The organism is Paenibacillus sp. SEL3, from assembly GCF_054602585.1.
Map to the genome: position 1 here is coordinate 1846200 of NZ_CM137725.1, position 57671 is coordinate 1903870.

Genomic DNA, 57671 nt, shown 5'->3' on the forward strand with positions numbered 1-57671 from the left:
CCCATTCGGGAATTGTGGCTGGTAGATATTGAGGCAGGTCGTGAAAAACTGGAGATCGTAGGCGCCATGGCCAAACGGATGGTAAAAGCCGCAGGCATTGATTGTGAGATACATTTGACCCTGGATCGCCGGGAAGCGTTGAAGGACGCTGATTTTGTAACGACCCAATTTCGGGTAGGCTTGCTGGAAGCCCGGATTAAGGATGAAAGTATTCCGTTAAAACATGGCATGATCGGTCAGGAAACTAATGGGGCCGGTGGGATGTTCAAAGCTTTTCGTACCATCCCTGTTATCCTCAGTATCGTCGAAGATATGAAAGAACTGTGTCCGAATGCATGGTTAATTAATTTTACCAACCCTGCGGGTATGGTCACCGAAGCCGTGCTTCGTTATGGTCAGTGGGATAAAGTCATCGGATTATGTAATGTTCCAATCGGCGCGATCAAGAGTGCATCGGCTGTGCTGGACAAACCGGAAGAAGAGCTATTCTTTAAATTTGCAGGCATTAACCACCTTCATTGGCACAAAGTTTATGACAAAACAGGGGTCGAATTAACAGAGCAAGTTATTGAAGGACTGTACGCTCCGGGCGCAAAGCCAGAGAAAGTCGTAGAAAATATTAAGAACATGCGCTTTCTGTATGATCAAGTTCGTCAATTGAAAATGCTGCCTTGTCCTTACCATCGGTATTACTATATGACGGATAACATGCTCAAGGAAGAATTAGAGGAAGCCAAAAACGAAGGAACTCGGGGCCAAGTGGTCAAACGTCTGGAAGAAAGTCTGTTTGAATTGTATAAAGATCCGAATCTGGATTACAAACCAGAGGAACTATCCAAACGCGGCGGTGCGCATTACAGCGATGCAGCCTGTGAGATCATTAATTCCATTTATAACAACAAAGGCACATTGATGGTAGTTAGTACACGTAACAATGGGGCGATTGATGATGTTCCTTATGATAGCGCCATCGAAGTGACCAGTGTCATTCGCGCTCATGGTGCCGAACCTGTCAACTTTGGCAAATTCCCACCTGCCCAGCGGGGCTTGCTGCAAGTGATGAAGGCAATGGAAGAGCTGACGATTGAAGCGGCGGTCACCGGTGACTATGCAACAGCACTGCAAGCCTTCACCCTGAATCCGCTCGTACCAAGTGGTGACATTGCTCAAACCGTACTGGATGAATTACTAGAAGCACACAAAGAGCATCTACCTCAATTCTTTGCTCATAAGGAGAAGGCGACGGTATAAAGCTAGCAGCAATCATCCTGCTGGAACACAAAAAAGCTTCCTACATGTAGGAAGCTTTTTGCTATACGTCCCAGGAGTACTTGCTGGGACATTGGTGTTATTGGTTTGTACTTGGCTTGACAATCCGTCATTAAGATTATTGATAACTTTTTTAAAGTATGATCTCCGTTGAAAAAGCAATAACCGCTTTCCCCGTAATTTGAACTAATACGGGTTTTCCCTGTTCCTTTTTCACATGAACATGCATTGTTCCCTCTCTTTTGATTGCCTCACCTTGTAAAATATCAAAATCAAAAGACTGCTCATTCTCATTTTGCAAAATGTTATAGTGTACCAAATAGGCTCCAAGCGGTCCGTTTGCATTTCCTGTCACCGGGTCTTCAGCTATTCCAATTGCAGGAGCAAACATTCTTCCGTGAACCAATATATCCTCTTGTGGATTTAATGTAAAAACATAATATCCATTACATCCAATATGCTTGCTGATTTCTGTAAGCTTCTGCAAATCAGGTTTTAAACTATGTAGTATTTCATTGGAGTAAATCGGAACCATTACCTTAGAATGACCTGTTGAAGATATTGCAACTGGATATTCCATGCAAATATCTTTACAAGAAATACCTAACGCATTTGCAATCTGACTTCTTATTTCATCATTTAAAGGCTCTGATACAGAAGGTTCTCCCTGTGTCATTACAATAGAATAGTCATCTTCATACTTTATAACATCAACAGGCAATATACCTGCTTTTGTTTTTTGAATAATTCTTCCAGTTTCAGCTTTTCTCTCAATTGCATAAATATAATGCGCTGCTACTGTTGCATGACCACAAATTGGAACCTCTGTTGTTGGAGTAAAAAATCTTACTTCAACATCATAATTTGAAGAATCTGTTTCAAAAATAAATGCAGTTTCCGAATTATTTAATTCTCTTGCAATTCTCTGCATCTGCTCATCTGTAAGTCCATTTGCGTTTGGAACAACCCCAGCAGGGTTACCATGAAATCTATTTTTTGTAAATGAGTCTACTTGATATATTCTATATTTTTCCATAATTTCGCCTCTATAAATACTAGTTTGTCTGTCTGTTAAAACTGATATTAACATACTTTTTAGGCAGTTTCACTTAAATTAAAAGATATAATATGGCCCTTTAATGAAAACGAACTGATCCTTATTATAGAATCGCGCTCTTTTATGGACGATTGTTATTAAACTAAAGCCGCAGTTAGCTGAAATGGTCTTCTCAATCCTTATCTAAAAATGGAATAAATCTTTTATGATTATAGATACTTTTAGATTCTGCCACGCCTGTTGAGTAACTCAATTCATAAAACAAGAGGTGCACAGCGTGTAAAAATCGTGTGTATAATTTGTGTAAACAGGTGTATTAATCACACCTTTTTTCTAACGTTTTCTATCGTAACCCCAATAAAAGAAAAAACGCCTCAAACCCTTATATATCAAGGATTTGAAGCATTTTCAATTTCGTTCAAACTTTACATATCTGAACTCTTCGACGTCCCAGGAGGGATTCGAACCCCCGACCGACGGCTTAGAAGGCCGTTGCTCTATCCAGCTGAGCTACTGGGACAAGATGGTGATCAATAAAACCTTATGTATTCAGCGCATTGATTATTATATCACATTTCGGGCAACTGTCAAAATCATTTTTTTATGATATTGGGAAGCTGGCTGCAAAAGGAATCATTTGGACGCTAACGGGGTATTATGTACAAAGAACCATGCATAAAGGAGGGGTTAATCCGTGAGAGGTCTTTTGTCGTCACTTTGTTATTTCAGCATTTTCTTCGCACCTTTTCTAGTGCCTGTCATTGTGTGGATTGCAGTACGGGACGAATATGTTCAGGAACATGCAAAAAAAGCTATTTTATCGCATATTTTCCCCATTATTGCGGCGATTCCGCTAGTGTATTTTATTATAACGGCGAATCATGCAGGTTCAGTGATCGGGTTTGTACTGCTATTCGTAGTGGTCTATCTCGGGGTTTTTGTGTATAACATCTACAAAGGAATTATGACGCTGCGTGAAGCGGCTTAGTTCAAAAGAAGCCTCCTATATTCCGCAAACTTGGCGGGATACAGAGGCTTCTTTAGGGTTATTTTTGATGAGTTGCTGTTCCTATTTAGTTCAATGGCTATGGCTGCTTATTTATTCCCAAAGCGTTTAGGGCTTCTACGTACCTCATGTCTTACGTTTTTCTCCAGCACTTCTTCTGCAAACTCATTGTTATGAATATAACTGCTGCCTTTATTTTTCTTATAATTCGCTTTGCCGTCTATGATTTCCCCCTCCTTTCACGCTGATCCGGCGATGGCGCCGGGGCCCAAATCAACAAAAGCCGAGGCATAGCACACCATATCCTCATGCCCCGAACTCCTTGGCGAACTCTGTACTGAGTTGCCCATAGGAGAGCAATTCTTTTTTGAACTTCTCTCGCTCCTCACCAGCAGTAATGTGTGTAGAATCGGTAAAAGCCTTGTCTGTCACTTCCTCAAATGCCGAATGCAGGTTATTGTCGTACCAATCCAGCTCCAGATCGGCGTCATTGCGGATGATCCGTACCATGTCATAGTCATGCTGACCATCCGTCTGATCCTTGGCCGTGATATAGACCAGCAGTTCCGGGTCATCCGCGGCACCAGGCCGCACCTCTACCTCAGCGCAACGCACTCCGTCAAGTTCAGTGAAGCGGCGGATTTTGGCATCCTTGATGTAGTACATGGTCTTCCTCCTTCCTTGCGAGTAGACGGGTTGCCCCATCAGTAGTTTTCGGAACGGACAGACATTTTATGCTTCTTTTCGGCATATATACTGTTGAACTGGGGATTTAGTTTTTGATTCATTCCAACACTGGATGAACACGATAAAGAGAGGATGAACAGACATGTGCGGAATTACAGGTTTCATACAGTGGAACGGAGACTTAATGCATCAATCTGAGCTGCTGCTGAATATGACACAAACGCTCTCCGATCGCGGACCAGATGCTGCGGGTACCTGGATATCCAATCCGTGTGCCTTCGGACACCGAAGACTGAGCGTTATGGACCCGGAAAATGGCGCTCAACCCATGATCCGGCAGCTGGAGGATATCACTTATACGATTGTATATAACGGGGAAATATATAACGCGCCTGAGTTGAAAAAAGAGCTGCAACAGCGCGGGCATTTTTTCCGTACACAATGCGACACGGAGGTGCTGCTCGAATCCTATATCGAATGGGGCCCCGAATGTGTGAATCGGTTAAACGGCATTTTTGCGTTTGCGGTCTGGGATAGTGAGCGGGAGCAGGTGTTTCTGGCACGGGATCGGCTGGGAGTGAAGCCGCTATTTTATAGCCAGACCGAAGAAGTATTCGTATTTGGCTCAGAACCCAAAGCACTGCTTCAGCATCCAGCGGTAGAAGCAGCAGTGGACGCTGAGGGATTGGCCGAAATCTTTATCATCGGTCCTGCACGTACCCCCGGACACGGCGTCTATTCGTCTATGAAGGAGCTACGCCCCGGGCATACGCTGACTTACAGCCGCGACGGCGTGCGCATTCAAGCCTACTGGACACTGGAAAGCATTGCGCATGAGGATAACACCGAAGAAACGGCGCTTAAGGTACGAGAACTGTTGCTGGATACGGTGGAGCGGCAGCTCATTTCGGATGTTCCGGTGTGCACCTTATTGTCTGGCGGGCTGGATTCAAGCGCTCTATCCGCATTAGCTGTCGATTATTACAAACGTACCAGGCAGGGACAAGTTCATACGTATTCGGTCGATTATGTGGATAACGACAAGCATTTTAAAGCCCATGCGTTTCAACCCGGAGCCGATGCCCCCTGGATTCAGCGGATGGTGGATGAATTAGGGACAAATCATCACTGGATTGAATTCGATACGCCAGAAGTCGTAGCAGCTCTGAACAACTCCACGCTAACGCGGGATTTACCCGGAATGGCGGACGTGGATTCGTCGCTGTATCTCTTTTGCCGGGAGATTAAAAAAGGGGCTACGGTCGCTATTTCCGGCGAGGCTGCGGATGAAGTTTTTGGCGGATATCCATGGTTCCACCGGGAGGATATGCTGAATTCGGGTACATTCCCGTGGGCAGTTGCTCCTGACATGAGAGCCAGTCTGTTGTCTCCCGAAGTGCGGGACTGGATCAAGCCGCTGGAGTATTTGAACGACCGCTACTCCGAAGCGGTAGGAGAAGTGCCGAAGCTACCAGGAGAAACAGGAAAAGCTGCGCAAATGCGCGTTATGTCCTATTTGAACATCACCCGCTTTATGCCTACTCTACTGGACCGCAAGGATCGGATGAGTATGGGAGCCGGACTCGAAGTGCGGGTACCGTATTGCGATCATCGATTGGTGCAATATGTATGGAACATTCCGTGGAGCATTAAGATGACAGGCGGACGTGAAAAAGGTATTTTGCGCAAGGCGCTTGAGGGTGTACTGCCGGATGATGTGCTGTATCGCAAAAAAAGCCCATATCCAAAAACGCATAACCCTTCCTACCTTGAGGCTGTGAAAAAGCAGGCGCTGCAGCTGCTGGATGACTCCTCTTCCCCACTGCTCAAGCTGATTGATGCGCAAAAGGTACGCGATATTGCCGCCTCACCGGAGGCATCCACCAATCTGCCTTGGTTTGGTCAACTGATGTCGGGTCCGCAGTTGTTTGCCTATTTGGCCCAAGTGGATAACTGGTTGCGCACTTACAAGGTAGCTATTCGATAAGCTAAAAATACCAAAAAGGCTATCCGCAGCTCATGACTGACGGATAGCCTTTTTTCGTTATGTGAATGGGGGATGATTTCGCCCCTGCTACCAAGCTATGCCTGTGGATTACCCAGCTTTGTTGCCAAATTACGCAGAGCTATCCCTCGGTGACTGATAGCCTGCTTTTGTTCCAACGTCAGCTCGGCCATTGTCTTCTCAAACTCTGGCAAATAAAACAGCGGATCATACCCAAACCCACCGCTGCCGGCGGTTTCAGTAGTAATCCAGCCTTCCACGGAACCTGTCGATTCCAGCGTCTCGCCAGTCTGCGGATTATACAGAATCAAGGTACAGACGAATTGAGCCGGGCTTAGCAAAGGCTGTCCCGTATCATCACCCAGCTGCTTCGATTCCAGAACGTCGAGCAGCTTGATATTGTTTTCGTGATCGCTGGCACCTTCTCCAGCATAACGGGCAGAGTATACCCCCGGTGCACCGTCCAGCAAGTCCACGCAGAGGCCTGAATCATCGGCCAGCACGGGCAATCCGAGCACATCTCCAACCGCTTTTGCTTTTTTCAGTGCATTTTCGGCAAAGGTTTTGCCATCTTCAACGACATCAGGAATGTCGGGATAATCGTACATGCTTCTGACTTCCTTGCCAAACGGCGCAAAAGCATGCGCAAATTCCCGCACTTTTCCTTTATTTTTCGTAGCGACAATGACGACCGGGCCATCCAGCTGCATTAGGCGCCAGCTCCTGTACGTCCAGCACCGATCTTATCAGCAATCGGTCCAAGTACTTCTTTTTGGCGCTCAATCATTTGCAGAATCCCTTGTTCGCCCAAGCTAAGCAGTTGATCCAACTCGTTACGGTCAAATGGGCTTTCTTCACCTGTACCTTGCAGCTCGACATATTTTCCACTGCCAGTCATGACAAGATTCATGTCCACTTTGGCCTTGGAATCCTCTTCATAGTTCAGATCCAGCAACGCTTTTTCACCTACAACCCCTACGCTGACGGAAGCCAGAAAATCGGTAATCGGAAAAACAGGCAGCTTGTGCTGGGTAGCAATTTTATTGACCGCAATCGCCAACGCTACGAAAGAACCGGTAATTGAGGTTGTACGTGTTCCGCCGTCCGCCTGAATGACATCACAATCCAACGTAATCGTCCGTTCACCAAGCGCCTGCAAATTGACCACCGAACGCAATGCTCTTCCAATCAGACGCTGAATTTCCATGGTACGGCCTGTCAGCTTGCCACGCGCAGCTTCACGCTGATTACGGCTATGAGTCGCACGCGGAAGCATGGAATACTCTGCGGTTACCCAGCCTTTTCCTTGTCCCTTCATAAAGGGGGGGACGCGTTCTTCTACAGTAGCCGTGCAAATGACTTTCGTCTCGCCAACCTCTATAAAAACAGAGCCCTCCGCGTATTTATTTACTCCTGCTGTCAATTTCATCGGGCGCAGCTCATCACCGTTTCGTCCGTTAGATCTACTCATGCTTTTTCCTCCTACGTCGTATGCAACCTGTTCTTATATGTTTATTTTACCAAAGTGTGCAGGCAAAAGCACCCCAAGGACGATTCCCGCCCTTAAAGAGGTTGTTCAAAAAGTCGTCTTTCCATGACGAAGCTAATCAAGAAGCGGATTCAACGTCGAATCTTGAATTCAGCCGGGCCTTCCGTTGCTCACGTAGATCTGTCTACGCTCCGCTACTCAGTCCCTAGCTTCATCCAATCTTCTCGGTCCTGAAAAGCCGACTTTTGAACACGCCCTTAAAGAGGGATTTCGTTAATATGCTGCGGCTTGGCTACAGGCTCTCCATAATTTTGATTATTTTGTCCAATCACGCTTTTTTCACCATTCAGTTCAATCCGAATTTTTGTTTTGACTGCATCATCTGAATTGTCTGCCGCTGTCAGCACAACCGATTCCAAAAATTCAGCAGGCACTGCTTCTCCCTTAGCGAACATATCATCCGAGAGCGATACCGTAATGACGTTGTCTTTGGAGCGTTCTACCGATTTCAGTGCCGTCTCTCCTGTCATCACTTCTTGTAACCCATCTTTGGTCTGCGGCCCTTGAATCAATTGATGCAGTGCTGACTGGACACGATCTTTTTCAGGGCTGACCAACCGTGTTACAGGTACATAGTATTGAACTCCAGCAGGAGAAGATGAAGAGAAATACACAGTGACTGGACTAGAATCCAGTGGTGTTACGCCATGACCAATCTCCAAGTTAATACCTACTGCACGTGTCAACGGATGATCCAGCGGTGTGCCGCCAACAGGCATTTCGTTCAGCTTTTTGCCCTCCACCCAGATCTGTACGCTCTCAATATCAGGACGGTCGGTCAGGGTCCAGGTCAAGCTCTCCATTAATTTTCGTTCATCCTGTGGCTTATAGTTGGCGAAAGATTTGTTGAATTCGACAACAGCCAGCTTGTTGTTCTTGTCCACTGTCACACTTTTCACTTCCGTGCCTTGGGGAATTACACCTTTAAATCCCTCTGGCAATAATCCGGCATACGGCCCCCCCTCAACCAGGGCTTCCAGCGCCGACTTGGCATCTGCCTGTACATCCCCTGTAGCCATCGGTAAAGATACCGGGGCCAGCAAACCGTTATGATCTTGCAAAAAAACAGCCCTCAGTTGCCCTGTACTGGCAGGTGCTTTTCCGGTTACAGCCTTAATCATGGACTGCTCTGTCGTGGACGGCGGGGGGTCAATGGATGCCGATTCGTTGCCGAAAAGGCTGCAGCCTGACAACAACAGGGGTAGGGATAGCAGTCCAGCTACAGAGGTCATACGCCATGGGTGTTTTATATTCATAAGTGAAGTTCCTCCCTAACAATTTTGTACAGATTGTACTAATATGTATACAAGCCTCGCGTAAAAAATAACTACTTTTTCAGCAGACTGGACACACTGGTCATAATTGCAGTAGAAATCAGGATCTATACGAGGAGGGTAACTTCAATTTTATGGACAAGAAAAAAGTACCTTACAGCCTGAACAGTAAAAAGGTAGCTGATGCCACCCGCGAGTGGCTGCACAAGCGTGGCGTTAACATGACTGAAATCGCAGAACTGGTCATGCTTTTACAGAAAAAATATTACCCAACCCTAACGATGGAAGAATGTATGGAGAATGTGGACAAGGTACTGATGAAGCGCGAGGTTCAAAATGCCGTGCTCACGGGCATCCAACTGGATATCCTTGCAGAACAGGGCGCTCTTCTTCCCCCATTGCAGGATATGATTGAAAATGATGAGGGATTATACGGGGTGGATGAAATTCTGGCCTTTTCCATTGTAAATGTGTACGGCAGCATTGGATTCACCAATTACGGTTATGTCGATAAACTCAAACCAGGTGTGCTGGAACGCCTGAATGATAAAAGCCTCGGGCCGATCCATACGTTCCTGGACGACATTGTGGGCGCTATCGCAGCTTCGGCCAGCAGCCGTATCGCCCATCGCAAACAGGCAGAGCGTGAGCAGGAGCTTGGGGAAGAAAGCGCACCGAATACAACACGTTAAACAACATGCTAAATAACAAACAACGCGTGGGAATATAACAGATATATAAGGGTTAGAGGAGAACTAGACATGGCAAACATTACTGAAGGGTATGCATTCCGTACGATGCAGGCTAATGATTATGATCAAGCCATTGAGCTGTGGAATGGCTTAGACGGATTGGGATTAAGCGAGGCCGACTCACCGGAGCGAATTGCACGCTTTTTACAACGGAACGAAGGACTTAGCTTTGTCTGTGAGTACAACGGAAACATCATAGGCACGATTTTAGCGGGCCACGATAGTCGCAGGGGGTTTCTGTATCATCTGGGTGTAGCTGCAGCACATCGTGGTCAAGGGATCGCGCCCAGATTGGTGGATAAAGCGTTATCTGCTTTGCTGAGAGAAGGCATTGATAAATGTCATCTGTTTGTGATGGAGCATAACGCAGGGGGTCAACGCTTCTGGTCAGCTAATGGCTGGGAGAAACGGGATGGAATTTTACTATATTCCCGAGGACTAGAATAGGATCTAAGCGCTTGATCTATACAAATAGGAACACCGGGTCTGATTCAAGTCGAGCTATAAACGATCAGACCCGGTGCATAATACTCACAGCTTATTCATTGCCATTCTAACATTTCAAGCTCAGATTACCTTCATTCATAAATTACAATCCATTTTGTGGACGCAGTGCACGTTCTACAATTCCCAGCGTGGATTGACGAGAGAAGAACCGGGACACCTGAGCTACCCAATAGTTTTGGCGACCGGAAATGATGTGACTACGTCCCTTTTCAAATGCTCTCAACGCGTTCTTCACAACGGTTTGGGGAGTTTCCCTAATTCCAATTGACGCTTCACTTGCGCCAACAATATCAAAAAACGGCGTTTCTGTTGAGCCTGGACAAAGGGCCAAAACTTTAAGCCCCCGTTTCCGATTTTCGGCCCATAGCGCTTCAGTAAAAGAAAGCACAAATGCTTTGGTTGCTCCATATACGGCCATATAAGGATCGGGCTGAAATGCGGCTGTGGAAGAAACATTGATGAGCCCCCCATCCCGCTTACGCAATAAATCAGGCATAAATGCATGTGTGATGTCGACTAAAGCAGCCACATTGAGCATCACTTCCTCATGCTGTCGTTCTCCTGAAACCTGCTCAAAGTATCCATAGGTGGCAAAACCCGCGTTGTTAATCAGGAGATCTACCTTTAGCTGTTGTTTTTGAACCTCCTGATGCAATGTCTGGGATGCTCCGGGTGTGGAAAGATCCAGCGCAATCACTGTTGCTTTTACGTTATATTTAGCTATGAGCTCCTTGGCCAGCGCTTCTAATTTGGTTTCATTCCGAGCTACCAAAATGAGGTCACATTTCTTAGCTGCGAGCGAATAGGCAAATGCCTCGCCAATACCGGATGATGCCCCTGTGATCAGAGCTGTTTTGTTTGCGTACATAAACATGATGATAACCTCCACAGTATCGTTGTTTTATTCTAGAAACATTGTTACCACTACTCTATAATGAACTGAAGTCATCTACTATGACGACCTCAGTACACTTCATTTTTACGATGGGGATGAGGATGTTTTAAATGCTACGAGCGTATTCTTCAGTGTAAATGCATACACCCCTTGAGCCATATCTACATCTGAAAAATGACCTGCAAACTGAAGATGTATGACCCCATGTAAAGCAGACCAAAACATCCGGACAACCAGCAACGGATCATGCTCTTTCAATGCTCCCTGCTCCATAGCGTGTATGACGGTTTGCAGAATTCGTGACAGTGCCGTTGTGGTCCCCTCCAAGCTCTGTTCATCCGGCTTGAAATCAGACAATGCCCCGCCAAACATCATTTTATAATAGGCTGAATGGAGCTGTGCAAATTCCCAGTACGCCCAGCATAGAGCTTCCAGATCAGCGAGTACGCTTTCGGTAACAGGTACTTGCTGGAAGGTTTCAGCCAATAGCCGACATCCATCCAGGTACATCTCATTGGCAAGACCATCCTTACTGCCAAAAATATTGTAAATGATCTTGGTGGAACAGCTTAATTTCTGCGCAACTCGCCGTACGGTCACAGCCTCAGGCCCTTCTTCCACAAGAAGGATGCATGCGGCATCGATGACATTTTTACGTAGCAATTGCTGCTGCTGTTGCTTCACTTCCGAATAGGTTTTATAGGGAGGCGATGGCTCGGACATGATTGAATGCACTTCCTTTTGCTTGAGGATTTTGCAAAATCCTGGCTTATTAAAAACTGTTGCTTGTTGCTACTATAATAAATTAAAGAACTACACAAGACTTTCGGGAAACGGTGTTTCCGTTAAGAATCATAGTATTCTAAGCCTGAGTATTTGTCAAATAAAAAAAGAAACACAATAAGTAGATACACTTACCGTGCTCTGGTTGATTGCTTAAAAATGAAGCTATGTTGGGTGTTTCACGATCAGTAGGCAATACCTACCCGTGTACGGATAAATTCGTAACTCTTGCATTGCCAATAAGTAAAATCAGCCGTATCCGCGGTGGTAATTTGTGAGCCACCTTCAGGCAAAAAATCTTTTTCCACGCGATAAATACCTGTCCGCGCTCCGTCCGGTAGATAGGTTGGACATACGATTGTCCAGTCTAGTGCCGATTCACGCAGCAATTCGTACACTCGCCGATGTTCCTGGGCCGCACGAGTGCTGCGTCGTCGGGTATCGTAGGACTCGTAACGATACAGGTCCGGTTCGGTCCGGCTTTGCAAAATTCCTGCCGTTCCTACCGTAATGAGCCGAGAAATGGACTGTTCCTGCATGAGCCGGATCAGCAGGGCTATATTAACGGATAAGGTAGTCGTTCCATCCGTATTCAGCGCACTGATCACAGTCGTCGCCCCACCCTTCAGCGCCTGTGCTACGTCCTCTCCATTAGTGGCATCGCCTTGTACGATTTGCAGCTGATTCCCATATCCAGGTATGTAATCCTCCAACTTGTCCGGTGAACGAACAAGGACCGTAACGGTATGACCGTCCGCTAACGCATAATCTAATATATACCGTCCTACGCGTCCGGTAGCTCCCAGCAGCAGCAAATTCATAAAGTCCTCTTTTCCGGCATGCATGCCGCTTGTCATGTTGTTTCGTTATGTCACTTGTTGGTCAACTTTCCGTGACTATTGACGGCAAAAGGGATAGAAGCGCGTGATTGGGTTCGTCTCGCTCATAGAGGCCCGTTCACGGCGCACCAGCTCCACCAGATGAGCCAGCGTCTCGGACATGGCAAACCTTAGCTGGTGAATACCCAGCTTGCCACCGAACATGGCAATGCACAGCTCATAGGCTGTGCTTCCCTCCGGTTGGATCAGCTGCTGAAATTTCTCCAGTCGTTCTTCATGATGTGCCAGCAACGCTTGCGTCCGCTCCCGAAAATAACCAAACGGATTGCGGTGCCCCGGATATGCCCACGCTACCTCCAGCTTACCTAGACGCTGCAAGCCGTCTACATAAGACTTCAACGGCTGGGCATCACTGCCCGGCAGCAGACTGATATTAGGAGAAATCTGCGGCAAAACTGCGTCACCGCAGAGGATAACACCGCTATTCGGGTCATATAAGGACATATGTCCGGGCGCATGCCCTCCCGTCTCGACGGGCAGCCAACTGCGTCCACCCCATTCCAGACGAGCGTCTATGCCGGTAGGAATAACGGTAATCTCAGGCTGTGGATTCACTTGCAAATAAGCCTGCCGCATATGTAATTCCAAGGCCGGCACTTGCTCCAAAGGAAAACCATGCTGGACAAAAAAGCTGGGAAGCCTGTTCTCCATAGCGACCGTCGATTCTGGAGCGTCCCACATCATCATCGCTTCCTTATGGCTTCGGGCTGACATATGTACACGAGCCTGACTTTGCTGCTGCATCCAGCCCGCCAATCCGTAATGATCGGGGTGATGATGAGTGACCACAATGTCCGAAATATCCCCAAAGGACATTCCCAGCTGGTGGAAGACATGCGCCCATTCTGCCTCGGTGTCCATATTGCGCGGCCCCGGGTCTACAATTGTAAAACCGTGCTCTCCCTTGAGCACATAGCTATTCACCCAGCGCAGCGGAAAGGACATGGATATTTTGACCTGAAAGCCTCCGTCTATTCGCTCACACGGTGTAAGCTCTGGCATTTTCATGGCTTCCACCCGCCTTTCTGTTTCAAGCCCGCACGCCGACAAAAATCATTCGAGGCGAAGCATCTTCAATATATTGATCTTCATTATAGCTTCCGTGTACCTGCTCTACAGATAGTCCGGCTTGCTCTAGCAATCCACGAAACTTCTCATATGGATATAGCTTCACTCGTTCATGATACACGCGCGCAGGTTCTCCCTCAGTAGGAGTCGTGCCCAGAGCAGAGGCTGCCTCAGTGCCCGTAACGGATGCAGCTGACCGAATCGCAATTTTCTTTTTCACAAATCCATCTTCAATGACCCGATGCTCCTCAATCCAATTCCCTTCATCCTCCCGCGACGAATGCGGTACCAAATGAGCGGCTACGTAAGCAGGGTTCAAATAATCTATGATAAAGCGTCCTCCCGGCTTCAACAGCCGATATATTTCCTTTAGCACTTTAAGCTGCTCCTCATCCTGTTCAAAATAACCAAAGGAGGTGAACAAATTCATCACCGCGTCATAGCTTTCATCCAGCGGCACCTCTCTCATATCCCCTTGATGCCAACTTACCCGTCCTTCGGAATCAGCTGCACGAGCTTCTCTCAGCAGCACATTGGAAAGGTCCACACCTGTCACCTGATAACCTGCATCTGCGAGCGCAAGCGAATGACGTCCCATCCCACAACATAAATCCAATACGCTGGAGCCTTGCGGTAATTTAAGCCAGGAGATCATTTTTTGCACTTCCTGATAGGCTCCCTGAAAGTCGCGATGCTTGTATACCAATAAATAATCTTCCCCAAAGCTTTGCTCGTACCATTCTGCCATATCGTTTCTCCTCCATGAACTCATTTCGCTCTATTACATACTATATTAGCTTTTTCAAACTGGAAACTCAAAAGCATTACGAATAAGGGTTTTGCAAAATCCTGAATAAGGAAACATGTTACAATAACCGTATTTGAGCTTAAATATTCATAGGAACTTCATACCAACTTCATGTGATTCACCCCATTTTATCATTAAAATGATTCATGGGAACGCCTTTAGAAGTTTTCATGAAGGAAAGGAGCGGGGAAATTATGATTCAAATTGGACTTACGGGTTGGGGCGATCACGATGACTTGTATCCAACGGGTACCAAAGCTAACCAAAAACTAAGTATCTATGGAAGCCATTTTCCGGTAGTAGAAATGGATAGCTCTTTCTATGCGGTGCAGCCCACAGATCGTATGGCACGCTGGGCGGCGGAAACCCCTGACTCTTTTTCATTTCTCGTCAAAGCCTACCAAGGCATGACTGGACATACCCGCGGCAAGCAACCTTACTTCAAAACAATAGATGCCATGTACGAAGCACTGCATGCATCGATAAAGCCTCTTCACGAAGCGGGCAAGCTCAAAGCCGTGCTGTTTCAGTACCCACCCTGGTTCGACTGTACACGTGAGAATGTCGCTGTACTGCGAGACACAAAAAATAGGATGGGAGAGGTCCCATCCGTACTTGAATTCAGACATCAAAGCTGGTTCACACCCGATTTTCGGAAACAAACGCTGGCATTCATGCGTGAAGAAGGCTGGATACACAGCGTATGCGACGAGCCGCAGGCAGGACCAGGGTCGGTTCCCATTGTGCCGTTGGCTACAGACGGTAATCTGACAATCGTACGTCTCCACGGGCGGAACATATCGGGCTGGAATCAAAGCTCTGCACCGAATTGGCGGGAGGTTCGTTATCTGTATCGGTACAATGAACAAGAGTTGACCGAATGGAGAGACAGGTTGCTGGAGCTGGAGCAGCAAAGCCGCGAGGTGTGTGTTATTTTCAACAACAACTCAGGTGGAGACGCCGCTGCTAATGCCAAGCAACTCATGACCATGCTTGGCATGGACCCTAAACCTTTTCCCCCTCGCAAGCCACACGAAGAGGATAACGGGCCGGAACAGCTTGAACTATTTTGAGGAACGGGCTGAGGGTGAGGAGTTGGAGATAGCCTCCTTGAGCTTGCGTGCATTATCCAGTAAATGCGGGTCGTCAGGTAAATAGCGTAAAGCGGTCTGGTTATGCTCATACGAAGCGTCCAGCTGACCTACATGGGCATAGCAATGGCTGAGCCGCACATGAGGTAACCAGGAGTAGCATGGTAGTGGAACAGGTCGCATACCCGGAAGGTGATGCTGTTGCTCCAATGCCTTTTCGTACCAGTACGCGGCAGTGCTCCATTCGTTTCTTGTGAAAAACCAGTCACCGATCATGCAGCACAAGTCTGATTGCGGCACACCGTATCGAAAGGAACGTAACAGACGATCCAGCTGTTGCTCCGGCTTCCCAAGGTGAAGATAGCATTCCGCCGACCGCGCACAAGCGGTAATCCGATCCTCACGGTAGCCGCTTGGCTCCTCCAACAGATGGTTGAACGCCTCTACCGCCTCGGCATATTCTTTACGGTCAAAACATTCATTGGCGTGCAAATACAGCAGACGCCCCTCCAGCTTGCCGCTTTCGCTGATCCACCGGGCGAGAATACGTTGGTTACGGAGCGTGTGGTCTTGCATTCGGCGGTGAGTTATTGCCACATCTGAATGAACGATTTGCCCCTGAGGTATCACCAGATCCTCATGCAGACGCCCTTCCCAGCGGTATTGTCGCTCACGCTTCACGAGACGGATACGGCGTGAGGTGAACAACAGTTCACCCTGCTCCCCCTCTGCCAAATGAAGTGGCATCACCACTGCGTCGATATCCTTAGACAAACGCTGCTTCAAGGCACGCAGGCGCTCACGATCCGGCTCCAGCAGCACATCGTCCGCATCCAGCCACATGACGTAGGAACACGTCGCCTTGTCAAATGATTCATTACGGGCGGCTGCAAAATCATCCTTCCATTCAAATGTATATAGCCGATCCGTATAGCGGGCCGCTATCGTCTTCGTCTGATCCGTCGACCCTGTGTCCACAATAATGATTTCATCCATCAGGTCTGCGACCGAATCCAGACAGCGGGTAAGTGTGTGCTCCTCGTTCTTTACGATCATGCACAAGCTGATGGTCAGTGGATGCTCAGTCATGACTTCACGTCATCCCCTTTACCTTTGGCTGATTCTCCCCTCGTTTTTCCGGTAGACTCGCCAGCAGTATATGCACCTCTCCTTTCAGCCTGCGTCTTGTCTAGCTGTTCGACACGTGCATACCTTTCCATCGGCAAAAGTTGTTCCTCCATATACCGGATTCGCTGTACCGCCTTGTCGAGTGCGGCCTTTCGCTGATTCATTTTGCGAACATGCTGCTGCTCCACCAGTCGAAATTGCTCCTCGTCCAGTTTCATCCACTCATTCAGATGCGCTGCCTCTGGTTTGACCTCACGCAGTTCTTTCGACTTCTTGCGGCCTGCAAAGCACAAATATTTGTGATGCACCTCCAACGCTTGTTCATCAAAATAAGGATACAACACACGGGAGAGGCTCCCGGCATAGTAAGTCCGCTTGTGATCATGAAACGGATGGTAACCATAAGGTACAGACAGGACGAGCGTACCCTTTTTATTCAACAAGCGGTAAGCATGAGCCAGCAGGTTGTCGGGATGCGCAAAATGTTCCAAAATCTCCCCTAAAATAATGGTGTCAAAGCCACCGGGAGGACGCTCAAATTGTGAAATGTCCTTTAACTGAAAGTGGACTCGTCCCCGTATGGGTGCGGATTCCTGACGAAGTTCTTTTTTTGCATAAGAAATGCTGCCCTCTTCCAAATCAATAGCCGTTACCTCAAAGCCTTCCCGCCCGAGCAAAATAGCCGTTATGCCCTGACTGCACCCAACATCCAACACCGTATGACCCTGTACATGGCGACAAATCCAGTGAATTCTATTGCGGGTGGCTTCATGAGATTCCTCCGAATTAATCTGCCCGTAATAACGTTCGTTTACCTGATCACGGTTAGCCAACAGCGGCGCCCCCTCCGGGATGCCCCAAGATCACGACATGTCCACCTGTGCAATGTGCAGTCGCATTACGTGTATCGAAGACCAGCGGGGCATGGTCGACCAACTGTTGGTAGTTCACCACAGAATGGTCTGTCGTAATGACTACGATATCTGCACTTTCCCATAGCTGGGCATTTGCCGTCCGAGATGGGATTTCTTCACCGTTCAGCTTAAAACTCGATACATACGGGTCGGTGAAGCTAACCGAAGCACCCATTTTAGTTAAATGCTCGAACAGGACAAGAGCCGGGGATTCGCGAACATCATCAATATCCTTTTTGTAGGCCACACCTGCCAGAATGATGTTGGCCTTGTTTATGGCTTTATCTTTCTGAGCAAGCATAGCTTCAATTCGCTCCGCAATATACAGCGGCATACGCCGATTCATGCGATCTGCCAAGTCCACGAATTCCAATGGAAAACCATGCTGCTCGGATTTCCATGACAAGTATAGCGGATCAACCGGGATACAGTGCCCCCCGATGCCAGGTCCCGGATAAAAAGGCATATAGCCGAATGGCTTGGTGGCCGCTGCATCCAGTACCTCCCATATATTGATGCCAATTTTCTCACAGGCGGCTGTCAACTCATTGACCATTCCAATGTTGACGCTGCGGAACGTATTCTCGAATAGCTTGGCGGCTTCCGCCACGGTCGTCGAGCTTACCGGAACAATCTGGTCCAAAAAGGACCCATAAAACCCTGCTCCCACTGCCAGACAATCCGGCGTGCAACCGCCGATCACCTTGGGTGTGTTGCGAATGTTAAAATGAACGCTACCCGGATCCACACGTTCCGGCGAGAAGCACACATAGAAATCCTTACCTACCGTCCAGCCCCTGCGCTGCTCTATCACCGGTCGAATCAGTTCCTCGGTCGTTCCCGGATAGGTGGTGCTTTCCAGAATCAACAGTGTTTGTCTACGCAAATGAGGTATAGCCTGATCAATAGCCGTTTCAATATAGGACGTATCCGGTTGGTGTCCGTCCGTCAGTGGCGTAGGCACGCAGATCACGACGATATCCGCATGCTCCAGTACCTTGATATCCGTAACCGGATGCAATTGCTGCCCGATCAGACCTTCCAATGCATCATCACCAATGTCTATGATGTACGACTTTCCTTGAAGCAGCTTGGCTACTTTGACGGGATCGGAATCCACACCATATACATTATAACCAGCCTTTGCCATTTCCACTGCCATGGGCAGCCCTACATAACCGAGGCCGATTACCGCAACCTTTACAGTTCCTTTAGTTATTTTTTCCATAAGCTGCAAAATACCCACCTCTTTCATCGTTACTCCATGCCTCGCAGTAGCTCAGCAATTCCAGCGCGATCCATTAACTCATCGTCCGAGCGATATTGATTGAAGCTCACTCGTTCCAATCCACCGTATTGGCTCAGTAAGCGCTTGTCTGCTTGCTGGGGAAGAATAACAAAATAGCGATCTTCATAGCGATACGTATGCGGCACCTCATAGGGCGAAATCAGCACCTCATGCAGCTTTTCCCCACCACGTATACCAATCTCCTTTACTTTCAACGCAGGCTGCCCCGCCTGTTCTTTCATCACTTCTGCTAGATCTGCAATATTGCAGCCCTTCATTTTCATCACTAGCGTCTCTCCCCCAACCGCCGTGACAGAAGCCTTCAGCAGCAAGCCAATCGCCTCTCCGAGCGTGAGGAAAAAGCGTGTCATATCTGGGCTCGTCAGCGTTAAATCCTGCCCATCCGCGATCTGGCGCTTGAACAGGGGCACGACACTTCCACTCGTCCCCAACACGTTGCCGCCGCGTATACACACAAAGCGAGTACGCTCACTTAAAGTGTTGGCGCGGATCATCAGTCTTTCACCTATCGCCTTCGTCATGCCATATACATTCACCGGATCTACCGCCTTGTCTGTAGAGACATCAATTACCTTGGCGACTCCCTGCTCAATGCTGGCCCGGATCACGTTTTCCGTACCGTGTACGTTCGTCTTGAAAGCCTCTTCCGGCTGTCTCTCACACACAGGGACATGCTTTAATGCCGCCAAATGGAATACATAGTCCACTCCGCGACATGCCTCCTGCAATGCCTGAAGATCTCGAATATCTCCAATCATGAAATTCAGGCGAGGATCCGATAGAAATTGCCGCTGCATGGCAATCTGTGCAAATTCACCGCGTGAGAAAATACGAATCTCCGCCGGGTCCTCCTTCAGCAATTCAGCGGTTAGGCGTTGCCCCCAAGATCCCGTTCCTCCGGTCACCAGCAGTTTTTTTCCTTTGAACAATATAATCTCCTCCTGACCGTTACGAATTGGCAATGCCTGTTCCCAGAAATTCTGCCAGCACAGCATTCATTTCATTCTCTGACAGCCGATCCTTCGCCGGCACTTTTTTCACCGAAGTATTGGCAGCATGAATGACGTTCACATAGTTGCGAAGTGGAATGATCTCATGCGGCAGCTCCGTTACATATCCGTGCGTACCCTTTCCAGGAATGACCACACGGTAATCATTCAGAAAATCTTCCACTTGATAGCGAAACACATAAAAAGAAGGCGAACGGTGAAACACCGGTGCCATCTGCCCCTCAACCGCATCCCACAGGTAACCCATCTGGTTCACCAGCGCAACCGTCTCCGATTGAAACTTGTAATCATGCAACTGTTGTACAAAGGACTGGTGATACAAATCGTCGGAATCTATTCGAGCAATGAGCAGTTCGTCCGCACCTTCGATGTACGCATGGATACGACGTTTACTTTCGATGCTCGTACCAAAACGGATGTGGTCGGGAATGGGCTCATGTCGGGCCAGCTCCTCTTCCACGATGTCACTGCATCCGCCCGCCAGCTTGACGACAGATAGGAAATCCGCATTTGTCTGACTGAGTAAACTACGCAGCGTAAAGGTTCTGAATATATCCAGTCGCTCGCTGATCCACTCACGTGTCAGGCGGTTGGGATTCATCCCATAGTTATTAAAATTAATTTCAATTACAACCTTGCGATTCATTGATCTTCCTCCCTTTCAACCGTCTTCTCTCAAGTTATGAAGACGCTCCTGAAACGGCACGTACAGATACAACGAATCTTGTAAAAATAGGTAGAATCCAAAAAGAATAGCCGTTCATACAAAAACCTTTTCGCTTTCGACATATGATAGAATACAAAGTTTTTTACTCCATCTGAAAAGTTGAACAAGCAGGAACGACAGGGAGGAAACATGATATGACGAATCCAAAGTATCTGGAGATGGACGAGGTACTGAAGCGTTTGAAGCTAGCACTCGATCAGCACCAGTCCTTTTCGCTCATTCGTATTGGAGATGGTGAAAATTTGGTGTTGGCGCAGGATACCGTCTGGCCGATGGAAAAGGTGTTACAGGAACGTTGGGCGGTCAAAGCTAATCTCGGTCAAAAGGGACTGTTTCTACCAAATACGGAGCTACGGGACGCGGTGGCTGAGGCAGTGAGCAAAGCCAGCATTACTGGCATTTTGCCATATGATGACGAATCTATTAAAGCACCATCCTATATGAAGCGGGAGCTGACCGATCAGGTCTTTGCTCACTATGCTCTTTCCCCCCCGCTGACCTGCCACGCCTGCCTGAATCGGTATTTGGCTGGGACACCCGCTTTCTGGGACATGCTGAAAAATCGACGCATTCTGCTGGTCACCCGGACGGCCGCTGAAGTAAAGCCTGTTCTTGAGGCTGATCCGTACAAGCTGCATATCGCGCACACGCTGGCATTTCATCAATATGAACAAATGCCTGAAACACTCCAATGGATCGCAGCACACAAAGATGACTTTGACATTGCCCTGTTCTCTTGTGGTGTCAATGCAGTCGTGTTAGCACAAAAAACAGCAGAAATCACTGGCAAAGTAGGTATAGACTTCGGCAAGGCGACTAATATCGTCATGTTCGGCAAAGCTAATTAATAGATAAAATAATATTTGTGAAAAAATCCACTTAGCAAGTAATCTTTGCTCCGTATATCGAAAAGGCACTAGCAAATTTCAATTTTGCTGGTGCCTTTTTGATATCATATGTGGTTCTAAAGCGTGATCAAAAAGGATAATCCATATAAAGCTTTGAGCCCTTGCTTGTTTAGAAATAGAATTTGAGATTTCCTGTCACTTCTTTTACAATATTACAGAAACTAGCATTCATTAAAAACCATGAGGAGGGTGTTAAAATGTCACATAACAAGAGATTGAAGACATACACACTTACAAAAGCAAAGCATATAAAGGTTCATGGTCGAACTACGCAAACACGTACACCGCTTACTCTATTTTGGACAGGCAGTGGCATTGAATTGAATATCAAAGGCTCAGAGCTGTGGATTGAAATTGAGGCCGATTACCAGGTGTATGAGCCCTGGATCAGTATTGTCATCAATGGTGTCCCGATGAGTCGCCTGATGGTGACTGCAGGACGGCATTGGATCTGTCTTTTGAGAGGGTTAAACCCTGATACAGTCAAAAATGTCCGTGTGGTCAAGGATGTCCAGCCTATGAGTTCGGACCCGCACTGCTTGTTGCAAATTCATGCCCTGAAGGTTGACGGAGAATTGCTACCGGTCACTGATAAGCCCCTCAAGGTGGAATTTATCGGTGACAGCATTACCTCGGGAGAAGGAACGATTGGAGCGAAGGACGAGACAGACTGGGTTCCCATGCTGTTCACAGCACTACGCAATTATACAGCCATAACAGCCGAAGCACTAAATGCGGACTACCGAGTGTTTTCACAAAGCGGCTGGGGTGTCCTAACGGGCTGGGATAATAATCCCGATACGAACATACCGGCATATTATGAACAGATATGTGGTGTGCTGACCGGTGAGAGAAATGAAGCATTAGGGGCATTTTCAGATCATGATTTTACCTCATGGCAGCCGGACGTGGTCGTAGTGAATTTGGGGACTAATGACGGGGGAGCCTTTTATTCTCCTGCATGGACGGACCCAGCAAGCGGTAAAGTGTACAAGCAACGCTTGAACGAGGACGGCACATTCAATGAAGAAGATTTACAAGCTTTTGAAAGCGCTATCGAATGTTTTCTTGTCAAGCTTCGGAATTGCAATCCTGCGGCTCATATTGTATGGGCCTATGGGATGCTGGATACTCCTATGATGCCCTCAATCTACCGATCAGTAGATGCATACAAGAAAAGAACGAGGGATGGGAATGTGTCTGTATTCCAACTGCCTAACACGACGGAAGAAACGATAGGGTCTCGCAGCCATCCCGGGCTCCCCGCCCATACCAAAGCGGCAGATGAGTTGACAGTGTATTTGCGAGAGATTCTTAAGAAATAGAATCCGAGAAGCACGATCAACTTTGTAGAACACGCTCATAAAGGAAATTACAACAACTAGGTCATTTGTGCTCTCAGTGTTGTTGAGAATTATAGCCACGAGTCTGTAGCAGCTGTCTGTCTATGCTCGTGGCTAGTTGAGCTTCTGCGCAGCGGCCTATCCTAGGAGAACCACGAACAGGCAGCGAGTATTTACTAAAGAAATATTCACCTGATATATTTACAGAAACGGAGTCGAAGCGATGCCCGTGAATACCTCTGGACCATTACGAACAGTGGTCGAAACACCAGAAATATAAGAAGAATATACTGTTTGTATTGCCAATGGAGCGGATAGATCCTGTGCATTAAAAGCTTGCGTTTCATTAGATCCGGTCACGCCCAGTACCCCCTCGGCGCGGTAGACTACCTCGCTCGGATCATAGTCGGCTCCACGCACGATTTCAACTGCATACGTATCGCCAAGCTCACCGATTAGACCAATGGAACCACTAAAAGTCACAATCGGACCTGGCACAAGAAAGGTTCGCAGAGTAATCAAACCGAATCGCTCCGGTATAGGACCCAGTTGAATATCGGGACCTTCACCTGTCTTTGATGAATTGGTGGAGCTTCTCATATCCAGAAAAAAACCCATACCTTATCCCTCCAAATTGCAAGATACTCCATGTTATGCAAGAAATTCTTTGGCGTATTGGACAAATTAGTAATAAATCTATCAATTCAGCTCAAAATAACCGATAGTAAATACATATGATATAAGCTTTAGAAATGAATATATAGATAGAAAGCAGGGGTTAGATGAAACGACTGAAAACATTAACACTACGCAAGAAATTGACCGCAGCATTCCTTCTGGTCATGCTTGTTCCTAGTATTATTGTAAGTTCTTTTTCTTATCAAGCAGCATATAACCAGACGGACCGCCAATTACTTGATAGTGCGACAACTAGCGTTACTGCATCCGATCGTGCAGTTACTCAAACGATTCAAGCCAAAATCGCGGATCTCGAATATTACTCTACAACGATGACGGCTAGTGATAACAGTGCTGAAGCAGATGATGCCATTCTAAAAAGATTACAAGTTTATTTGAAAATGCACGCGGAAGCTGTTGATATGTTTGTAGGAACCCCCGAAGGTAAGCTCATTATTGGCAAAGCCGTAGGCTCCACAAACGATCCTCGTGAGCGCCCGTGGTACAAACAGGCCCTGGAGAAACCCGGTCAAACCGTAATCAGCCCTGTTGGACTCAATACGGCTAAGATCCCCGTTGTGTATATTTCACGTACACTTCCCGACAACAGCGGTGTTCTCGGCCTTTCCCTGAACCTGAAAAATTTGAAAGAAATCACAAATTTAAAAATCGGACAAAATGGCTATATTATGATATTAGATGGTACCAAACGTATCGTTACCCACCCGACAGAAGTCAGCGGAAGTACCAAAATGGGAGAAACAATACCCAAACTGTTTGACTCTAAGGAAGGCAGCTTTAACTACGATCTTAATGGCGTAGATAAACACCTGATTTTCAAAACCAATGCGCTGACAGGCTGGAAAATTGCCGGCACAATGGACAAAGCAGAAACCAGTGCCTCCGCCCAACCGATTCTTATCACGACGATCGTAGTGTTGGTGATTGCAGCCATCATCATTGGCGTGCTCGCAATGTGGCTAATCAGCAGTATACTTAAGCCTATCCAAAGATTGCGTAATTCTATGGATGCCATCAGCCAAGGTAATCTTTCGATTAACGTGGCTACGACCAGTACAGATGAAATTGGTGAATTATCAAGATATTTTCAACAAATGGTAGATAACCTGCGTAACATGATTAGAGAAATTCAAGCGATGACTGGCAATTTGTCGGCATCCTCGCAAGAGCTTGCAGCAGGTGCAGAACAAACGACCCGGGCTATCGAGCATGTGACCATAGCCATTCAAGATGTGGCTGCTGGCAGCGAACGCCAAGTGGGCAGTGCTAAAGCTAATCAGACACGGGTTAGCGGCATGGCAACAGACATCACCGCTATGACCGAAACTATGGCTGAAATGACTACTTACTCCGCACAGGCCATTCAGGCGTCGGATGCAGGCAGTGAGCATATCGGCAACAGCGTCGTTTCCATTGATGGCATTCGCACTACCGTGGAAGAACTGGACACCATTATCGGTGCTTTGAATGATCGATCTGGACGAATTGGAACGATTGTTACTGTCATTACGGAAATCGCCAGCCAGACTAATCTGCTCGCATTGAACGCTTCTATTGAAGCGGCACGCGCAGGGGAGCATGGTAAAGGTTTTGCTGTCGTGGCCACAGAGGTCCGCAAGCTGGCTGAAAACTCAGCTCATTCCGCACAACAAATTCGTGAACAGATTCAAGGGATACAGAGCGGTGTATCTGAAGCCCTGACCGCTATGGAATCCGCCAAGGAACGCGTAAGCGAAGGTATCAATTCCATTGACCTATCCGGTCGCTCCTTCTCACGCATCCGTAGAGCGGTAGCCAAATCAGCGAAGCAGCTGGATAACGTCGCAGCTTCTACCGCTGGAGTCGCAGATGGAACAAGTACAGTCGTCAGCAGCATGGAGGAAATTACACGCATCGCTGAAGAAGCGGCATCCCATACGGAGACCGTGTCCGCAGCCGCTGAGGAGCAGCTCGCCTCCATGGAAGAGATCGGTTCGTCTGCCGCAGATTTGACCCGTCTGGCAGAACAGCTTCAAGATTTACTGACACAATTCCAATTGGATGAAACAAAATAACCGTTCCAACCGATAAATATAGAGAAAGAGTCTTCACAATGAAGGAGGGTTGGAACATGGATATCGCAGCATTATCAACAGGTATGAGTCAGGCCAGCTTGGCTCAAGCCGCAAGTGTGAAGGTATTAAGTATGGCTACGGATCAGGCCAGTGAACAAGGACAGGCTTTAGTGCAGATGATGGAAAAAAGCGTACAGCCTCATCTCGGGGGTCAACTGGACATTCGCGCATAAGTACATCCATATGCTTGGTTAGGGGCGATTCTGCTCAGGTCTGGACAGACCCGGGTAGAATCGTTTTTTTATCTCCCTATTTTTCGTTCAGCACAAAACGTAGTAAACTAGACATATCGTCCACAACCTCGGTTCGGAGGATAGCGCAACATTCACACGATTTACATTGAAAAAGGAGGATACATAGTTTATGAGTTATTCTGAATATTTTGAAAAAGCCAGAGAGCAACAACTAGGCGAGTTACAGGAGTGGTTGTCCATTCCGAGTATCTCAGCATTATCGGAGCACAAAAAGGACATTAACCAAGCAGCTGATTGGCTGGCTGCCAAACTGACTGCTGCCGGTCTGGAAAACGTGGAAATCATTCCAACCAAAGGGCACCCGCTGGTATATGCGGATCATTTGCACGCACCTGGTAAACCAACGATTCTCGTGTATGGACACTACGATGTACAACCCGTAGACCCGCTTCATCTGTGGGAAACGCCACCGTTTGAGCCATCCATCCGTGATGGAAAATTGTATGCACGCGGAGCGACAGATGATAAAGGACAGGTTTTCCTGCACATTAAAGCAGTTGAGGCCATTTTGAAGCAGGAAGGCAAATTGCCGCTGAACATTAAATTCTGCATTGAAGGCGAGGAAGAAGTGTCCAGTCCGAACTTGCTTGAGTTTTTGCAAACTGGAGCTGAACGCCTGGCTGCCGATGCTGTACTGGTGTCCGACACTTCCTTGATCGAAAAAGGGAAGCCTGCCATTTGCACAGGTTTGCGTGGACTATGTTCACTGGAAGTCGCCATTCACACGGCGAACACAGATCTACATTCCGGTTCTTTCGGTGGCGGCGTGCCGAATGCCCTGCATGCTCTGGTGTCCTTGCTGGCAACCCTGCATAATGACAAAGGCAGTGTAAGCGTCGAAGGATTCTACGACGATGTTACTCCATTATCGGCAGAGATGAGAGAAGAATTCATGAAGCAAGGCTTCAATGAGAGCAAGCTGCAACAAGATCTTGCACTTGATTCCCTCTTTGGTGAAGAAGGATTCAGCTTCGTTGAGCGTGTGGGGGCTCGTCCGACACTGGAACTGAACGGCGTATACGGCGGCTTCCAAGGGGAAGGTACGAAAACGGTCATTCCGAAAGAAGCTCACGCTAAAATCACATGCCGCTTGGTGGCTAACCAGAATCCGCAAGATATTCTGGACAAAATCGAGCGCCATTTGCGCGCCCATGTTCAGGCAGGAGCTACCCTGGATATTCAACAGGGCGAAAAAGCGAACGCCTTTAACATCGACCCGTCACACGCGTTTCTGCAAGCGGCGGCCGATGCTTTTGAGAAGGTATACGGTGTGCGTGCCCTCTTTACCAAGGATGGAGGCTCCATCCCAATCGTGGAGACTTTCTCCCGTGTGCTGACTGCCCCAGTCGTGCTGATGGGTTTCGGCTTGCCAGATGAGAACCTGCACGCGCCCAACGAGCATTTCAACTTGGACAATTTTGACAAGGGTCTGCTGACGATTGTGGAGTTTTTGAAATCGGTGTAAGTAAACTAAAAAGCATTCACAGCATGGCACCATCCTTGCTTCGTGAATGCTTTTTTTTCGTTAGTTCTGTCGCTTAAGAAAAACGGGTATAGCGCAACAGATGAGCCAGCCGATTGAGCCGTTCTATCTCCCGATCGAACTCATGCAGCGGCTGTCCAGCCAAAGCAGCGTTTGCTCTCAGATCCCGTAGCGGGTTCATTTTCCGACCCATGAGTTTCAGCACCGTGGCCTTCCCCATGTTATTCACCACCACATATTGTGTTAGCGGGTCAAGCTCAATCCACAATACATGATGCTGTTGGAAAAACGACAATAGTTGCTTTTTTAACGCCTCCAGCTCTTCAAGGTCACCTGTGATTTGCGGATGATGATGAAAAGCCACATAGCCCATCACCCGCAGGTCACTTATGATTTGTTCCAAATGAAGCGTTTCGTGTATGTACACATTGTTCGTGCTCATGCGGTTTCTTGCACCATTCGTATGATCTTCCCGGATGACGTTCACCACCTGACTATCATTTATATCAAGCTTTATCTTTCCCCTTTTCCAATAGCTGCACAAGCCAGCAACCTCCAAACCACAATGCACCTACAGCAAAAAAAACGGTATACACCGTATATAACGTGGTCAGTTCAAACAAGCTATTGTACCGATTAAGCAAGATCCCCCACAAGCATAGCAGAAAATTGCTACCATTTTGCTGATGAAAGCGATGCTTATAGATCCGTTGAATCAAAACAGCCAGGAATCCTATCAACAAAACGTGATTCAGCAAAATACTCCACATTTCCATAAGCCCCCTTTTTCACTATAGCGCAATGGCTTTGAAAAGTCAGGACGTACACAAACCTTGCGAACAAAAAAAACAACCGGCTTATACGCCAGTTGTTTCCCGTTCCACAAAATACTTATTGGTCATATAATGGGCCTTACCTCTGGAAGTATCCACCATTCCCTTTTTGTTGTCGAGAAAAACAATCTCCCGGCATTTGGTGCAGTACCACTTGGTCCGCTTAAAGGGAGATTCTGTAACATACGATGTACCACATTTGCAATCTACTTTAATTAAAGTTTCTGTTGATTTGTAAGCCTGGGACAACTCTTTTAGGCCAGTATCCGGTTGTTGAATGGGGATAATAACCTCCTGATAGCTTGAATACTGATTATGCACTTTAAAATCAGCCACCAGTTCCGCATGCAGTCCAAAGTACTCTTTGCCAATCTCGGTTACAAATTTCTTACCGATTCTGTAACACTCAAGCCATTCCTGTATCTGTTGATTAGACAAAGGCACTGTGCCCTTGATACCACTATTTAATGTGTAAGTCATGATGTATAAAGTATCATCTTGTCTATGTCCGTACATGAGAAGCCTCCTTATAATACACTTGATAATGTACTACAAAGCGCAAAAAACATCAATTTTATTATTTGCCAAAAGACTTATATCATTTGGGTAGGCACACAACAATTGTGAGTATATGGTTAGAAAGCAACTGACAATCTGTCAGTTGCTTTGTCTTTCCACATAGTATTTGTTGGTCATGTACCACGCCTTGCCTTTATCCGTATCCACCATGCCCTTTTTACGATCCAGGAACACAATGTTATTACACTCCTTGCATGACCACTTGGTTCTTTTATGCGGTGACTCTTCTATATAGGAAGCACCACATTTACATTCTACCTGAATTAATGTTTTATACTGGCTGTACGCCTCTACCAGTGGGTCCAGCTCTACAGCTTTGTGTTCCATTACAGGCTGTATTATGAATATGTGTTCTCTCTGCTCCGAGTATTCATTATGTACCTTGAAATCTGCTACCAACTCAGGGTTTAAACCAAAATACTGTTTTCCCACAACCGTTACAAACTTGCTGCCAATTCGATATGCTTTGATCCATTCCTGCACCTGCTTACTGGTTAGGTCGACAGTTCCCTTTATACCGCTGTTCAGCGTATAAGTCATCAAGTGTTGGTTGGGTGTCATATGTCTTAACATTCACCTCCGATCAAGAATATACCACAGGTAGCTCTAGGCAAAAGCTACTTCCTGCTACCTGAAGCAACGAGCTTTTTCTGCCTTGTGATTCTTCTTCAATCCATCTTCCATCCTGTCGTCATGCTGAATACTGTTTTTGTAGGGATTTATATTCTTAGACTATCACCGAATGCATTTCTAGCCTTGTATAACTTTGTGGTAATTCTTCTGATTTGATCACTTCTGCTAGTTTACCACGATCTCCAATGGTAGTTTCTTCCTTCTATATATAGTACATCATTTACACGCAATTTCCCACCTATTTCAGCGGTTTAATCGTTTTACTTTTTTATATACCACAAAACAAAAGCCTTCCCGACCACCCTTCATTGTCGAAGGATCATCGAGAAGACTTTGTACCCCGCAAGGAACGAGAGGTCAGATTTTTAATTCGCCAAGCCTGATTAATTCCACGACCGCCTGTGAACGACCTTTTACGTTCAGTTTCTGCATTACATTGGAAATATGGTTTCGGACCGTTTTTTCGCTAATAAATAGCTGTCCGGCGATGTCACGTGTTGTTTTGTCCTGCACGAGCAGTTCAAATACTTCACGTTCACGGTGAGTTAACAAAAACTTGTTTTTATGGTCGTTACCCTTCGTCAATTTCACCCCTCCTTGCTCGGGTTTTGTGTGGTGTAACAAGGTTAAGGGATACAGTCAACACATTTTATGTCATGCGCTTAGGTATGGTTCAATATGCGGATAAAAATGGGCATAGGCACCCTACTAACTCCCTTCGATGGAGGGTTGGACTCTGCGTCTAATTTATGTATTGACAGGCATATGGGCCAGCCTTATGATAAGAAAAACCGCGACTGATAATCATTATCAAAATGATAATTTGATATAGATATCGCAACAGACTATGGTTCAAGGCCAGTTTGGCCAGAAAGGGTGTTCATTGATTATGAAACTACGTTATGCCGTACCGGCCGGAGTGCTGGTCTCTTCTATTCTGTTCGCAGGTTGCGGACAAACCGGAACTGCTACTCAGCAGCCTGCTGCAACGACCAAAGATGCAGGAGCCACAACACAGACAACGACTCCTGCCGCTTCTGCTCCCAATTTTGATCAAGCGGTAGCAGCTTACCGCACCTATGCCATCGAGCAATGCGATACGTTTGTGAAGAAGACAGAAGAATTCACGAACGCGGTCAAAGCTGGCGAGCTGGATAAAGCCAAGGCGCTGTATGCTCCTGCACGCATGTACTATGAACGGATTGAACCAATTGCAGAAGCGCTGGGTGATCTTGACCCAAATATTGATGCACGTGACGGTGATGTGGATGCAGCGGATTGGCGCGGCTTTCACCGGATTGAAAAAACATTATGGGAAGAAAACACAACCAAAGGAATGGACGAGTTCTCCGACCAACTACTGAGTGATGCCAAGCTGCTGCGCGCCAAAGTAGAAACAGTTAATATTGACGCCAGCCTGATGGTAACGGGTGCAGTCGAGTTGTTGAATGAAGTTTCTACCTCGAAGGTGACGGGTGAAGAGGAACGATACTCCCATACGGATTTGTACGACTTTGCAGCCAATGTAGAGGGCGCGCAAAAGATATATGACATTTTGAAAACAGATCTGAACCAAAAAGATGCCGCGTTGGAAAAACAAATCGGTGAGCGCTTTACGGCCTTACAGCAGGAGTTGGCTCCTTTCAAGGACGGAGAAGGCTATGTATCGTATACAAAACTGAAACCGGAAGAAGTTAAAAAGCTGAGCCAAAACCTCGATGCCTTGGCAGAACCGTTGTCCCAAATGGGGAAATTGTTAGGAGTGTAATGATATGAAAGGCTTTAAGCGGCAAAAAGGGCAAGAAAAGCCGCAGTATGCGGAATCCCATAATGAACAGGGCGATCTGGTAAAAAAGGATGCGAAGCTAGTGAAAGATGATCCGTCAGGAAAAAGCAAATCCGTATCACGCCGAGACCTATTGAAGCTGGCCGGGGTAGGTGGACTAGGTCTCCTGCTTGGCGGCGGGGGCGTGGGAGCCGTGCTGTCAGCCGGTCAACGTCTCGAAAGCATGATGACGGATGCGGATACCAAAGATGTAATCCCTTTTTACGGGAAGCATCAGGCAGGTATTGTGACTCCGGCACAGGATTTCATCTGCTTCGCCGCTTTCGATCTAACAACCAGCGACAAGGAACAGGTGCGTAGCCTCTTCAAAGCCTGGACGGAAGCAAGCGCTACAATGACTTCTGGCGTGCTCCTTGGCAACGATAATGAAAACCTCAACCTCCCTCCGTCCGATACGGGCGAGGCGGCAGGATTGTCGCCATCCCGCACGACGATCACCTTTGGTGTGGGCCCATCCTTTTTTGATGGACGATATGGCCTGGCAGGGCTTAAACCTGCCGGGTTCCGTGAGCTGCCCCGTTTTCAAGGGGATGCCCTGGAGGAGCAATGGTGCGGTGGCGATATCGGAGTGCAGGTATGTGCCAATGACTTGCAGGTCGCTTTCCATGCCCTGCGTAATTTGGCGCGTATCGCCAGAGGAACGGCGGTGCTTCGCTGGACGCAGGAAGGCTTTCAGCGGACTGCACAAGCTGATCCTGCGGGAAGCACACCACGCAATTTGCTGGGCTTCAAGGACGGTACGGGGAACCCGGACACCTCCAAGGCAGACGAGATGAATCGGCTGGTGTGGACACAGACCAGTGACGGACCAGCATGGATGGGCGACGGCAGCTATATGGCTGTACGCCGCGTACGCATGCGGGTAGAGGTGTGGGATCGCTCAACATTGGGCGACCAGGAGGATACTTTTGGACGTCATCGCAGCAGCGGGGCCCCACTCGGTAAGGTCAAGGAGTTCGACAAGCTTGATCTGGCGGCCAAAAATCCGGAAGGCAAGCCAGTTACGCCTCCTACCTCTCATGTGGCTTTGGCTCATGGGGACGGGAGCATTAACATTTTGCGGAGGTCTTATTCGTATTCAAGCGGATTGGACAAGCAAACTGGACAGCTGGATGCCGGGCTGCTGTTCATCAGCTATCAGCGTGATCTATTCAAGCAGTTCGTTCATATTCAGGAGAAGCTTGCACGCAATGACAAGCTGAACGAATACATTGTACACAAAGGCAGTGCGGTGTTCGCCTGCTTCCCAGGTGTATCGCAAGGCGGCTACATCGGGGATACGTTATTTTAGCAGCAGGCAAGGAAGGGGATTTATATGAATCGGCGTAATAAAAGCTTGGGATGGGTGTTGGGGTTGGTGGCTGCTCTGCTGCTGACCGTAGCTCCGTTCCTATCCAGCTTCGGGTCGGTCGCTTTTGCACAAACAGATGCCAAAGCTGTCACCAATGATCAGCTGATGCCTGTAGTGGGCGGAGCGCTGGTGGAAGCGGGACAAGCCCAATGGACGGAAGCCTCCAAGGATCTGAAAGAATTCCGCACGCTGTGGGAGGCCGCCAAGACAAATGGTGGAGATTCAGCTCACATCGCGACTGTAGATCAAGCACTCACCGATGCGGAGCAGACACTCGCCAGTGGCGGCGGGGAATCAGCGAAAGCTGCCTTATCCGTGCTAGCGCGCTCGGTCAATGAGTACGTCACTGCTGCCGAAGGGGACAAACCAGCCCCGGCTGGAGCCAAAGCAGCGGAAAAACTGCTTCCCATGGCGAAGGGCAGTCTGGCCGCCATGCAAAAAGGCGATTGGGCTGCCGCCCGGGTGGATTACGACCGAATCGTCAAAGCCTGGTATCAGGTAGAAACACCGATTCGTTTGGACAATTTTCCGGTATACAGTTCGCTCGAAACTAAAATCAGTCTCATTCGCATCTCCATGCAAGCTGAGCCCATTCGCCAAGAACAGGCTCTCAGGGAAATGCAGGAATTAACGACTCTGTTGTCTGATTATAGTCAGGGCAAATCTGTGAACACAGGGCAAGGAACGAATACAGGCAATACGGCTACCGGAACGACGAATGGTTCGACAGCTTCCTTGGGCGATGCAGTCACCTTGCTCAAATCCGCACGCCAAGATGCTGTAGCTAATCAATCAGAGCAAGCGGCTGACAAGGTAGTGCAGTTTATCGCTCTGTGGCCTTCTGTCGAAGGACATGTACAAATTGCCGATCCGACGTCTTACACTGCGATTGAAAATGAAATGACCGAGGCTTCCGGATATCTGCTGTCTTCTCCACCGAATAGAGACAAAGCCATACAGACTCTTGATCAGATGCTGGACAGGCTCCGTCCGTTGACGGAAGAACGTTCTTACACTGCGTGGGATGCCGCACTGATTTTGCTGCGTGAGGGTCTGGAGGCCATCCTCGTGCTCGCAGCTCTGCTGGCGTATGCCAAAAAAAGTGGCGAAGCCGTGGCTGGACGGTGGATATGGGCAGGAGCTGGAACGGGGCTGGTGCTGAGCGGAATTCTGGCAGTGCTGTTCACCACACTGGTGGCAGCAGCCGCATCGGGCAGCATGCGTGAGCTGCTGGAAGGTGTCACCGGACTGGTAGCAGTCGTGCTGATGCTGACCGTTGGTAGCTGGCTACATAGCAAATCCAATGCTGCCGCATGGAACCGCTTTGTGGAAAACAGCGTGGGCAACGCATTGGCACGGGGAAGCCTGTGGTCGCTATTTGCGGTTTCTGCGCTCGCAATTCTGCGTGAAGGAGCCGAGACAGCTATCTTTTATGTCGGTATGGCTCCAGCCATCGAAACCTCGCAATTGCTGATCGGCATTAGCTCGGCGATGTTTATTCTGGTCATTCTGGCGTTTGCGATCATTAAATTTAGTGTACGGTTGCCGATTCGCGCCTTTTTCCTGACTGCCACTGCACTGATTTACTATCTCGTATTCCGATTTCTGGGCGAAAGTATTCATTCGCTTCAGGTGGCTGGCAAGCTTTCGGGGCACACTGCCTCCTCGCTTCCGTCCATTAGCTGGCTGGGAATGTATCCAACTTGGGAAACATTTGTCCCACAAATCGCTGTACTGATCTTTATGGTATGGCAGCTTGTGCGTCAGGAAATGCGCAGCTCCAAGCAACATTAAGTCGATACTACCCTACTCATCATGTAAAAAAACGCCAAATCACAGGTCCGATTTGTATCGGTTCCCATGAGTTTGGCGTTTTTTTTATATACTTCAGCATTTTGCATCATTCGATTCCCAACGCTCGTAAGTACAATATATAGACGAACTAAAGCGTTTCGATCTATATATTGCTGATTTAAAAACGCTCTTGGGATTTATGCAAAATGCTCACTTATACCACATCCTCAGGCAACGGAATCATGCGCTGATGACGCAGCAGGTCCGTGCGGTCACCGTGTTCACGAATGACATGTACCTCCCCACGAAAATCGAGCAGCTCCGCCGGGGTAGCATGTCCCAGAAATTGTAGTGGACTATAGCTTAATCCATAGGCTCCTGCATTCGGAAAAGCAATATAATCGCCCTCGTAAATCGGAGGAAGCTGCGCTTTTTTCACAATACAATCCTCGGGCGTACAAAGTGGACCGACAATGCTTACCGTCTCCAGCTCCATGGATGCTTCTTCCAAAGGCCCTCCTGTTCGGTTTGCAACCTCTTCTAATGATTGTTCGACAGCAACAGCCGTTTGAGCAGAAACGTCTCTCTGCCCCATCCGTAGGGTTGCTTCCAACTCTCGTTCTTTGGGTTCTTTCGATTCTCCCACTTGCCTGCGCATAATTCGTACCGGGTAGTTGTCCCTAATGCGGCGTCCTCGAAAAGTAGCTGCGGCGTAGTGATTCATGCCACCATCAGCCACGACAAACTTCTCTCCCTTGGATTCCTTTGTATACAATGCTCGGCAGACATACATGCCCGATTGAGCAACCAGATACCTGCCGCTTTCGATGATTAGCTTAACCCCGGGCATGCGGATTCGGGTCTGTTCCGCGAGTGCGTTCAGTCCGTCAATGACGTGATCCATATCGAGAGGTTGCTCATGAGCAAAGTAAGGTACACCAAACCCGCCGCCCAAATTGACCGTATGCATTGCCACACCATACTGAGCCTGTACCCGTTCTGCCAACTGCAGCGTATTCGCAAATGAAGCTAAAATCTGATCCGATTTCAGCATTTGCGTACCTGTATATACTTGAATACCTTGAAAATGGACGTGTGGGCAATCTTCCAGCACCTTAAAAAAGTGATCCAGCTGTCCTTCATCTACTCCAAAGGGGCGCGGAACGCCGCCCATCTTAATCGTTGCTCCAGATAGATCGTTATCAGGATTGATGCGAACCGCTGCCCTGACAAGCTGGCCCGCTTGGGCCGCAATGTCCTCCAGCAGACGCAGCTCCCTCACCGATTCGACATGAATACAGCCGATTCCATAGGCTATCGCCTCGTTCAGCTCGGCTACTGTTTTTCCCGGTCCGGCGTACAGCACGTCTTCCGCAGCATACCCGGCCTCCATAGCGACGAACATTTCTCCGGCCGAAGCAATCTCAACACCACAACCTAACGAGCGCAGCAACCCAGCCAAGGCTACGTTACCATTAGCCTTGAGCGCGTAATGTACACGCACAGCCGGGTGCAATCGGGACAGCAACGAGCTGACATGAGCATGCAGCGCGTCCCCGTCATAATAGTAAAATGGCGTCGGATGCTCGCCGAATCGTTCCAGTAAGGCTTCGTCCTTTTTATCCATCTACTGAATTCCCCTCCTCTCTTTGCCTTGATACTCCGTATTTTGCATCATTCGCTTCCCACCGCTCGAAAACACAATCATGCTCATACTGCATAGATCGTCTCGCCCGAGCGTGCTGCTTCATGAATGGCTGCCAGCAGTCTGACGCGTTCCGCAGCCTCGCGAAATGGTATGGGCTCCGCTTCTCCCCGGATGATACCGCAAAAGGTATTCAACTGATTGACATAATAGTTCATAGGCTCGAAAACCGTTTTGGTATACGAAGATGTCTGTGATAACACAGGCAGTGCGTCCGCATCCGCTATATTTGACGCGATATTCTTTTTGATCTCCGTCTTGAGTGTCATTTTATAAAAGCCTAAATTTGCTCGAAAGCAGTCCTTTAAAGTGACTACTGCCGAATCAAAGGTCAGTACATGAGCACAGCGATAAGGGCGCTCGAATGAAAAGAGGGCAGATGCCTCCAATCCACTCGGATAACGGGCTTGCGCACGAAATGTCCAGTCACAGCCATGAGGACCATTGAAATCCGATTGACTGTGGAATTCCGCCTGATCTAATCCAACGACGGCCTGGAGCAATTGGAGCCAGTACACGCCTAAATCCCAAAAACATCCCCCACCCTGCTCCGGACGGGATCTGTAATTGTCCGCATGCCCTTCTTTTGCCGGAATACATAAACTCGTCTCTATGGAGCATAAACGACCATAACGCCCCGATTCTACGATCCTCCGCAGCTCACGCTGCCACGGATGGTGCTGCACCATGACACCCTCCAGCAGGTGAACGTTACTCTGCTCGACTATAGCTGCCAAGGGTGCCAGATCAGCCGTATTCAGGCATAACGGCTTTTCCACCAGCACATGCTTATGGGCCCGTAGTGCTTTGCCAATCCACTCGGCATGCAAGTCGTTGCTGAGTGCAATATATACAGCGTCGATCTCCGGGTCCTTTAGCATATCCTCAGCATGCCGATAAACGACACTGACGCCAAAACGATCTGCCATTTCTCCTGCCTTGGCAACCGTGCGGTTCGCAAGCGCGGTCACGCGTGCCCCTGCAACATGTCGGATCGGTTCCAGCAACGCACGGGGAGCAATGGCAGAACAGCCAATGATCCCAAAGCGAATATCTCGCATCGCAGGCTCTTGCGCAGCCGCCGCAGCGTTCATGACCCCTGCTCCATTCCCGGTGAGCCTGCTAACATTTGGATGCTATTCACATAGGACTCTATATAACGCGGCGTTCGACTGCGCAGCTCTACGATCCTGCGATGCATATCCTCCAGTATCTGAGCACTGCCGTCATAGGTTTGTATCCACGTATCGTACCGCATACCAAGTCCCAGCCGTTCCCATAGATCTGCATTATGCTTTTCATGCACACCAAATGGCTCCAGCATGATGAGTGGAGTGGCTGTAGCGAACGAATCGGTTAGGCTGCCACCTCCTGGCTTGCTGACAATGGCCTGGACATGACAGGCTTGGTCCAGCATGCTATGGTAATCCGGTCCGACCTGATACACGGTCTTCTCGCCCTTTTTCACCTCTCCGAAAGGTGGAAATGTATGCTCCCCGGCTTCATTTCGCTGCCATGTCCTCCACTGCGGATCCATCTGAAAATAGCGTATACTGTCCCGCTGTTCATCCGGTTGATCCTGATCATACAACAGCAGATCCAGCTCCCAGCCCGCTTCTTCTAACCGTCCAACCTTGTCACGGTAGGTGCCCATCCCCCAACCGCCGCCATGTACGAATAAGCGGGATTGCCGTTCTTCAAACGGAACATACTCCACAGCCGGAATATCAATATAGTAGCTGACTCTATTGTTATCATTTTCAAAAAAGGTCGTTTCTCCACAGCCATCTGCAAAATGCGGATTATGCTTGGCTAGATTCTTCCAAGATGGGGAAGGCGTCGAATCCATGTACACGATGTCCACATGCACCGATTCAGGTTCTCTGCGCTTGCGATACTCTTCCAACACATACATCCAATGACCGGATAAGCATATAAAATACCGCCGATCCTCCTCCATCCATTGGTTCAACAGCACTTCCATCGCAGCGAGATCCAGTGAATTACGCATATCCTGCGGAACCTTCTGCGACATTAAGGCCACCGCAAAATTGTCATGGTAAGCTTTGCGGCTTTTGTCGACCTTAAGACGAGCCGATTCCGGCAGTACATTTTCAAATACATGAATCGCCGTATCCATGCCCAGCCTGCGAAGACCCGCTTGCAACAACAAGCCAGGGGTATAAAAGCCCAATCCGAAACCGGAACATAAAATCGTTACCTTCATAAGCTTATCGGTACTCCTACGCATGCTCATACGCCTCCCGTTTAATTCAGCACTGTAAAATGATGCTCTGCCAAAAAACGCTCCAGCTTTGTAGTCAATCGCATTTTTTCCTCATCGCTCGCGGCAACCAGTTCCAAATAAAGGCGCCCCTTGCCTCGTGCCCGTTCGCTTCCAGCGGTTTCTTTTTCACCATTCAAGTCCGGCTTAGCCGTGCCATTCCCTTCTGATCCGCCACCGCTGGCCCCAATTCCGCTCACACGAACCTGCTTGGCAGGCGATCTGCCTCCGCGCCCGGTTGCATTTCTGCTTGGCGTGCTTGTATGGCCCACAATCTTGTTCTCGCCATCTCGTCCACCTGTGTTCACATATAACGTATTGGCACCCAGAGGCATGACACCTTCTTCACGTTCACCTGTGAACAGCAATCCTTCACCTTTCAGCCCCTCCAGCAGTTCTTCATAGGATAGACTGCCATCATGGGACAGTGAATAATTCGTCAGCGTGCCACGCATATTTTTTCCGGCCAGAAAAGTATCAAGCTGATGCTTGATTAAGCTCATCGACTTTCTGGCATTAATTTCGATAATAGGCTCCAGCTTCCCACCACGAAGTGTCATGGAATCAATGCAAACATCGCCGTAATAACCATCCTGATACAATTGCCGCCCCACGTCCTGCATTAAGCTAAAATAACCCTCGCGCTCCAGCCGCTCCAAAAAAGCCCCGTCCGGCGACAAGGATTCCCGATAGGAGAATTGTGTGTTAGCCAGCCATTGTACAGATATGATATCGACACTTCCATTATCACCAATCGTAAATTGGCATGAAAAATCCTGCTCTTTCTCCTGGAAAGGCTCCAAAAGGAAAAGCACCTGTTTGCCTTTGCGCTCCTGTCCACGTAAATACGACACGATCCGGTCCAGCATTTGTGTCGAGGTAATGTGCAGGTTTCCTTTGCCCGATACGCCAAAATCATCCTTGATTAAAAAGCTTCCATCCCGCAGCAGCTTACGCCCCGCCTCAGCGACATCTGCAAACGAAGTCACAATATAACCCGGGTTGCGCAGACCAAGGCTGCGTTTCAGATCAGAGGAATACGTTTTGGCATTTACCTTGCGAATCGTTTCCAGCGGTGGCTGATGTAGTGTTATTCCCCAAGCACGTGCAGCCTCCTCCACATGCGGTAAACCCGCAAACGGGCTAAGCACACAGCCTTCCAGTTGAGGAAATCCCTCTCCGGCATCGGCCTTGCGACTACCCAGCAGTTCAAATACGGAAGCGGTCGATACATTGCCTGCACGCTCCATGCCATCGGTCAAATCCCGTTCGTTGACAGCCGGATGAAAGCCCAACTGCGCGATATACTGACGATGTACGGGCGAAATGGCATAACGGGTCAATAACGCATCTCCCGGCTGGCAAAAGCTGAACAGCAGTTCATCCATGGCTGCTACAATCGCTGAAGAAGCCCGGTCAGGCAGGGCTGGCAGGGAAGCTAACTGGGCATCCCGCCAGTAAGCCTCCGCTTCGAATGTTCCCATATACAAATGACGCTGATTCGGTATCGCATTCATATGATTCGCTTCCTTTCCTGCTTCATTATTGGCCCACTACACGGTAGCGCTACTGACTCGCGCTCGTATAATCACGTAGAGCAAACTGCCATATCAGGCGGATGATCGCCAGCAGCCAGAGAGGTGCGAGAAATGCCCATACCACCAACCCGGGTTCCATTTTGCCGAGAATGAACATGGGCGGAAAATTACAAATGACAAACACCGGAAGCACGAACAAACCGATACGCTGAATCAGATTACTGTACACGGCCATCGGCACATAGTTTGTCTCGAAAATGCTGTTGGACAGCTCCGTAACGCCGTTCGTGCGGATAATCCAGAAGGCCAGCAGTTGGGGGAGCAAAAATACGGAGTATGCCGTAAGCACTCCGCATCCGAGCAGCACAGAGAACCCTCCTGCGGTTTCAAAATTAAACGGCAATCCGAGTCGATACCAGCCGATCCCCGTCATAATTCCGCCGCCAATTACATTTGGCACGGTATAGCCCAGTTCAAATTGACGCAGTGTCACCATAAATTGCAGCGATACGGGTTTGGTCATGAGCACATCCAGTGAGCCGGTACGAATTTTGTCAGGCAGGCTTGTAAAATTACTGTAGAACAATCCACTATAAAATCCGCTCATCATCGTAAACACGCCGATATATAACAATATGGCGTCAGGAGACCAGCCGTTAATGTCCGTCCCGGCGCGGTATGGTACCGATGCGTACAGCAGCTTGATGAGTAAATAAGCCGTTTCAACCAGAAATGCAGTTATAAAATTAATGCGGTATTCCATCTGCGACATGACGGAAAACTGGACAAACTTCCAGTACAGTCTGATGTAGCGCCTAACGTTTCGGAAAACATTTTTCATGTTACCCCCCCACCGAGACAAAGCGTTTGACCCCGGCTTGCCACACCCAGCGTGATAGGGCCGCCAGCGCTACAATCCAGAGCCATTGTACGCCAATGCCTTTAGCGGCTTCCAGTACAGTCAGCTTGCCCGTCAACGCATTCACCGGAAAAAATACGGTGTAGCTGAACGGTAGCAGACTGAACAGACGGGCCAAAACATCTCCAAAAATCGTCAGCGGAAACACGGTACCGCTAGCTACGTAAATGACAAGCGACAGCGTATAAAATAGTCCCGCCGATTCCGTCACCCAAAAGGCTATGCCGCTCAACGCATAATAGACCACAAAATTAAGCACAAGCGCTCCCGGCAACGCCAATATGTAAAGCAAGATGTACGATAGCCCGAAGCTGATTTGTCCTTCCAGGCTAAGACATAACAGCAAAATAGCAGCCGCCAGCAGCACGACCGCGGACTGTATGACTTTGCCTCCGATAAACCGGCAAAAACGGTAAGCGAAATAATGCACAGGCTGTACCATGAATTTTGCCAGTCCACCTTCCTTGATATCTGTAGCAATTTCGTATTCAAAGCCCGTAGCAATCAGTTTTCCAGTGACTCCCGCCATGACCACATACACTAGCATTTCTGGCAGAGAATAACCCAGCACTCTTGCTTGTCCCGAAGAACCAAATACAGCTAGCCAGAGAAAAATTTGCGTCATGATGGGCAGCATAAATCCCGCCATTTGGAGCCAATAATTAGCCCGATACTCCATTTCGTTTTGCATGCCGAGCTGGAGTACCTTCACATATTTGTTATTTCGCATCGGCCAGCCTGCCCCCATCGTACAAATTGGCTATCCCCTCTTCCAGCGGGACGTCCTCAATCGTAAAATCAACGACAGGCAGTGCGTCCAAAATCTTTTTGGACCAAGCCAAGGTATCTTCTGCATCCAGCTCGAATACCGCCTCCAGCTCCGAGTTGGAGCGAAGTTTGCCGAGGCTCGCCAACGTTAGGTTGGATACAGGGGTCTCCAGTCGAACCTTGAGCAATTTACGGGCACCGATGACCTCGTTCACCTTGTGTAAGTCTCCGTCATAGACCAATCTGCCCCCGCTGATAATGATGGATCTACTGCACAAATCCTCAATATCCTTCATATAGTGGCTTGTCAGCAGGATGGTCGTCCGGTGCGTGCGGTTATAGGCTTTGAAAAACTCTCGAATTCGCCGCTGAGAAACAAGGTCCAGTCCGATGGTCGGCTCATCCAGCAAAATGACCCGTGGACGATGCAGCAGCGCGGCGATCAGTTCCATTTTCATACGCTCGCCGAGAGACAGCCGCCGAACCTGCACATGAAGCTGCTCCTCCACCCCAAGCAGAGTGACCAGTTCATCCAGTGCCTCTTTATAACGGTTTTCATCGATTTCATAGATAAGCTTGTTCAGCTCGAATGACTCGCTTGCAGGCAAATCCCACCAGAGCTGGTTTTTCTGTCCCATTACAATGGAAAATTGACGTTTAAACTCTTTTTGTCGTTTCCACGGGGTAAAGCCGAGTACCGATGCCTCCCCGTCCGTGGGATGGAGAATGCCAGACAGCATTTTGAGCGTCGTTGTTTTGCCTGCCCCGTTTGGACCGAGAAATCCGACAATTTCCCCCTCCTCAATGCTAAAGCTGACATTTTGCACAGCCTCTTTGGTCAGCTGCTCACGCCTGAACAAGTTTTGCAACGATTTGCGCACGCCCGGCTCCTTTTTGTAGTACGTAAATGTTTTCGACAATTGGTTTAATGTAATGGACGGCAATTAATCCCCCTCCTCTTTCCTCTGTGCAGGACACCTGGATGAACGGTCTGATACGACCGAATGCTTGGACTACTCGGCTGCTTGCTCTGCTAAAATCATCAGTTCCTCCAGCATATGCCGCTGTCTTTCAATTAAATGCAAAGCTCGTTCCGTAATCTCAGGCATCCGATGCTTGCGCAGTTGAAGCCCTGTTTTGTAAATATGCAGATTAAGCTTGTGCCAATCCGCGTACAGCCCCTGTGCCAATTCAATTACATGCTGTGTTTGTGGCCCCAGCGTGGCTTGGTGCAGCAGGCAATAATCAGCTGTATAATCCGTCAAATGAAGAGCACTGCCCAATCGCAGATTGTAATAGATTTCATGACAGTACGTCCGAAAATCCTGATCCTCCATGTCTGCCAACAGACGGAAGTCATCAACAAATGCCCGGTACCCCTCATCTCCCCGCTTGACCTGCTTGCCTGTTACAGCTTTCCCCGTTTGACTGACCGACTTATTAGACGTAGGTACACCTCTCCAGATGGCTTCGTGTCCAGTCAAATACTGTCGAATATGATGAGCACACGCAGCATGCATCTCACTTGGCGAAAGCGGGGCAGGCTGCTCCACCAGCCATGCATACTCAATAATGCCCTGCATCAGATCGTCGAGCCGGGCTGAGCCCACATAAGTCATGGCATGTCCCGAGGAATCGAGCAGGAAGCTATCATTCACCTGTGCTGTCCGTTCTTGCAAGTCCAATCCGCACAACTCTATCACGTGGCCCCTTGGGTAATTTTTCACATATACATCGTGATAGGTTAAAGCGGTGCTTGACGTATGCAGCATGGTACCGTAGCCCGATGTAAGTACCCGCAACAAGTCGGTTTCATCACTGACACCAGCGACCCACGGTTCCACCCGAATAACAGGTCCACCACTGGCTGCCATTTCTTGAAGCTGCTCCGGATATTTCTCAGGCCCGAAGCGCTTCAAATCTCCACCATACTCTGCGCACATACTCCCACACAGCATGAATAGCTCGGATTCGGCCATGGTCACCCCGTACCTCCGCAATGAGGTACGCAGGGAAGAATATACACAATGTTTCCCTGGAAGAGCGTTTGCGACTTCTTCTGCACCATAGTCCACAACGGAATCATGACGAGTCTCCATATCGGATTCCTGCATCAACCTTGTCTTTTCAGCGCCCTTATGCATATTTGCCCAGCAGACGCTCGATGCCTTGCAGTGTAGATAGATGCTCCAGCACTAGATCGTCGTCCTCCATCGTAATATCAAGCTCATTTTCCAACTCTACAATTAATTCCACAGCGGATAAGGAATTCAGCCCCAAGGTTCGCAAATCTTGATCCGGAGTCAACTGTTCCAGCTCGCCCGGAGCCAGCTTCAAAATCTTTTCCAGCAAGGGTACTACATGGTATACATCTGTTTTCATTCTTGATTCCCTCCCATTTATGAGCATCCTAATCCAGCAATGATACCTTCCAATTTGTGCGCATACGCATCAGCTTCCTGCCAGCTGTCTGCCAAAATAAGTGTGAAAATCCGGTTCACATAGCCCCGCTTCACAGGGATACCAGACAATGTACCCGCTGTATACACAAACACCCCTTCTGGACGTTCGGGCGTATAGAGCAAGCCTTCCTCCGCGAGCAGCCCGCACAAGCGGCTGTAGGTGAGAGGTGTGGCGGTAACGTTGCGATAATAACGGGATAATGTTTTGTGCTGCTCTCCCAGGACGGATGACAAAAACGAAATATAGGTAGACAACGTAAACCTACCGTTAATCTCAATGACTGGAACCAGCAAACCTTCTTCGTCAACAAAACCGTCAATAGAGGCCATTCCTGTGTATCCAATGGAATAGAGATACGTACCCAGCTGATAGGCGCAGCGTCTCACTTCTTCCTCCAGCGCATCGCCAATCTCAGCCGGCACTTGAGATCCGATATACACGGTGCCATCCACGTTTTGCCTTTTTAGCGAAAACATCGTCACACCACCGCCCTCGTCAATACAGAGCTGGTAGTTCAGATCCATCTGCTTATTGTGCCAGCGCTCCACCAGCCAGCCGCCGGATGATGGCGACGAGCCGCCAAAACGCCTCATCACACTCAGCAGCGTGTCCAGCTTGGACAGCTCGTCCAGCATATACATGCCTTGTCCCGAGGCACCGTGCGGCTGCTTGATAATCAGCTTCACAGGTCCATCCGATAAGTCAGCCAGTCTGGCACACTCCCTGCGGATCGCCGATTCGTCTGTACATACAGCGCCTTCGCTGACAGCAAAACCAAGCTTTTGCGCGGTCAGGCGGCTGAATATTTTATCATTCACCTGAGCACTGACCGCGGATGGAGCGCCGATCAACTCCAGCCCGCAAAGCTCCGCAATCGCTTCCTCCTGCGGTGTGACCGCATAGGGGACGAGCCACGCTTTGGCTCCACTGCTGCTGTGGCCTGCATCTGCAACCGTACGCAGTCGTGCCAAAAGCGCCTCATCCGCCAGCACCAGCTCTGAAATCGGCGTTAGCGGATCAGAAGGCTCTGGCACCTCAATACGCGGCAGGCTAAAGCCCAACCGTTGAAGCATGTCCAGAAACGCCTCATCCGGATATTCCCGAAGTACAATGACATCCTGACTTCGACATAGCAGAAGGTTCATTTCCTCCATCCGGTTTACGACCTGCTGTTCATCCCGGTCTACCATGCCCCCCTTGCGGGGGGATGGATGCCATACTTGCTCTGCACCGATATTAAACAGCCAAATCAGGACTCCATGGTCCCGTTCATCCGCAAGCGCTTCCACAAGGTTAATTGTTTTAGTCGTCACGACTTATCATCATCCCTCTCTCTTCCATCCAGTAACAAACAACATTCATAGAAAGCTAAATGTATTTCAGAGAGCCTGCCCCGTGCAGATACAATACGCTGCATTTGGAGCACACCGGAGTCAATCCTTCATGATTAATCTTTTGACGGGTTTTCTCATACGCTTCCGAGTTCCATATCTCCTTCAGACTGTGCTCACGCATGCTTCCAATCGTGAACTCACTGAAAAATTTGCAAGGCATGACCTTCCCGTCTGGTAAAATATCTGTTCTGGAGGTGAGCGCCAAACAATGATTGGAACAACGGCTGACCATTTCCTCACCATGTATAAATTTATCAATTTCCTCATAATCCAAACCGGGCTGATAGCGCACGCGAATGTTCCATACTCGCTCATTGATCCGCTGTAGTTCCTGCATCAGAGGATCGATGTTATCCGGGTTGATTTTATATTTGAAAGCATGCCAGCTACTAATATTTTTTTCTTCGAGTTGTCGGAGCCAAGAAAAATTACGTGTAAAATATTCATCCATTTTGAGGGAGGTCTCTTTGGAAATGTACCAGGGGAACGTCAGCAGCACCAGATCCAGCCTTTTGTCCTCCAGCATTTGCAGAAATTCGTACATCCGTCCGATCATGTTATCGTTAATGACCGCATGGACAGTTACCCGTCCCTTGTACAATCCCTGGTCGCGCAGTTCAATCAGCTTATCCATCTGCCGCATTGTTTTTTGAAAGGTGCCTTTACCGCGAATTAGGTCGTGTTCTCTTTCAAAACCTTCAATCGCTATTAATAACTCCAGATTTTCGGACAAATCCAAAATCCGGTCCAAATATTTATCAATAAGTAATCCATTTGTACAAAAGGTCATTTCGCGCCGATCTTCCGCCAGCACGTCCAAAATTTCATCAAAACGCCGATGAAACATTGGTTCGCCGCCCCACATGTACAGTCTGGACTTGGCTTCCTTGGTTTCGCTCAAAATTTGCCGGAGCATGTCTGGAGCAAGATCCATGTTTTGTTCTTCTTTATCCATTTGGTGATGGTAGCCTTCCTCGTTCCATTCAAAGCAGTGCGTACATCTCAGGTTGCAGCGGTTAGTCAGCTTAATGCCGATCGTCTGGGGCATGTCCGTTTTGAAAGCAGGGTCCTGTGTGGCGTTACGGTAAGATACAGAAGCGTTTTTCAGGTTACGCTTGATGAGCTTGAACGCTTTCTCATCAATCAGCACATTGCTTTTGGGCTGCATGCTAACACCTCGTTTAATGGATTTTCAGGCACATGTACCTAGCTGTACGTCAGACCGTCTCCATTCCCTCCAGATGCGGCGCTTGTTCCGCATCGCTGATCCCCTGAATGTAGCTGCAAAACGCATCTACCGAGCTCAAATGCTCCAGTTCAAAGGAATCAAAATCAATCTCCACATCAAATGCATCCTCCACTTGCAGCATGAAATGAACCAACTGCAACGAATCCAGTCCCGCATCATGAATAATGTCCGAATGTCCATCCAGCTTTGCGACCAGTTCAGGATCTTCCTTGACTGCGCTGATCATTTCAATCACTTGGCTTTGCATAGCAAACTCCTCCTTGTGAATGAGATTCTGTTCGTTCCACCCAACGATGCCCTCTGCAAAGAAAGCTCCTAGAAAAATTCCTTCACTGGAACTTTATTCAATTATACTCCTCCAATGAAGAGACAAGTCAATAGGTTGTTTTGTAAGTAAAACTCGCAATATGTAAATTAATGTATGATAACTTCTACAATTTTCGCTGGCTATTTTTTCGCAAAATTTAATAAAAATTCTTCTCACATCTCTTGCATGAGCGACAGAATTATTTTACAATACACGTGAAAATGTTTTTCTTAATATCATTCTTATAAACGATATTTATTTTCACGCAAATACTCTACAGCCAAAGGAGCACAGCTCATGTCCCCCATTCTTCATACATTAGCCCAAAGACTGGAGCTGCTTCCCGTACAGGAGCGCAAGCTGACGGAATCCATCCTGCAATCCCCGGAAGATGTGTTACATCTGGGTATTCGGGAGCTGTCAGAGCGTTGTGGTGTGAGTGCAGCGACCGTTACGCGGTTTTGCAAATCACTACATTTTAAAGGCTATCCCGATTTCAAAATGAAGCTGGCCGCCGAGTTGTCCCATTCCAACCGTAATGGTGAAGAATCCTATCAGGATATTGTCGCCGGAAATTCACTTCCCCGAATCGTGCAAGCTATTCAGGCGAACCACACCGCATCCATTGCAGACACGACCCGACTGCTGGATTACGACAAGCTGGAGCAGGCTATTGCATGGCTGTCAGCCACGAGCCGCATTGATCTCTATGGGATGGCGACATCGTCGATTGTGGCGCAGGATTTTTACCAGAAGCTCATCCGTATTGGCAAGAACAGCACTGCCTTTGCAGATTCACATATGCAGATTACCTCTGCCTCCTCGCTCGGAGTGGGAGATGTCGCCTTTGCCGTCTCTTATTCAGGAGAAACCCAGGAGACCATTGCGGCTCTACGCTGCGCCAAGGAACAAGGGGCCAAGACACTATCCCTGACCTCCTTCGGAAACAACACGCTGGCAGGCCTTGCGGATATTGCGCTATTTTCCTCCTCATTGGAGGAAGGAATGCGACGTGGTGATATGGCCTCCCGCATCGCCCAGCTTCATATCATAGATATTCTGTTTACAGGTATGGTGAGCGCGGATTTTGACAAATATATTCCGAGATTGGAAGGTTCATATCAACAAGTGAGCAAGCTCAAAAAACAACCGGGAGGTCACTAAGATGAACATACGCATTTTGAACAGCCGTGAAGACCTGAACGCTACTGCCGCCGCTGTGATCGCTAGCTTGCTGCAATCCAAACCACAGGCCATGCTTGGCCTGGCCACCGGTAGTACGCCGATTGGCATTTACCGACATCTTGCAGATATGTACCGCAAGGGACAGGTCAGTTTTGCACGCGCCTATTCCGTGAATCTTGATGAGTATGTTGGTCTTCCCCCAGAACATCCGCAGAGCTATCGAAGCTTTATGAATGAGCACTTGTTCCAACATATCGATATTCCGATATCCCACACACGTGTCCCTGACGGGAATGCACTGGATCTGGCAGCAGAATGTGCAGCGCACGAGCAGGCTATTCTGGATCATGGCCCCGTGGATCTGCAATTGCTTGGCATTGGTCATAATGGACATATCGGCTTTAACGAACCTGGTCACAGCTTGGCTGGAGCTACACATGTTGTAGATTTAAAAGAAAGCACGCGCTCGGCGAATGCTCGATTTTTTGGCGAAATAGATGCTGTACCCAGGCAAGCAGTTACGATGGGAGTAGGCACGATTCTTAAGGCGAAGCAAATTATACTGGTGGCTTTTGGTGCGGATAAGGCTGACATTATAAAGCAGGCTTTAACTGGACCCGTCACGACAGCGTGTCCGGCTTCCCTGCTGCAATGCCATCCCAACGTACTTATTTTATTAGATCAGGAGGCAGGAGAATGGTTCAATTGAAGTCAGATGAAATGAGTGGTACCGTACCCCAGCTACTGTATGGGCAAGTTGTCGTTGGGAATGACATCATTGAAAAAGGGGTTGTCGTCATTGAGGGGCAATCCATTGTATACGCTGGTTCAGAAGCGAATTTGCCCGCCGATTGGACAGCGTTAGTCTTCGCAGATCAGGAAGAAAGCGCAGCGAAAACCGCCAAAATTGTGCGTTTGGAAGGAGGCTATCTGCTGCCAGGCTTTATTGATATTCATGTTCACGGCGGGAACGGTGAGGACTTTATGGACTCCGATCCGAGGGTGCTGGATACGATCACCTCCTTTCACGGTTCACAAGGTACGACAGCTATGCTGGCTACCACGATGACCGCGCCCAAGGAACAGATTGACCGGGTATTGAGTGAAGTTCACGCATACATGGCACTACCTATGCCCTATGCGCAACTGGAGGGCGTACATTTGGAAGGACCGTTCATCAGTCCGAAGTGGCCGGGAGCGCAAAACCCGGAACATATCGTGCCACCGAATCTCTCATGGGTAGCAGAATGGGAGCAGCGCTACCCGGGCCTTGTTCGCCAGCTCACGCTTGCGCCCGAACGGGAAGGAGCGCTGGAACTGATTGCATGGCTGCGCAGCCATGGCATTACCGCAGCTCTCGGTCATACGGATGCTACGTATGAAGAGGTTGAACAGGCAGCGACGGCAGGGCTGAACCATGCGGTGCATGCGTTTAATGCGATGACTCCGTTGCATCATCGCAAGCCGGGAGCCGCCGGAGCCGTACTTGCTGATCCGCGCATTGAAGCAGAAATCATCGCGGACGGCATTCATGTGCATCCCGCCGCCATTTCCCTGCTCGCTAGGTTAAAACAGGATCATAATCTCATTCTCATCACCGATGCCATGTCTGCTACTGGTCTCGAAGACGGGAAATATACACTCGGCGATTTGCCAGTGATTGTGCAGGGCGATGTAGCACGACTGGAGGATGGCGTCACATTGGCCGGAAGCACACTAACGATGATTGAAGGCTTCCGGTATTTGGTTCAACACGTGGGTATGAGTATTCCTGCGGCATCACAAATGGCCAGCCTGAATCCGGCTCGATCCTTGCACATTGCTGATCGTACAGGTTCGCTTGAAGCAGGTAAACAAGCAGATATCCTGTTACTGGATGGAGACTTAAAGCTGCAAGGCGTATGGATTAAAGGATTGCGCAAATAATTCAGTTATAGTTATCATTCCCCCAAAACTAAAGAGCTATCCACCAGCGTATTCGCTGAGATGGATAGCTCTTTCTTTGGCATTGCACAATTATAGGGTTTGAATTAGCGATGATTCATCGGGGCAGGGGTATGATTTTGTGGACGTGTGGGTGCTGTATTATTCATTGGACGGTTTGTATCAGCCGCCGAGGTCGGGAATACACGTTCAATTACATCCATCATACCATTGCTCAAGCCTCTAATCGGATGACCATTTTGCACACTGTGTGTAAAGTCAGTGGCTTGTTTGACAAAGTCCGGGTTAGCGGATACATGTACCTGTTCAATCGAAGGTGCAAATTGCTTCACTTTATTCGCGATACGGCTCTTGACTGCATCACTTGGTTCATATGCAGTTCTTGCTCCCTCGATTGTGGTGTTTCCGTTATCTGTGCGATTGTTGTTGTCCGTTAAGCCACGCAACATACCGTACGATCCTGTACCCATCGTACCAAATAAACCGTCATCACGACGCGCAGGTGTTCCATTCCCGGTAACTCCATTGTCTGTCATTCCAGGCGTTGTAGTATCCGTAGTACGGTTTCCTCTAGTGCCATTAACGCCATTCACACTCGGTACATTCCCGTTACGTCCAGTACTGTTTGCACTTGGAGTACCGTCAATACTTGGAGCACCGACACCTGTTCCGTTGGCTTGGTCTTTCAAGGAAACGGCTACATAGGCATGTCGTTCACCGACCAGCACTGTCGCAGACTTTACATCCGGCATCTCGGATATACGTTTGGACAAATTGCGATCGACTTGCAGATTACGGACTGGATGTCCGGTTCGGTTGCCATTTTCATTCAATGACATCCCGTCCATACCATTCGACTTAACCCCATAACGATTCACACCATCCATACCATTACGGTTCACACCATCCATACCATAACGGTTCACACCATCCATTCGATGTGTGCTTTGCGCGTTATAGCGTGTACTGTTCGTACGAACGTTATGATCGGCATTTCCGCACCCGGTCAAAGCAGCCATACTGGCGAGTAAAGCAGCAGAAATCGTCAAACTAATGACCTTCTTAGTTCCTGGCATGAACTCATCCTCCATACATATAAAATGTGTGACGAGATTATCATGCGCCATGGATCATGGGGATATCCTGACTAAAAAATGACTAAAAAAATAAAATTTTAATGTAAATATGAAATACAATTGATGATTTACCACAAGATGGCATGTATAATAAGCTTGAAAAATACTTTATTTTACAAAGGAGGATTTTCAGTTTGAAAAAGATCACTGTTTTAATGCTCATTTTTTTCTTATCAATAACTCTTGTCCCCGTCGGCGCTTTTGCAGGTTCCACTACCCCCCAACCCCCGAAAGATCCCGCTGGAAGCTGGGTAGAAGGCCCATCACCTAATCGCGTTGATCCTACCAAGCCAGCACTTTTGTTCGTACATGGTTTGAACAGTAGTGCTGAAGTCTGGACCAAGAATAATAACGATATGCTTCAGCGTGCACGTGACGCCGGATACCAGACAGCCACCATTAATCTGTACGATACAAATGGCACCTCCCAAGATATGTGGGACAATGGTAAGCTTCTGGCCGACAAAATTAAGGTCATCAGTAATCACTTTGGAAAAAAACTTATCGTTATCGCCCACAGCAAAGGTGGAGTGGATACTCAAACCGCTCTCGTATATAACGGAGCCGCTCCCTATGTACAACGTGTCATCACCCTCAGCAGTCCTCATCATGGCTCACAACTTGCAGATCTCGCCTACAGTAGCTGGGCCGGATGGCTGGCAGATATCGTCGGCTCACAAAATCCTGGTACCTCCACTTTACAAACATCTTATATGAAGTATTTCCGATCCAAGACCGATGCACTCAGTAATGCGACTACAATTCCATTCTTCACGTTTGCTGGTGATAACTGGTCTGGCGGCACTGCTTCCTACATAATGGGCGGACTTTACCTCTCATCCTTTGGTAAGAATGATGGAGTGGTCACAGTCGACAACGCTAAGCTTCCCGGCGGACGTGTAGTTAAAGTCGGATCTTGGGATCATGCCAAGGTTCGTACCGGCTCCTACGTTTTCTCCCTGATCCAACCCTACCTCCAAGCAAACACTCCAGCATTGAATCAGGAAACTGAAGCACTTTCAGCATCTTCCCTGACTGCTTCTGCTGTACAAGCCACCTATAGCGAGATCGACAATTCATACTTTATTCGAGGCGGCGATTATAATGGACAAGCCTCAGAAACCCTCACTGTTGAAAATGGTGTCAAATCCATTGATCTGGACTGGATCAGCGATAAACGTGTGAGTCAGCTGGAACTAACCAAGCCTGACGGTACTAGTGAAATTATTAATCTGAAAGCAGGCTATGATGACGATATTTTTGCTGGTGCCTGGCATCATAACGCCGTCATTCAAAATCCAAAACCGGGCACCTATAAACTGAACGTCACAGTTCCTGATCAAGGAGCGTATCTCCTGATTGCACGTTACCAGGCTGTTCAAGTTCCTGAACTGAAATACAATCTGAATGCAGTGGGTCCGAAGCTAAACCTGAAAACACAGGATTCCCCCGACAGCGTGACACAAGTCACCTACCAAGTTCAATATTATGGTGATCCGCAGCAAGGAGTCACTTCTGCACCTAAAGGTTTGACGGCACAGCAAAAAACGGTTAAACCTAATGGGCAAATTGAGCTATCCAAAGCGGACAAGCCCGGCATCTATTCTGTAACCTATGAAATTAGCGGCACCACAGAGGCAGGTTATCCGTACCGCCGTACAGCTGTTCAATCCATTTATATTGATGCAGACGGCAACAAGTATGTCGACTAAATAAATCTACAGCCTAAAAAGCCTGCGAATCCCTATTAAGTTGGGGCATTTGCAGGCTTTTTTTTCATTGTGTTCAATCTGTTGTCTGATTCCTCAGCTTATGAAGCCAATAGTAGCGGTGTAAATCCATAATAAAATGAAAAAGAACAAATGCCAGCATGGAGTATACACTGATCAATACTGTGGCAACTAATTGTTGTGTAGCAAATCCGAGGGAAACCTTCGCTATCAGATAACCAGCCCCAGTAAATGTGGTGATCGTCACTACAGGCGCTCTCTTGTTTTTTTTCTTAACTTTTGGTTTCTTCTTATGTTTTGAAGGATCTTTGAATTTCGCCAAATTATATTTTATAAAGTAATACAAAGCGACTCCATAAAGGGCAAAAGAACCTATAAAATACCATGAAGTATCCAGACCCAACATGCCATAAGCAAACTTTTGTGTCATGATCATGAAGCCCATAGAACAAATCAAACCAAATACACCACGGAATAAAATGTAATTCAATTGCAATTTGCGTGGCATGATGACCAGTACTAGAGCCCAAATGTTTATCAAAACAATCGGTGGCAACAGTACATACACGTAAACTGCAATGTATGGATTTCCCACTAAGGGGATAACCAGAAACAGATCTAACAGTAATAAAACAAGAATGATGACATTGGAACGAATACTGTTGACTGGGTACATCTTCGCACTTTTCTCAAAAGAAGCCCTGTTATCAATCATAAACTTATAAGCCCTCCGTTAAATAAGTAAACCTACGGATAAGGATAGCCAAGGCTATATCCATTGTCCACTTTTCACTGTCTTTAACTCTTGTCGCAGTTCTTCTATAAAATCAGTCACAATGCTTTGGACAGCATCTTCACGGGACATACGAATATATCGACTGGTCTTTTGAATGTCTTCCTCGAACAATTGAAGTATCCTATACATGGCCTCCTGATCTCCACTTTGTACTAATTTTAGCAATTGGACGAACTCAGCATCCGAAATAACTCTTTCAGCATTTTCTTTTTCCATTTATTCACCGCCTGTTGGGATAGCTTTAACTCTTTTGCAATCTGTGCTTCGGTTTTATCTAGTATGTAAAGGTCAAAGATGATCATTTTTCCGATCTCAGAAGATAGAGAGTTGATAAGCTGTAATGTGTACATATGAGAGTTTGAAGATTCTGTAAAAGATGGGGCGCTGACGGCTTCGTTCTTTTCCATTACAAATTCATGATTGGTTTGTACCCGAGCACGATACTGGATTCTCCAGGCAATGCGGTACAGCTTCTTTCGATATTGTTCTACCAATGTTAGCTGAGACTGATCCATTGTAAATCACCCTTTCTCTTTGGATTTGACTTTTTCTAATCCTCATACTATAGGGTAATTTCCAAACCTATTTTACAACCACAATCAGAACACTTGTTCTTATTTATTATACTATTTTTACAATCGGTTGTATATGGTTCGTTTAATTTACCTTCCTTTATATATGGCTAAAAAGGAGGGAATACATTGCAAATGGATGATGCTCTTTCTCTGGTTACCAACGTAGGCTTTCCGGCTGGACTTTGTTTTATTTTGTTGCGGCACATCCTGCACACGATGGAGGAAAAGCTGGATAAGCTGGATGTCTCACTTCATGAGCTGATTCAAGTAATCCAAGATTTAAACGACACTAACAACTCTTCTTCCAAAAGCAGCAAACCTGACGAATAACAAACACAAAGAAGCTCCAGACGACGATCATCCGCCGTTGGAGCCTCTTTGTGCAGCTAATTTAATTACTAATGGTTATTTTCCAGCCTGAGCTTGGTCGTGGTCATTCTGTTCAGTACGGTTTACGTCAGATACTGACAGACCATAAGCCCAGTTACTTTGTGGCGGTACAACCCATACGGTATCTGGATCATCTTTAAGCGTCCAGCCCTGATAGACCAGCTGGGAATCATCCTTACCCAGCGATACACTTAGCGTAAAGCGGTGGACAGGCTTGCTCAGCTCAGAGGCTTTGCGCAAGGCCTGACTGCTGGCCAGGTTTTTGATCTGCTGCGAGAGGGAAATCGCCGTGTCGCTGGCTACTGACTTTCCGTTCAGCGTCCAAGATGTGGAGGCACTGTCTCCGGTCCCGCTGTTACCGGAGGATTTGAGCATCCATGAAGCATTTTGGCCTTCCCACTCTATTCCGCTCAGCTTGGTATCGTCCCAATCGAACGGCGTTGTATCTATAAAATCTTCAGCACCCAGCAATAACCCTGAAAGAGTATCTATAGGTACAGGAGCTATCTCTTTTTTGTCTGATAATACATAAACAGCATCTCCGGAAGGCAACGTTTCACCGAAAGCAAAGGTACGAACGTCACCCTGCTTGGTCTTAATCTCAATCTGATCATGGGTAGCGGAGATCCCATATTTGGCTACGTCTGTAGGGGAAGATTCCACCACTTCACCCAACTTTACATTTTGAATCGCCGCTAGCCAATTGTCTATTGTATATTGGTTTAGCGGGTAAGTCCGTGGCTTGCTCATACTCCATTGGCCATCATGTTGTTCAAGTTCCACCGACTTGCCGTCCTTTCCAGTGATTGCGAAAGACGTAATATTCTCTTGCGTAAGCTGAATCAGCTGACGAGCAGCCGGCGCTTGTTCATGAAAAAAGTTTTGGCTCTTTGCATAGATTATACCCGCTCCCAATACAACTAACAGCAGCACTGTGGGTATCCATTTTCTCATGCTCTTCTTCGCCTCCACCATAATAAGATTCCGATGACCGCGAACAGCAACGGCAATCCGATGACAGATATGGTCAATATCGTTTTCGCTTGTGCAGGAGTCAAGTAAGCTACCTTATAATCCTGCTCCTGACGAGGACGAATAGTGAGCCCATCAGAATGCTCCTGCACATAATTCAGACTGTTCAGCACAAAGTCTCGATTGCCTCCTGTGCCGATCTCAGTGTCGCTTAAGAGGGCAGACGTTCCGAGAATAACGGCTTTGGGCTTGCCGTCTTTCCCTTCTACCGCATAACCGAGATCCAGCGGCCCCTGCGGGTCCTTGTCATCCTTCTGTGTTTCGTTGTTCAGCAGACCTTGGATATTCGTTTCACCATAGCTAGCTCCAGAAGATTTCATCAAAAGCGTCGTCTTCCAATCCTTCTGCTCTCCTGCCTGCAAAGCAATAGACAATGAAAGAACAGGGTACAGATTGGAAGCCGCCAACTTATCGGTGATCGCATGACTGCCGAAGGTAGGAACCGTCCATAGCGGTCCAAGTGTATTCGTCTGTTCTTGATCCACCACGATGGCATGAGTGTCCTTCACTCCATAATCAGCCGCTAATGCATCAAGGTTTTTCCAATCGGACCCCATGTTCGGGTGAAAGCCTAGTGCCATAAAAAGCTTTCCGCCACCATTCAGATACGTACGAATACTCTTCAGTTCTGTTGCACTGATATCACGTTCTGGTCCAACAATAGCCAATACAGACGCATCTTTGGGTACACTACCCGCCTGATTGAGCTGAACTTCCTCTGTTTTCACATTATCTTGTGACAGTGAGCTACTTAATTCAGTCATTTGGGACAATGGGATTTCCTCATGTCCAGTTAGAAAGGCCACTTTTCCTTGACGGGTAGATGATAATCCCAACAATCCACTCGTCAGCTTTTCTTCCCCCGTAAATTGGTATGCCCCTTCACCACTCCCCTGAGCTTGCGTAAATAGACTCCCAATATCTATAACCCGTTTCTTCTCCCCCTGCACCAACACAATAGACGCTGCAGTAACACCATATTGCTTGGCCAGTATCGGTTCCTGATTCAGATCGTATTGCTCGACCTTGAGCTTGCTGTTACGCTTGGCGTATTCATTCAGCATATCCGTAACATCCCGGTTCAGCTTCTGATTTTGCGAGGTGGATACGGTAAAGGCAATCAATCGTACGTCTTCCTTTACATCCTGGATGGTCGTCAACGTTTGGTCAGACAGCGTATACTGCTTCCCTGCCGTCAGATCCAGTTGAAAGCCACCCAGCGAACGCAGAAATAACGTCAATAAAATAAAAATCCCTACAGCAGCAATCGATAGTACCACACTATTGGTATGACCCAGCCATTTTTTCATATTCATTACCTCCACCGTTTCCGTTCAACCACTTGGATGCTGAATAACAAAAAGAGTACCGCCACCGTCACGTAGTACATCACATCGGCTCCATTCAGCAATCCTTTGGTGAAACTGTCAAACCGTGCGGTTAGTGAAAAAGGTTCCAGCCATTGCTGTACCGCCGCAGATGCACCCGTCTGTCCACCAAACGAATCCAGCATCCAGAACACAAGTAAAATAATAAAACTGACGACCGCCGACATCATCTGATGCTGTGAAAGCGTCGAAGCGAATAAGCCGATCGCCATCATGGCTGCGCCAAGCATAAACAGACCAATCACAGATGTTAATACCAGCGTCCAATCCAGCGACCCATAAAAGGACATCAC

The 57671-nt window shown here is 48.0% G+C and carries 59 protein-coding genes and 1 tRNA gene (2 of these 60 cut by a window edge); 19 read left to right on the plus strand and 41 right to left on the minus strand.

Features of this window, described 5'->3' with window-relative positions; genetic code table 11:
• Positions 1-1251, plus strand: partial view of a 6-phospho-beta-glucosidase gene (locus ACYCS5_RS08595; protein ID WP_165148727.1) — the 3' portion only. Its footprint begins 93 nt before the window's first position; only the last 1251 of its 1344 coding nucleotides appear in the window; its start codon lies off the left edge, out of view; the stop codon is at positions 1249-1251.
• A 151-nt stretch (positions 1252-1402) separates the two neighbouring features.
• Here the strand turns inward: ACYCS5_RS08595 and ACYCS5_RS08600 are convergent, their stop codons facing one another.
• Both ACYCS5_RS08600 and ACYCS5_RS08605 read right to left on the minus strand, forming a co-directional pair.
• Positions 1403-2305, minus strand: a complete 903-nt coding sequence (locus tag ACYCS5_RS08600) for a PhzF family isomerase (protein ID WP_459760937.1) — start codon at positions 2303-2305, stop codon at positions 1403-1405.
• A 467-nt stretch (positions 2306-2772) separates the two neighbouring features.
• Positions 2773-2846 (minus strand) — tRNA-Arg (locus ACYCS5_RS08605).
• Between the two features lie 174 nt (positions 2847-3020).
• Between ACYCS5_RS08605 and ACYCS5_RS08610 the strand changes: the two genes are divergently transcribed.
• Complete coding sequence (locus tag ACYCS5_RS08610) at positions 3021-3314, plus strand: DUF4870 domain-containing protein (protein WP_134903061.1); 294 nt, start codon at positions 3021-3023, stop codon at positions 3312-3314.
• Between the two features lie 324 nt (positions 3315-3638).
• On the opposite strand, the gene ACYCS5_RS08615 is transcribed toward ACYCS5_RS08610, so the two are convergent.
• A complete protein-coding gene (locus ACYCS5_RS08615) occupies positions 3639-3998 on the minus strand; it encodes a hypothetical protein (protein ID WP_013311672.1) in 360 nt (119 codons plus the stop codon).
• 163 nt (positions 3999-4161) lie between these two features.
• On the opposite strand from ACYCS5_RS08615, the gene asnB reads away from it, so the two are divergent.
• Positions 4162-6006, plus strand: a complete 1845-nt coding sequence (gene asnB / locus ACYCS5_RS08620; RefSeq protein ID WP_165148724.1) for an asparagine synthase (glutamine-hydrolyzing) — start codon at positions 4162-4164, stop codon at positions 6004-6006.
• A gap of 95 nt (positions 6007-6101) precedes the next feature.
• Here asnB and ACYCS5_RS08625 read toward each other — a convergent pair whose 3' ends face one another.
• The 3 genes from ACYCS5_RS08625 to ACYCS5_RS08635 form a co-directional block, all read right to left on the minus strand.
• On the minus strand, positions 6102-6734 hold the full coding sequence (locus ACYCS5_RS08625) for an XTP/dITP diphosphatase (RefSeq protein WP_165148721.1): 633 nt from the start codon (positions 6732-6734) through the stop codon (positions 6102-6104).
• The gene (gene rph, locus ACYCS5_RS08630) at positions 6734-7495 is read right to left on the minus strand and encodes a ribonuclease PH (protein WP_013311675.1); all 762 of its coding nucleotides are present in this window, start codon (positions 7493-7495) and stop codon (positions 6734-6736) included. The genes ACYCS5_RS08625 and rph overlap by 1 nt, the downstream gene beginning before the upstream one ends.
• 275 nt (positions 7496-7770) lie before the next feature.
• Positions 7771-8829: a GerMN domain-containing protein gene (locus ACYCS5_RS08635; protein WP_069011038.1), complete on the minus strand. Its 1059-nt coding sequence runs from the start codon at positions 8827-8829 to the stop codon at positions 7771-7773.
• 152 nt (positions 8830-8981) lie between these two features.
• On the opposite strand from ACYCS5_RS08635, the gene ACYCS5_RS08640 reads away from it, so the two are divergent.
• The gene (locus ACYCS5_RS08640) at positions 8982-9539 is read left to right on the plus strand and encodes a phosphatidylglycerophosphatase A family protein (RefSeq protein ID WP_069011037.1); all 558 of its coding nucleotides are present in this window, start codon (positions 8982-8984) and stop codon (positions 9537-9539) included.
• A 69-nt stretch (positions 9540-9608) separates the two neighbouring features.
• On the plus strand, positions 9609-10046 hold the full coding sequence (locus ACYCS5_RS08645) for a GNAT family N-acetyltransferase (protein ID WP_069011036.1): 438 nt from the start codon (positions 9609-9611) through the stop codon (positions 10044-10046).
• A 142-nt stretch (positions 10047-10188) separates the two neighbouring features.
• Here ACYCS5_RS08645 and ACYCS5_RS08650 read toward each other — a convergent pair whose 3' ends face one another.
• The 5 genes from ACYCS5_RS08650 to ACYCS5_RS08670 form a co-directional block, all read right to left on the minus strand.
• A complete protein-coding gene (locus ACYCS5_RS08650; protein WP_165148718.1) occupies positions 10189-10980 on the minus strand; it encodes an SDR family NAD(P)-dependent oxidoreductase in 792 nt (263 codons plus the stop codon).
• Between the two features lie 105 nt (positions 10981-11085).
• Entirely contained in the window at positions 11086-11724 is a 639-nt protein-coding gene (locus tag ACYCS5_RS08655; RefSeq protein ID WP_029518356.1) for a TetR/AcrR family transcriptional regulator, read from the minus strand.
• 245 nt (positions 11725-11969) lie between these two features.
• The gene (locus ACYCS5_RS08660) at positions 11970-12605 is read right to left on the minus strand and encodes an NAD(P)-dependent oxidoreductase (protein WP_029518355.1); all 636 of its coding nucleotides are present in this window, start codon (positions 12603-12605) and stop codon (positions 11970-11972) included.
• 75 nt (positions 12606-12680) lie between these two features.
• Positions 12681-13691, minus strand: coding sequence for an MBL fold metallo-hydrolase (locus tag ACYCS5_RS08665; RefSeq protein ID WP_029518354.1), 1011 nt, complete (start codon positions 13689-13691; stop codon positions 12681-12683).
• A gap of 22 nt (positions 13692-13713) precedes the next feature.
• The gene (locus ACYCS5_RS08670; RefSeq protein WP_165148715.1) at positions 13714-14499 is read right to left on the minus strand and encodes a class I SAM-dependent methyltransferase; all 786 of its coding nucleotides are present in this window, start codon (positions 14497-14499) and stop codon (positions 13714-13716) included.
• Positions 14500-14753: 254 nt separating this feature from the next.
• On the opposite strand from ACYCS5_RS08670, the gene ACYCS5_RS08675 reads away from it, so the two are divergent.
• On the plus strand, positions 14754-15632 hold the full coding sequence (locus tag ACYCS5_RS08675; protein ID WP_459760938.1) for a DUF72 domain-containing protein: 879 nt from the start codon (positions 14754-14756) through the stop codon (positions 15630-15632).
• Here ACYCS5_RS08675 and ACYCS5_RS08680 read toward each other — a convergent pair.
• Genes ACYCS5_RS08680 through ACYCS5_RS08700 form a run of 5 tightly spaced genes read right to left on the minus strand, consistent with a single transcriptional unit; the run spans position 15624 to position 20657 of the window.
• Entirely contained in the window at positions 15624-16739 is a 1116-nt protein-coding gene (locus ACYCS5_RS08680) for a tetratricopeptide repeat-containing glycosyltransferase family 2 protein (RefSeq protein WP_459760939.1), read from the minus strand. The two genes, ACYCS5_RS08675 and ACYCS5_RS08680, sit on opposite strands and share 9 nt — an antisense overlap.
• Complete coding sequence (locus ACYCS5_RS08685) at positions 16736-17611, minus strand: class I SAM-dependent methyltransferase (RefSeq protein ID WP_459760940.1); 876 nt, start codon at positions 17609-17611, stop codon at positions 16736-16738. The genes ACYCS5_RS08680 and ACYCS5_RS08685 overlap by 4 nt, the downstream gene beginning before the upstream one ends.
• On the minus strand, positions 17604-18947 hold the full coding sequence (locus ACYCS5_RS08690) for a nucleotide sugar dehydrogenase (RefSeq protein ID WP_165148875.1): 1344 nt from the start codon (positions 18945-18947) through the stop codon (positions 17604-17606). Before ACYCS5_RS08690 ends, ACYCS5_RS08685 begins: the two co-directional genes overlap by 8 nt.
• A gap of 2 nt (positions 18948-18949) precedes the next feature.
• Positions 18950-19930, minus strand: coding sequence for a polysaccharide biosynthesis protein (locus ACYCS5_RS08695; protein ID WP_165148706.1), 981 nt, complete (start codon positions 19928-19930; stop codon positions 18950-18952).
• Between the two features lie 19 nt (positions 19931-19949).
• Complete coding sequence (locus tag ACYCS5_RS08700) at positions 19950-20657, minus strand: glycosyltransferase family A protein (protein WP_029518347.1); 708 nt, start codon at positions 20655-20657, stop codon at positions 19950-19952.
• 215 nt (positions 20658-20872) lie between these two features.
• On the opposite strand from ACYCS5_RS08700, the gene ACYCS5_RS08705 reads away from it, so the two are divergent.
• Both ACYCS5_RS08705 and ACYCS5_RS08710 read left to right on the plus strand, forming a co-directional pair.
• Positions 20873-21586, plus strand: a complete 714-nt coding sequence (locus tag ACYCS5_RS08705; protein ID WP_165148703.1) for a GT-D fold domain-containing glycosyltransferase — start codon at positions 20873-20875, stop codon at positions 21584-21586.
• 257 nt (positions 21587-21843) lie between these two features.
• Positions 21844-22971, plus strand: a complete 1128-nt coding sequence (locus tag ACYCS5_RS08710) for an SGNH/GDSL hydrolase family protein (protein WP_165148700.1) — start codon at positions 21844-21846, stop codon at positions 22969-22971.
• A gap of 219 nt (positions 22972-23190) precedes the next feature.
• Here ACYCS5_RS08710 and ACYCS5_RS08715 read toward each other — a convergent pair whose 3' ends face one another.
• Positions 23191-23607 carry a hypothetical protein gene (locus ACYCS5_RS08715; protein ID WP_069011025.1) on the minus strand — a complete coding sequence of 139 codons (417 nt, stop codon included), beginning with the start codon at positions 23605-23607 and terminating at the stop codon, positions 23191-23193.
• A 164-nt stretch (positions 23608-23771) separates the two neighbouring features.
• Between ACYCS5_RS08715 and ACYCS5_RS08720 the strand changes: the two genes are divergently transcribed.
• The 3 genes from ACYCS5_RS08720 (at position 23772) to ACYCS5_RS08730 (ending at position 27521) form a co-directional block, all read left to right on the plus strand.
• Positions 23772-25742 (plus strand): methyl-accepting chemotaxis protein, encoded by a 1971-nt coding sequence (locus ACYCS5_RS08720; RefSeq protein ID WP_069011024.1) that lies wholly within the window; start codon positions 23772-23774, stop codon positions 25740-25742.
• 56 nt (positions 25743-25798) lie between these two features.
• A complete protein-coding gene (locus ACYCS5_RS08725; RefSeq protein ID WP_165148697.1) occupies positions 25799-25975 on the plus strand; it encodes a YjfB family protein in 177 nt (58 codons plus the stop codon).
• A 190-nt stretch (positions 25976-26165) separates the two neighbouring features.
• Positions 26166-27521 (plus strand): dipeptidase, encoded by a 1356-nt coding sequence (locus ACYCS5_RS08730; protein ID WP_165148694.1) that lies wholly within the window; start codon positions 26166-26168, stop codon positions 27519-27521.
• Positions 27522-27594: 73 nt separating this feature from the next.
• Here the strand turns inward: ACYCS5_RS08730 and ACYCS5_RS08735 are convergent, their stop codons facing one another.
• The 5 genes from ACYCS5_RS08735 to ACYCS5_RS08755 form a co-directional block, all read right to left on the minus strand.
• A complete protein-coding gene (locus ACYCS5_RS08735; RefSeq protein ID WP_176715708.1) occupies positions 27595-27981 on the minus strand; it encodes a hypothetical protein in 387 nt (128 codons plus the stop codon).
• Positions 27982-28045: 64 nt separating this feature from the next.
• On the minus strand, positions 28046-28309 hold the full coding sequence (locus ACYCS5_RS08740; RefSeq protein ID WP_029518340.1) for a hypothetical protein: 264 nt from the start codon (positions 28307-28309) through the stop codon (positions 28046-28048).
• An 87-nt stretch (positions 28310-28396) separates the two neighbouring features.
• Complete coding sequence (locus tag ACYCS5_RS08745; protein ID WP_013311697.1) at positions 28397-28888, minus strand: hypothetical protein; 492 nt, start codon at positions 28886-28888, stop codon at positions 28397-28399.
• Between the two features lie 141 nt (positions 28889-29029).
• Entirely contained in the window at positions 29030-29512 is a 483-nt protein-coding gene (locus ACYCS5_RS08750; protein WP_069011022.1) for a hypothetical protein, read from the minus strand.
• Between the two features lie 429 nt (positions 29513-29941).
• Positions 29942-30169: a helix-turn-helix domain-containing protein gene (locus ACYCS5_RS08755; RefSeq protein ID WP_007431813.1), complete on the minus strand. Its 228-nt coding sequence runs from the start codon at positions 30167-30169 to the stop codon at positions 29942-29944.
• A gap of 304 nt (positions 30170-30473) precedes the next feature.
• Here ACYCS5_RS08755 and efeO point away from each other — a divergent pair, with 304 nt between their 5' ends.
• Genes efeO through ACYCS5_RS08770 form a run of 3 tightly spaced genes read left to right on the plus strand, consistent with a single transcriptional unit; the run spans position 30474 to position 34575 of the window.
• A complete protein-coding gene (gene efeO / locus ACYCS5_RS08760) occupies positions 30474-31352 on the plus strand; it encodes an iron uptake system protein EfeO (protein WP_459760941.1) in 879 nt (292 codons plus the stop codon).
• Positions 31353-31356: 4 nt separating this feature from the next.
• The gene (efeB, locus tag ACYCS5_RS08765; RefSeq protein ID WP_209949748.1) at positions 31357-32721 is read left to right on the plus strand and encodes an iron uptake transporter deferrochelatase/peroxidase subunit; all 1365 of its coding nucleotides are present in this window, start codon (positions 31357-31359) and stop codon (positions 32719-32721) included.
• A 24-nt stretch (positions 32722-32745) separates the two neighbouring features.
• Positions 32746-34575 carry an FTR1 family iron permease gene (locus ACYCS5_RS08770; protein ID WP_342425177.1) on the plus strand — a complete coding sequence of 610 codons (1830 nt, stop codon included), beginning with the start codon at positions 32746-32748 and terminating at the stop codon, positions 34573-34575.
• A gap of 214 nt (positions 34576-34789) precedes the next feature.
• Here ACYCS5_RS08770 and ACYCS5_RS08775 read toward each other — a convergent pair whose 3' ends face one another.
• From ACYCS5_RS08775 to ACYCS5_RS08830, 12 genes are all read right to left on the minus strand, one after another.
• Positions 34790-36202 carry a type III PLP-dependent enzyme domain-containing protein gene (locus tag ACYCS5_RS08775; protein WP_459760942.1) on the minus strand — a complete coding sequence of 471 codons (1413 nt, stop codon included), beginning with the start codon at positions 36200-36202 and terminating at the stop codon, positions 34790-34792.
• Positions 36203-36285: 83 nt separating this feature from the next.
• The gene (locus ACYCS5_RS08780; RefSeq protein WP_029518335.1) at positions 36286-37374 is read right to left on the minus strand and encodes a Gfo/Idh/MocA family protein; all 1089 of its coding nucleotides are present in this window, start codon (positions 37372-37374) and stop codon (positions 36286-36288) included.
• Complete coding sequence (locus tag ACYCS5_RS08785; protein WP_029518334.1) at positions 37371-38531, minus strand: hypothetical protein; 1161 nt, start codon at positions 38529-38531, stop codon at positions 37371-37373. The genes ACYCS5_RS08780 and ACYCS5_RS08785 overlap by 4 nt, the downstream gene beginning before the upstream one ends.
• 17 nt (positions 38532-38548) lie before the next feature.
• Complete coding sequence (locus ACYCS5_RS08790; RefSeq protein WP_029518333.1) at positions 38549-40081, minus strand: hypothetical protein; 1533 nt, start codon at positions 40079-40081, stop codon at positions 38549-38551.
• A 49-nt stretch (positions 40082-40130) separates the two neighbouring features.
• Positions 40131-40943 (minus strand): ABC transporter permease, encoded by an 813-nt coding sequence (locus ACYCS5_RS08795; protein ID WP_029518332.1) that lies wholly within the window; start codon positions 40941-40943, stop codon positions 40131-40133.
• A gap of 1 nt (position 40944) precedes the next feature.
• Entirely contained in the window at positions 40945-41751 is an 807-nt protein-coding gene (locus ACYCS5_RS08800; protein WP_029518331.1) for an ABC transporter permease, read from the minus strand.
• On the minus strand, positions 41741-42733 hold the full coding sequence (locus ACYCS5_RS08805) for an ABC transporter ATP-binding protein (RefSeq protein ID WP_029518330.1): 993 nt from the start codon (positions 42731-42733) through the stop codon (positions 41741-41743). The genes ACYCS5_RS08800 and ACYCS5_RS08805 overlap by 11 nt, the downstream gene beginning before the upstream one ends.
• Positions 42734-42802: 69 nt before the next feature.
• Positions 42803-43888, minus strand: coding sequence for a hypothetical protein (locus ACYCS5_RS08810; protein WP_459760943.1), 1086 nt, complete (start codon positions 43886-43888; stop codon positions 42803-42805).
• A gap of 37 nt (positions 43889-43925) precedes the next feature.
• Positions 43926-44171 (minus strand): acyl carrier protein, encoded by a 246-nt coding sequence (locus ACYCS5_RS08815; protein ID WP_023990061.1) that lies wholly within the window; start codon positions 44169-44171, stop codon positions 43926-43928.
• Between the two features lie 17 nt (positions 44172-44188).
• On the minus strand, positions 44189-45565 hold the full coding sequence (locus ACYCS5_RS08820; protein WP_069011017.1) for a peptide ligase PGM1-related protein: 1377 nt from the start codon (positions 45563-45565) through the stop codon (positions 44189-44191).
• A gap of 55 nt (positions 45566-45620) precedes the next feature.
• Positions 45621-46814: a radical SAM/SPASM domain-containing protein gene (locus ACYCS5_RS08825; protein WP_069011016.1), complete on the minus strand. Its 1194-nt coding sequence runs from the start codon at positions 46812-46814 to the stop codon at positions 45621-45623.
• Between the two features lie 49 nt (positions 46815-46863).
• Entirely contained in the window at positions 46864-47142 is a 279-nt protein-coding gene (locus ACYCS5_RS08830) for an acyl carrier protein (RefSeq protein WP_013311713.1), read from the minus strand.
• A gap of 357 nt (positions 47143-47499) precedes the next feature.
• Here ACYCS5_RS08830 and ACYCS5_RS08835 point away from each other — a divergent pair, with 357 nt between their 5' ends.
• From ACYCS5_RS08835 to nagA, 3 genes are read left to right on the plus strand one after another with little or no spacing between them, the layout of a single operon-like run.
• Positions 47500-48366 carry a MurR/RpiR family transcriptional regulator gene (locus tag ACYCS5_RS08835; RefSeq protein WP_069011015.1) on the plus strand — a complete coding sequence of 289 codons (867 nt, stop codon included), beginning with the start codon at positions 47500-47502 and terminating at the stop codon, positions 48364-48366.
• Between the two features lies 1 nt (position 48367).
• Positions 48368-49096: a glucosamine-6-phosphate deaminase gene (nagB, locus tag ACYCS5_RS08840; protein ID WP_340956678.1), complete on the plus strand. Its 729-nt coding sequence runs from the start codon at positions 48368-48370 to the stop codon at positions 49094-49096.
• Positions 49093-50313 carry an N-acetylglucosamine-6-phosphate deacetylase gene (gene nagA, locus ACYCS5_RS08845; RefSeq protein WP_459761302.1) on the plus strand — a complete coding sequence of 407 codons (1221 nt, stop codon included), beginning with the start codon at positions 49093-49095 and terminating at the stop codon, positions 50311-50313. Before nagB ends, nagA begins: the two co-directional genes overlap by 4 nt.
• Positions 50314-50417: 104 nt before the next feature.
• Here the strand turns inward: nagA and ACYCS5_RS08850 are convergent, their stop codons facing one another.
• On the minus strand, positions 50418-51407 hold the full coding sequence (locus tag ACYCS5_RS08850) for a YhcN/YlaJ family sporulation lipoprotein (protein WP_459760944.1): 990 nt from the start codon (positions 51405-51407) through the stop codon (positions 50418-50420).
• A gap of 194 nt (positions 51408-51601) precedes the next feature.
• Between ACYCS5_RS08850 and ACYCS5_RS08855 the strand changes: the two genes are divergently transcribed.
• Positions 51602-53179 carry an esterase/lipase family protein gene (locus ACYCS5_RS08855; RefSeq protein ID WP_459760945.1) on the plus strand — a complete coding sequence of 526 codons (1578 nt, stop codon included), beginning with the start codon at positions 51602-51604 and terminating at the stop codon, positions 53177-53179.
• A gap of 73 nt (positions 53180-53252) precedes the next feature.
• On the opposite strand, the gene ACYCS5_RS08860 is transcribed toward ACYCS5_RS08855, so the two are convergent.
• From ACYCS5_RS08860 to ACYCS5_RS08870, 3 genes are read right to left on the minus strand one after another with little or no spacing between them, the layout of a single operon-like run.
• A complete protein-coding gene (locus ACYCS5_RS08860; protein WP_459760946.1) occupies positions 53253-53912 on the minus strand; it encodes a hypothetical protein in 660 nt (219 codons plus the stop codon).
• A 54-nt stretch (positions 53913-53966) separates the two neighbouring features.
• A complete protein-coding gene (locus tag ACYCS5_RS08865) occupies positions 53967-54122 on the minus strand; it encodes a hypothetical protein (RefSeq protein WP_230585106.1) in 156 nt (51 codons plus the stop codon).
• A gap of 29 nt (positions 54123-54151) precedes the next feature.
• Positions 54152-54508: a sigma-70 family RNA polymerase sigma factor gene (locus ACYCS5_RS08870; protein ID WP_322252298.1), complete on the minus strand. Its 357-nt coding sequence runs from the start codon at positions 54506-54508 to the stop codon at positions 54152-54154.
• A gap of 192 nt (positions 54509-54700) precedes the next feature.
• On the opposite strand from ACYCS5_RS08870, the gene ACYCS5_RS08875 reads away from it, so the two are divergent.
• The gene (locus ACYCS5_RS08875) at positions 54701-54898 is read left to right on the plus strand and encodes a YvrJ family protein (protein WP_230585117.1); all 198 of its coding nucleotides are present in this window, start codon (positions 54701-54703) and stop codon (positions 54896-54898) included.
• Between the two features lie 75 nt (positions 54899-54973).
• On the opposite strand, the gene ACYCS5_RS08880 is transcribed toward ACYCS5_RS08875, so the two are convergent.
• The 3 genes in view from ACYCS5_RS08880 to ACYCS5_RS08890 are tightly spaced (at most 5 nt apart) and all read right to left on the minus strand, a layout consistent with a single transcriptional unit that may run on beyond the window.
• Positions 54974-55912, minus strand: a complete 939-nt coding sequence (locus tag ACYCS5_RS08880; protein ID WP_459760947.1) for a DUF4340 domain-containing protein — start codon at positions 55910-55912, stop codon at positions 54974-54976.
• Entirely contained in the window at positions 55909-57300 is a 1392-nt protein-coding gene (locus tag ACYCS5_RS08885; RefSeq protein WP_029518316.1) for a GldG family protein, read from the minus strand. The genes ACYCS5_RS08880 and ACYCS5_RS08885 overlap by 4 nt, the downstream gene beginning before the upstream one ends.
• A gap of 5 nt (positions 57301-57305) precedes the next feature.
• Positions 57306-57671, minus strand: the 3' portion of a protein-coding gene (locus tag ACYCS5_RS08890) for an ABC transporter permease (protein ID WP_029518315.1). 357 nt of this gene lie beyond the right edge of the window; only the last 366 of its 723 coding nucleotides appear in the window; the start codon falls outside the window, past its right edge — the gene reads right to left on this strand; it ends in the stop codon at positions 57306-57308.

Coding starts and splice junctions, on each gene's coding strand:
- rph (WP_013311675.1), bottom strand. CDS start 7,495: ATGAGTAGATCTAACGGACGAAACGGTGATGAGCTGCGCCCGATGAAA.
- ACYCS5_RS08645 (WP_069011036.1), top strand. CDS start 9,609: ATGGCAAACATTACTGAAGGGTATGCATTCCGTACGATGCAGGCTAAT.
- ACYCS5_RS08810 (WP_459760943.1), bottom strand. CDS start 43,888: ATGGAGACTCGTCATGATTCCGTTGTGGACTATGGTGCAGAAGAAGTC.
- ACYCS5_RS08615 (WP_013311672.1), bottom strand. CDS start 3,998: ATGTACTACATCAAGGATGCCAAAATCCGCCGCTTCACTGAACTTGAC.
- nagB (WP_340956678.1), top strand. CDS start 48,368: ATGAACATACGCATTTTGAACAGCCGTGAAGACCTGAACGCTACTGCC.
- ACYCS5_RS08740 (WP_029518340.1), bottom strand. CDS start 28,309: ATGTGGAGTATTTTGCTGAATCACGTTTTGTTGATAGGATTCCTGGCT.
- ACYCS5_RS08815 (WP_023990061.1), bottom strand. CDS start 44,171: ATGAAAACAGATGTATACCATGTAGTACCCTTGCTGGAAAAGATTTTG.
- ACYCS5_RS08700 (WP_029518347.1), bottom strand. CDS start 20,657: ATGAATCGCAAGGTTGTAATTGAAATTAATTTTAATAACTATGGGATG.
- ACYCS5_RS08665 (WP_029518354.1), bottom strand. CDS start 13,691: ATGAAAATGCCAGAGCTTACACCGTGTGAGCGAATAGACGGAGGCTTT.
- ACYCS5_RS08775 (WP_459760942.1), bottom strand. CDS start 36,202: ATGGATAAAAAGGACGAAGCCTTACTGGAACGATTCGGCGAGCATCCG.
- ACYCS5_RS08850 (WP_459760944.1), bottom strand. CDS start 51,407: ATGCCAGGAACTAAGAAGGTCATTAGTTTGACGATTTCTGCTGCTTTA.
- ACYCS5_RS08690 (WP_165148875.1), bottom strand. CDS start 18,947: ATGAAAGAGGTGGGTATTTTGCAGCTTATGGAAAAAATAACTAAAGGA.
- ACYCS5_RS08800 (WP_029518331.1), bottom strand. CDS start 41,751: ATGCGAAATAACAAATATGTGAAGGTACTCCAGCTCGGCATGCAAAAC.
- ACYCS5_RS08790 (WP_029518333.1), bottom strand. CDS start 40,081: ATGAATGCGATACCGAATCAGCGTCATTTGTATATGGGAACATTCGAA.
- efeO (WP_459760941.1), top strand. CDS start 30,474: ATGAAACTACGTTATGCCGTACCGGCCGGAGTGCTGGTCTCTTCTATT.
- ACYCS5_RS08730 (WP_165148694.1), top strand. CDS start 26,166: ATGAGTTATTCTGAATATTTTGAAAAAGCCAGAGAGCAACAACTAGGC.
- ACYCS5_RS08735 (WP_176715708.1), bottom strand. CDS start 27,981: ATGAGCACGAACAATGTGTACATACACGAAACGCTTCATTTGGAACAA.
- ACYCS5_RS08635 (WP_069011038.1), bottom strand. CDS start 8,829: ATGAATATAAAACACCCATGGCGTATGACCTCTGTAGCTGGACTGCTA.
- ACYCS5_RS08875 (WP_230585117.1), top strand. CDS start 54,701: ATGGATGATGCTCTTTCTCTGGTTACCAACGTAGGCTTTCCGGCTGGA.
- ACYCS5_RS08720 (WP_069011024.1), top strand. CDS start 23,772: ATGAAACGACTGAAAACATTAACACTACGCAAGAAATTGACCGCAGCA.
- efeB (WP_209949748.1), top strand. CDS start 31,357: ATGAAAGGCTTTAAGCGGCAAAAAGGGCAAGAAAAGCCGCAGTATGCG.
- ACYCS5_RS08625 (WP_165148721.1), bottom strand. CDS start 6,734: ATGCAGCTGGATGGCCCGGTCGTCATTGTCGCTACGAAAAATAAAGGA.
- ACYCS5_RS08725 (WP_165148697.1), top strand. CDS start 25,799: ATGGATATCGCAGCATTATCAACAGGTATGAGTCAGGCCAGCTTGGCT.
- ACYCS5_RS08670 (WP_165148715.1), bottom strand. CDS start 14,499: ATGGCAGAATGGTACGAGCAAAGCTTTGGGGAAGATTATTTATTGGTA.
- ACYCS5_RS08650 (WP_165148718.1), bottom strand. CDS start 10,980: ATGTTTATGTACGCAAACAAAACAGCTCTGATCACAGGGGCATCATCC.
- ACYCS5_RS08680 (WP_459760939.1), bottom strand. CDS start 16,739: ATGACTGAGCATCCACTGACCATCAGCTTGTGCATGATCGTAAAGAAC.
- asnB (WP_165148724.1), top strand. CDS start 4,162: ATGTGCGGAATTACAGGTTTCATACAGTGGAACGGAGACTTAATGCAT.
- ACYCS5_RS08745 (WP_013311697.1), bottom strand. CDS start 28,888: ATGTACGGACATAGACAAGATGATACTTTATACATCATGACTTACACA.
- ACYCS5_RS08830 (WP_013311713.1), bottom strand. CDS start 47,142: ATGCAAAGCCAAGTGATTGAAATGATCAGCGCAGTCAAGGAAGATCCT.
- ACYCS5_RS08880 (WP_459760947.1), bottom strand. CDS start 55,912: ATGAGAAAATGGATACCCACAGTGCTGCTGTTAGTTGTATTGGGAGCG.
- ACYCS5_RS08825 (WP_069011016.1), bottom strand. CDS start 46,814: ATGCAGCCCAAAAGCAATGTGCTGATTGATGAGAAAGCGTTCAAGCTC.
- ACYCS5_RS08640 (WP_069011037.1), top strand. CDS start 8,982: ATGGACAAGAAAAAAGTACCTTACAGCCTGAACAGTAAAAAGGTAGCT.
- ACYCS5_RS08860 (WP_459760946.1), bottom strand. CDS start 53,912: ATGATTGATAACAGGGCTTCTTTTGAGAAAAGTGCGAAGATGTACCCA.
- ACYCS5_RS08710 (WP_165148700.1), top strand. CDS start 21,844: ATGTCACATAACAAGAGATTGAAGACATACACACTTACAAAAGCAAAG.
- ACYCS5_RS08715 (WP_069011025.1), bottom strand. CDS start 23,607: ATGGGTTTTTTTCTGGATATGAGAAGCTCCACCAATTCATCAAAGACA.
- ACYCS5_RS08770 (WP_342425177.1), top strand. CDS start 32,746: ATGAATCGGCGTAATAAAAGCTTGGGATGGGTGTTGGGGTTGGTGGCT.
- ACYCS5_RS08795 (WP_029518332.1), bottom strand. CDS start 40,943: ATGAAAAATGTTTTCCGAAACGTTAGGCGCTACATCAGACTGTACTGG.
- ACYCS5_RS08655 (WP_029518356.1), bottom strand. CDS start 11,724: ATGTCCGAGCCATCGCCTCCCTATAAAACCTATTCGGAAGTGAAGCAA.
- ACYCS5_RS08835 (WP_069011015.1), top strand. CDS start 47,500: ATGTCCCCCATTCTTCATACATTAGCCCAAAGACTGGAGCTGCTTCCC.
- ACYCS5_RS08675 (WP_459760938.1), top strand. CDS start 14,754: ATGATTCAAATTGGACTTACGGGTTGGGGCGATCACGATGACTTGTAT.
- ACYCS5_RS08870 (WP_322252298.1), bottom strand. CDS start 54,508: ATGGATCAGTCTCAGCTAACATTGGTAGAACAATATCGAAAGAAGCTG.
- ACYCS5_RS08885 (WP_029518316.1), bottom strand. CDS start 57,300: ATGAAAAAATGGCTGGGTCATACCAATAGTGTGGTACTATCGATTGCT.
- ACYCS5_RS08780 (WP_029518335.1), bottom strand. CDS start 37,374: ATGAACGCTGCGGCGGCTGCGCAAGAGCCTGCGATGCGAGATATTCGC.
- ACYCS5_RS08705 (WP_165148703.1), top strand. CDS start 20,873: ATGACGAATCCAAAGTATCTGGAGATGGACGAGGTACTGAAGCGTTTG.
- ACYCS5_RS08600 (WP_459760937.1), bottom strand. CDS start 2,305: ATGGAAAAATATAGAATATATCAAGTAGACTCATTTACAAAAAATAGA.
- ACYCS5_RS08865 (WP_230585106.1), bottom strand. CDS start 54,122: ATGTATAGGATACTTCAATTGTTCGAGGAAGACATTCAAAAGACCAGT.
- ACYCS5_RS08660 (WP_029518355.1), bottom strand. CDS start 12,605: ATGAATTTGCTGCTGCTGGGAGCTACCGGACGCGTAGGACGGTATATA.
- ACYCS5_RS08785 (WP_029518334.1), bottom strand. CDS start 38,531: ATGCGTAGGAGTACCGATAAGCTTATGAAGGTAACGATTTTATGTTCC.
- ACYCS5_RS08750 (WP_069011022.1), bottom strand. CDS start 29,512: ATGACACCCAACCAACACTTGATGACTTATACGCTGAACAGCGGTATA.